Genomic DNA, 55,508 nt, shown 5'->3' with positions numbered 1-55,508 from the left:
GTGGTGGTGAAGAACCTGGGGCCGCAACTCTCACGCCTGCCCGGCCTGGCCGGCATGTCGGTGCTGGCTTCCGGGGCGGTGGTGATGATCTACAACCCGGTGGCGCTGGCCAACGTGTATGGCGATCAGATCCGGGCCCGCCTGGCCCAGCCGGCCACCCCTGCGGCCGATGCCCCGGGCGGCGTGGCCGAACCGGCTGTGCTGTCCGATGCCCAGGCCCCGCTGGTGCTGGTGGTGGACGATTCGATCACCGTGCGCCGCGTGACCCAGCGTCTGTTGCAGCGCGAAGGCTACCGGGTGACCCTGGCCGCCGACGGGCTGCAGGCCCTGGAGCGCCTGCAGGATGAGCGCCCGGTGGTGGTGCTGTCCGACATCGAAATGCCCCGCATGGATGGCTTCGATCTGGCGCGCAACATCCGCCACGATGCGGCCCTGCATGAGCTGCCCATCATCATGATCACCTCGCGCATTGCCGCCAAGCACCGTGAGCATGCCCTGGAACTGGGCGTCAACCACTACCTGGGCAAGCCCTACGCCGAAGAAGAGCTGCTGAGCCTGGTGCGGCACTATGCCGGGCAGGGCGTGGTGGCCGACACCCCGGCCTGAGCACGCCGCTGCCGGCGGAGCCCTGGCCCCGTCATGGGATCAGTTGGGCTTCTTGACCACCGCGTAACGCGCCAGCGTGCGCTGGCGTGCTTCGTCGTGCTGCACGATGGGCAGCGGGTAGCCCTCACCCAGGCGCAGGCCGGCCGCCTGCAGGTCGATGGGGCGGGCCTGCCAGGGGGCGTGCAGGGCTGCACCCTGCAAGCCCGCCAGTTGAGGCAGGTAGCGGCGGATGAATCGCCCCTCGGCATCGAACTTCTCGCTCTGGCTCACCGGGTTGAAGATGCGGAAATACGGCTGCGCATCGCAACCGCTGGAGCTGGCCCACTGCCAGCCGCCGTTGTTGGCCGCCAGGTCGAAGTCATTGAGCTGCTGCGCGAAATAGGCCTCGCCTCGACGCCAGTCGATCCCCAGGTCCTTGACCAGAAAACTCGCCACCACCATGCGCAGGCGGTTGTGCATGTAGCCGGTCTGGTTGAGTTGGGCCATGGCCGCATCCACCAGCGGGTAGCCGGTGCGGCCCTCGCACCAGGCCTGGAACAGGGCCTCGGCCTCGGGGCCCTGTTCCCATTCGATGGCGTCGTACTCGGGCTTGAAACTGTTCGTCACCACGCCCGGGTGGTTGGCCAGGATCTGCATGTAGAAATCGCGCCAGATCAGCTCGCTCAGCCAGGTGGCGGCGCCGGTGTCGGCCGGATCGTGGCTGCTGGCCTGGTGGGCCAGGGCTGCCAACTCGCGGATCGAGACGGTGCCAAAGCGCAGGTGGGTGCTGAGGTAGCTGGGCCCCTTGAGGGCTGGAAAGTCGCGCGTGCGCTGGTAGGCCTCCAGTCGGGGTCGGAAGTCGTCCAGCAGCGCGCGTGCGCCGGCCAGGCCCACCGGCAGGCGCAGCTGGCCCAGGTTGCTGGGCTGAAAGCCGATGGACTCCAGGCTGGGCGGTGCGTGGCGCAGGCCCTCAGGCCGCTCGGCCAGGGCGCTGGCGTGGCGTTCCACCGGGTAGCTCTTCAGGTAGAAGGGCGTGATCTTCTTGAGCCAGGCGTTCTTGTAGGGCGTGAACACGCCATACACCGAGCCAGTCTGGGTCAGCACCTCGCGGCGCTCGAAGATCACCTGGTCTTTGCTGGTGTGGAAGGCCATGCCCTGCCGGCTCAGGGCGGTGCGCACCTCGCTGTCGCGCTGCAAGGCGGCCGGCTCGTCGTCGTGGTTGGTGAACACCGCCTGGGCACCCAGGCGCCGGGCCAGGGCCGGCACCTCGTCGCGGGCCGCTCCGTGCAGCACGATCAGGCCGGCACCGGCCCGTCCGGCCAGGCTGCGCAAGGCCTCATCGAGCTGGGCCAGGCTTTGCACGATGAAGTCCACGCGCCGGTCCTGCCGCGGCAGGCCGTCAAGGATGTCGGTGTCAAGCACGAACACCGTGTGCACCTGCGCACACTGGCTCAGGGCCTGGTGCAGGCCGGCATTGTCATGGGCGCGCAGGTCGCGCCGGAACCAGAAAAGACCGATCGGGTAAGGCTTGGGCATAGGGACCGTTAAAATCGCGGGATGCCTTCTGATTCTGCCCCCATCAACCTGACGAATCATTTCCTGATCGCCATGCCCGGGCTGGAGGATGAGGCTTTTGCGCGCAGTGTGGTTTACCTGTGCGAGCACAGCGAGCGCGGCGCGCTGGGCCTCATCATCAACAAACCCAGCGATCTCTCACTCAAGGCCTTGTTTGACAAGGTCGATCTGTCTTTGCGTCGGCCTGACCTGTCCGACGCGCCGGTGCTGCAAGGCGGCCCGGTCCAGACCGAACGCGGCTTTGTGCTGCATGACGCCATGGTGGCCGACACGCCCGAGGGCGACCAGTCGGCCTATGCGTCCACCATGACCATCCCCGGGGGGCTCGAAATGACCACCTCGCGCGACGTGCTGGAGGCCTTGGCCACCGGGGCCGGCCCGCGACGGGTCATCGTCACCTTGGGCTACTCGTCCTGGGGCGGTGGCCAACTGGAGTCCGAGCTGGCTGAAAACAGCTGGCTCACGGTCGATGCCGACAGCCGTGTGATCTTCGACACCCCCATCGAACAGCGCTACGACCAGGCTCTGGCCTTGCTGGGCCTGCAGGCCTGGATGTTGTCGCCCGAGGCGGGGCACGCATGAGCACTGCTGACCGCCCCGGCGTTCCAGCGGTTCCTGCCCAGTTCCAATCGTTTCTGGCTTTTGACTACGGCGCCAAGCGCACCGGGGTGGCCGTGGGCAACCGCTTCACCCGTTCGGCCACGCCGCAGAAGACCATTGCGGCTGAGGGCGACCGTCGCTTCGAAGCGATCGGCAAGGTGCTGGCTGAGTGGCAGCCCGATGCGCTGGTGGTGGGCGTGCCTTTTCATCCCGATGGCGCCGAGCACGAGAACACCATCAAGGCGCGTCGTTTTGCGCGCCAGCTCAAGGGCCGTTACGGCCTGCAGGTGTTCGAGGTGGACGAGCGCTACAGCACTACCGAAGCCCATTCCCTGGGTGCCGCCGATGCCGATGCGGCCTCGGCGTGCATCATTCTTGAACAGTTTTTGAGGAGTCTGCCTTGAGTTCCACCGGAAGCCTGGTGCTGGATGCCGAAGCACTTTACCGCGAGCTGGTACGCGGTGTCCGTTCCCTGATGGGGCCAGAAACCCGCCTGGTGGGCATCACCTCGGGGGGCGCCTGGCTGGTCGAGCGCCTGCAAAAGGAGTTGGGGCTGCCCGGTCAGCCCGGCGTGATCTCGTCCGCCCTGCACCGCGACGACTTTGCCCAGCGTGGCCTCAGTTCGGCGGGGCAGACCCTGCTGCCCTTTGACGTCAATGGCGCCGACATCCTGTTGCTGGACGATGTGCTCTACACCGGCCGCACCCTGCGCGCCGTGATCAACGAACTGTTCGACTACGGCCGGCCCGCCAGCGTGCGACTGGCTGTGCTGGTGGACCGTGGCGGCCGCCAGCTGCCGATCCAGGCCGACTACGCGGCGGCCCGTGTGGCCCTGCCTGAGGGCAGCACCCTGGCGCTGGCTCGCAGCGATGCGGGCGGCTTCAGCTTCCACGTCGAACCCGCCTGAGCCCCAGATTTCGCCTGAATCCCACAGGGAATTGCCATGCTCCACAAACGAAACCCCCAACTCAACAAGAACGGCGAGCTGATCCACCTGCTCTCCATCGAAGGCCTGCCCAAGGACATCGTGACCCACATCCTGGACACGGCGGCCAATTTCGTCAGCGTCAGCGACCGCGAGGTCAAGAAGGTGCCCCTGCTGCGCGGCAAGAGCGTGTTCAACCTGTTCTTCGAGAACAGCACGCGCACCCGCACCACCTTCGAGATCGCGGCCAAGCGCCTGTCGGCTGATGTGATCAACCTCGACATCGCGCGCTCCTCGGCCTCCAAGGGCGAGTCGCTGCTCGACACCATTGCCAACCTGTCGGCCATGGCGGCCGACCTGTTCGTGGTGCGGCACAGCGAGTCGGGTGCGCCTTACCTGATCGCCCAGCACGTGGCGCCCCATGTGCATGTGATCAATGCCGGTGACGGGCGCCATGCGCACCCCACCCAGGGCTTGCTCGACATGTTCACGATCCGTCACTACAAGAAGGATTTCTCGAACCTCACGGTGGCCATCGTGGGCGACGTGCTGCACTCGCGTGTGGCGCGTTCCGACATCCACGGCCTGACCACCCTGGGCTGTGCCGAGGTGCGCGTGGTGGGCCCCAAGACCCTGGTGCCCAGCGACATGGCGCAGATGGGCGTGAAGGTGTTCCACACCCTCGAAGAGGGCATCAAGGACTGCGACGTGGTGATCATGCTGCGCCTGCAGAACGAGCGCATGAGTGGCGCGTTGCTGCCGTCCAGCCAGGAGTTCTTCAAGAGCTTCGGCCTGACCGAGGAAAAGCTGCAATTGGCCAAGCCCGATGCGATCGTGATGCACCCGGGCCCGATCAACCGCGGCGTCGAGATCGACTCGGCCGTGGTGGACGGCAAGCAATCGGTGATCCTGCCGCAGGTCACTTTCGGCATCGCGGTCCGCATGGCCGTGATGAGCATCGTGGCCGGCAACGAGGCCTGAGGGAGGAGAGCACCATGAATCTGCTGATCAAGAACGGCCGTGTGATCGACCCGGCTTCGGGCCGCGACGAGGTGGCCGACGTGGCCGTGGCGGCGGGCCGCATCGTGTCCATCGGCGCCGTGCGTGGCGAATTCGCGCCGCAGCGCGTGATCGATGCCACCGGTCTGGTGGTGGCGCCTGGCCTGGTGGACCTGGCGGCGCGCCTGCGCGAACCCGGCCACGAACACGAAGGCATGCTCGAATCTGAAATGGCTGCGGCGGTGGCCGGTGGCGTGACCAGCGTGGTCTGCCTGCCCGACACCGATCCGGTGCTCGACGAGCCCGGATTGGTCGAGATGCTCAAGTTTCGCGCCGAGAAGCTGCACCAGTCGCGTCTCTTCCCCCTGGGGGCGTTGACCCGCAACCTGGCCGGCGAAGTGCTCACCGAGATGGCCGAGTTGACCGAGGCCGGCTGCATCGGTTTCGGTCAGGCCGAGGTGCCCCTGGTCAGCACCCAGGTGCTGCAGCGGGCCCTGCAATATGCGAGCACCTTCGGCTACACCGTGTGGCTGCGTCCGCAAGAGCTGTACCTGGGCAAGGGTGTGGCGGCCAGCGGCCCGCTGGCCACCCGCCTGGGCCTGAGCGGCGTGCCGGTGGCGGCCGAGACGATTGCCCTGCACACCATCTTCGAGTTGCAGCGCAGTACCCGCGCCCGGGTTCACCTGTGCCGCCTCAGCAGCGCCGCCGGCGTGGCCCTGGTACGCCAGGCCAAGGCCGAGGGCCTGCCCGTGAGTTGCGATGTCAGCATCAACTCACTGCACCTGATCGATGCCGACATCGGCTTCTTCGACAGCCGCGCCCGCCTCACGCCGCCATTGCGTCAGCAGCGCGACCGCGACGCGCTGCGCGAAGCGCTGGCCGATGGCACCATCGATGCCCTGGTGTCCGACCACAACCCGGTGGATGAAGATGCCAAGACCCTGCCGTTTGCCGAGAGCGAGCCCGGTGCCACCGGCTTCGAGCTGCTGCTCAGCCTGGCGCTCAAGTGGGGCCAGGACCTGGGCCTGAGCCTGCCCCGGGCGCTGTCGGTGCTGACGCGCGACCCGGCCCAGGTGCTGGGTTCGGCGCTGGGCACCCTGCAGGCCAGCGTGGGCCAGGTGATCGAAGGCGGCGTGGCCGACCTCTGCCTGTTCGACCCCGAAGCCGTGTGGCAGGTGCTGCCGCAGGCGTTGCGCAGCCAGGGCAAGCACACCCCGTTTGCCTACGAGCTGACCGGCACGGCCATGCCGGGCCAGGTGCGCTACACGGTGGTGGGTGGCCAGGTGGCCTTCGAGCGCGTCTGAGACGCGGTCACGGTCAGGGCCCGGCGGCGTCATGAACCCCTCCGCTCACCGCCAGGTTGGGGCTTCGAGCCGCTGGCTGCGGGCCCCCAGGGCCGTCTGGCGCCTGGGGCGCGTGCTGTTGCACGTGCTGGCTGGCCTGCACACGGTGCTGCTGCAGTTCCCGCGCCTGGGGCCTGAGCAGCGTGAAATGCGGGTGCAGGCCTGGGCCAGCCGTTTGCTGCAAGTGCTGGGCATCCGCCTGCGCGTCCAGGGTACGCCGGTCGCGCTGGGCCCGGCCCTGCTGGTGTCCAACCACATCTCCTGGCTGGACATCGTGGTGCTTCACGCCAGCCGGCATTGCCGCTTCGTGTCCAAATCCGAGGTGCGGCACTGGCCCCTGATCGGTGCCCTGGCCGCGGCGGCAGGGACCTTGTTCATCGAACGTGCCTCCCGCCGCGACGCCATGCGGGTGGTGCACGACATGAGCGACAGCCTGCGGCGCGGCGACGTGCTGGCTGTGTTTCCCGAAGGCACCACGGGTGACGGTCTGCAAGTGCTGCCATTCCATGCCAATTTGCTGCAGGCCGCGGTGTCGGCGGCGGCACCGGTGCAGCCGGTGGCGCTGAAGTTTGTCACGGCGGCCGGTGGGACGCGCTCGCTGGCCCCCTGCTACGTGGGGGACGACACCCTGGTCGGCTCCCTGTGGCGCACGCTGACCAGCGAGCCCATCGTGGCGGTGGTGCACTATGGCGAGCTGCAGCACGCCGGCGGGCGTGATCGCCGCCGCTGGGCGGCCGAGTTGCACCAGCAGGTGAGCCGGCTGGCCGACTGAGTGAGGCCGCGCCTCGAGCGTGCTCAGAACGGCGGCTGATGGCGTCGGCTCGGAGCCTGGGCTCGGAACCTCCGCTCAGATCCAGGCCCGCACATGAAGCCGAGCCCCTCCATCCGGCTGTGGGCCGGAGAAGCCATATTCGATCGGGGCCGAGCAATGGCGAGCCACTTGCAGCCAGGCAGGATCCAGATCGTCCGGGGCCTGGGCCAACGGTGCATGCGCGGGTTCAGTCAGGGCTCCGAACCGATGCCCTGCGGGCGTGTGGTTGGCGAGTTCCTCGGCGCTCATGCGGTGCACGGCCTCCAGGTGCGGGCGCAGCTGTGCCACCCGCTCGGCCGTCAGGCGCCAACTGCAAAGAACCCAGAAATGTTCGCCCACGCCGCCGACTGCGATGCGCCCCTGGGGTTCGGTGGCTTCGGGCCCGCGGCTGGCCAACTGACGGGTCAGTTCGATGAAGACGCGCAACAGGCGGTCCTTGGCGGGCTGAGGGGCCTCCATTTCGGCCAGGCGCTGGCGCAAGCGCTGGGTGGCGGCCTGCACCAGTTCGGCATGGAAGGTGCCTGCATGAAAGAACAGCAGGCCAGGGTGCTGGGCGCAGGCGGCGAAGGCCTCCCGGGTGGCCGTTGCATCAGGCCCCATGGGCGCTGTTGCCTGAGCCGTGGCGGTCGTCGTCGCCTGCGCGGTCGGCCATGCGGGTCGCCAGGCCGGGCTGGCGCGCTGCCGTTCAAATGCTTGCATGGGGTTGCTGTTGGCCATCACGAGCGCCATTCTTCGGGCGGCCCGTGACGCCGACATGACGACGGCGCCAGGTCCTTGCGCCGCGTTTCAGGCTGCAGCGCTGGGGACGATCGGGCGAGGCAGTTGCAGGGTGAACCGGGCTCCTTCGCCCGGGCTCGATTGCACGGTCAGTGTGCCACCCATCAGGCCCGCCAGCGCACGCGACAGCGACAGGCCCAAGCCCGTGCCGCCATGCTCGTAACTGACCCGGTCATTGCCCTGGCGGAAGCGCTCGAAGATGGTGTCGTGCAGTTCGGGGGCGATGCCGGGGCCGGTGTCGACCACATGGAAGCTCACCCGGTCTTCGCTGCCTTCCACCTCGATGGTCACGCAGCCTTCCTGGGTGAATTTGAGCGCGTTGGACAACAGGTTGTTGAGGATCTGCTTGAGCCTCAATCCGTCGCACAACAGGGTCTGAGGGGTGCTGGGGGCCAACTGCAATTTGAGATCCAACGATTTCTGTGCCGCGGTGACACTGAAGAAATCCAGCGTGGATTGCAGCAGCTCGGCCAAGGCCACCGGCTCGGGTGTGACCGGCATGGCCCCGGCCTCGACCTTGGCCAGGTCCAGGATTTCGGTGAGCAACTCATTGAGGTGCTCGGCGGCCTTGCGGATCATGCGCGCCTGGTCTTTGAAGCGAGGCTGCTCCAGGCGCATCTCCATCAGTTCGGCAAAGCCGCGGATGCTGGTCAAGGGGGTGCGCAGCTCATGCGAAACCGCGGCCAGGAACTCGCTCTTGGCGCGGCTGGCCGACTGGGCCTGGGCCTCGCTGATCTGCAGCGCATGGTTCGTGTTTTCCAGCTGACGCAGGCTGCGCAGAAACATCCCCGCACCGGCCAGCGAAGCCAGGGTCAGCAAGCCCATCAGTGTCACGGTCACGTTGCGCAGGCTGCGCCAGTCGCTCAAGGCCCCCTCGGTGCTGGTCAGCACGTACACCCGCAAGGGGTAGTCGGCCACCCGGTGGTAGGCCGCCACGCGCTCGACCTTGTCGATGTTGCTGGTGACGATGGACCAGCCGGCCCGTTCGTTCTGGGGCAGACGTGCCATGGTTGAACTGTTCGACAGGGTGGTGCCCATGCCGGTGGGGGTCCCGCCGATCACCCGGGCGCGGACGCTGCGGTCGTTGCCCAGCAAGGTGACGCCGCCTTTGGGCCCCAGATTGACCCCGCTGTAGGATTGCTCGAAGTAGGCCGGGTTGAGTGAAGCCACGATCACCCCCAGAACCCGGCCATCACTGCGCTGGATCTTGCGCGACAGCTGGATGGTCCATTTGTTCGAGACCTTGCCCAGCACCGGCTTGCCGATGAACAGGCCGTCGGGGCTCATCTGCTGTGATGCGTCGGGCACCTTGTCGGGCGCCAGGTGTACTTGCACATGCTCGCGTGCCGACAGATCCACGTGGCCCGTCTTCTCGCCGGTCGGGTCGATGTTGCTGCCTACGAAGCGGCCCTGAGCGTCGATCAACGACAGCTGGGTCAGGATTTGCGGTACCAGGCCGGTTTCATTGGCAAATTGCCCGTAGTCAGCGGGTGTCAGTTCGCCCGCCACGGCGGCATCGCGCATGCGCAGGGTGGCCTGGTCGACCGATGCCAGCACGCGCACGGTCTGCTCCTGCAGCACGCGGGCCAGGTTGGTGTTTTGCCTCACCTCAGCCGCCACGGCATCGCGGGCTTTCAGATCCAGTGTCAGCACCACCGCCACCCAGCCGATGGCCAGCAGGGCCAGCACCGACAGGGCCACCATCCAGCTCAGGCGCGAACCCGTGAAACCCCGCATCAAAAGTGAGGGGGGGATCAGAGAGCGGCTGGGAGCGGGTGTCGCCGGGGCTTCGGACATGGTGGCGTTGTGGTTTTTGCCATCATACGGTGCCATATCCGCTCGGTACCACCGTTTGACCGCTGAGCAACAGCAGGGGCGGTAACGTGGTCCGACTATCGAACAAATGCGGCAGAAATGAGGGTTTTCCAACGCGAGGGGCTGCCCTGTCGCCAACTATTTCTCAGGTCTGACACCCGTGTGGTTGCTGCGGTGCAGCATTTGCTTCAAGATCCAACTCAGCGGCTCGCCTGATCCCGTCTTGCTGGATCAGGGCGGGACCGACCTGAACCCTGTCGCCTGTCCACGGATTTCCGGATCGCCATGCCGAACAAAGCTGCCGCATTCAACATCGACCTGTCCAAGCTGAGCTGCCCGCGTTGTGGGCAGGCGCGGCTGAGCGAGATCGACGAGGCGGTCTACTGCGGCGCCCGGACCAAGGACAAGCATCTGGCCTGGCCCTTGAGCGATCCAGTCGCCTACGCACGTTGCGACAGCTGTTTCCTGGTGCTGGGCCTGCCCGATGCGCGTGAGCCGAAGTCTGCGCGCCAGCCCGATGCGAAAGCCTGAACAGGCCTTGGTGTTGTCAGGCCACCGCCCGTCTTTCGGTGTAACCTGCCGGCCATTCTGATCTGTAAGGATTCTTCATGTCTCTGTTCACCCCTGTGGCCGCCCGTTCGATCACCCGCGCCACCACCTTGCGCGCCCTGCTGGCGTGCGCCTTGCTGAGCCTGGCCCCGCTGGGGCAGGCCCAGCAGGTGCTGCGTGTCACCGCCATCCCCGACGAGTCGCCCACCGAACTGGCCCGCAAGGCTGCACCGCTGATGAAGTACCTGGAAGGCAAGCTGTCCGTGAAGGTGGAGTACACCCCGGTCACCGACTACGCGGCCTCGGTGGAGGCCCTGGTCAACAAGAAGGTGGACATGGCCTGGTTCGGCGGCTTTACTCTTGTGCAGGCCCAGGTGCGCTCCAACGGCAAGATCATTCCCCTGGTGCAACGTGAGGAGGACGAAAAGTTCAAGTCGGTCTTCATCAGCGCCGATCCGGCCATCAAGTCGCTGGCCGATCTCAAGGGCAAGGATGTGAGCTTTGGCTCGCAAAGCAGCACCTCCGGCCATCTGATGCCGCGCAGTTTCCTGTTGCAGGCCGGCCTCAACCCCGAACATGATTTCCGTCGCGTGGCCTACAGCGGTGCCCATGACGCCACCATCGCGGCCGTGGCCTCAGGCAAGGTGCAGGCTGGCGCGCTCAATATTTCGGTGTGGGACAAGTTCGTGGCCGACAAGAAGGTCGACACCAGCAAGGTGCAGGTGTTCTACACCACGCCGCCGTATTACGACTACAACTGGGCCGTGCACGCCGACATGCCGGCCGCCCTGCGCGACAAGATCACCCAGGCCTTCCTCGCACTCAACAAGAACACGCCCGAGGGCAAAGAGGTGCTGGAGTTGCAGCGCGCCACCCGCTTCGTCCCGACCAAGGTCGAGAACTACAAGAGCATCGAGGCTGCCGCACGCAGCGCCGGCCTGCTCTGATGGGCGAGCCACGGAGCCGCACTTGGGCCTGATGATTGAACTCGACCAGATCGGCGCTTTGCACCCAGCGGCGCGTGCGGGCGCGCGTGCCGCGCTGGCTGGTCTGAGCCTGTGCCTCCGAGCGGGTGAACAAGTCGCCGTGATCGGGCCCTCGGGCGCCGGCAAGACCAGTCTGTTGCAGGTGCTGGCCTGTGCCTTGCCGCCGACCACCGGACAACTGAGGTTGGACGGGCGTGACCCCTGGCAATTGCCGCGCCGGCAGTTGCAGCAGTTGCGTGGTCGTCTGTTTCTGGCGCCTCAGGTGCCGCCGCTGCCTCCCCGGCAGCGCGTGGTCACCTCGGTGCTCGCCGGGCGCTTGCCAGCCATGGGCCTGATGGCCAGCCTGGTTTCCTTGTTCCATCCCAGCGACCTGCCGGCGGCATTTGATGCCTTGGAGCACTTCGACCTGGGTGACAAACTGTTCGAGCGAGTGGATCGCCTGTCGGGCGGTGAACGCCAGCGGGTGGGCCTGGCCCGTGCCCTGCTGGCGCCGGCTTCGCTGTGGCTGGTCGATGAGCCGCTTTCGGCTCTGGATCCCACCCGGGCCCGCCAGGCCATGGCGACGCTGCAGGGGGTGGCCCGCGAGCGTGACATCACCTTGGTGGCCTCGCTGCATCAGGTGGATGTGGCCCTGGCCTGCTTTGACCGCATCCTGGGCCTGCGTGAGGGGGGGCTGATGTTTGACCTGCCGGCCGCCGAGGTGAGCCCGGAGCGGCTGGCCCGCTTGTATGCCCAGCACGAGCATGAGTTGCGCGGCGAGGCCGCGCCCCTCGCTGGCTTGAGCGCCGATGCCCTGGCCGAGCCCGTGGGTCTGTCGTGTCGATGAATCCGGCAGCCCGCAGCGCCCCGCTGCGCGACCCGGCCTGGCCCCGACGCCTGGCTCTTGGCGGCGCCTTGCTGGTGCTGCTGTGGCCGCTGCTGCAGGCCACTGAATTCAAGCCCTGGATCCTGCTGCAGCCCGATTCGCTGGCCTTCAGCGGGCGCTTTCTGGCCAGCTTCTGGCCCTTGGCGGGGGGCGCCGAGTTCCTGAGCCTGCTGGCGCGTGAATCGTGGCGCACCGTGGCCATGGCCACGGTCGGTGTGGCGCTGGGCTGGCTGCTGGCCGTACCGCTCACCTTGCTGTCGACCGCCGCTTTGTCGGTGTCGGCCTTGTCTGGGCGCATGGCCCGAGGGCCGTTCTGGGCCCGCCAGGGCGTGCGCGCGCTGTTGATCGTGCTGCGCAGCGTGCCCGAGCTGGTCTGGGCGCTGGTGTTTGTGCGGGTGGTGGGGCTCGGGCCCACCGCTGGCGTGCTGGCCATCGCGCTCACCTATGCCGGCATGCTGGGCAAGGTCTATGGCGAAATCCTGGAAAGTGGCGAGCAGCATGCCGCCCAGTCCTTGTTGCGCAATGGCGCGAGCCGCCTGCAGGCCTTTTTCCACGGGCTGCTGCCGACCTGCGCGGCCGAGCTCAGCTCTTACACCGTCTACCGTTGGGAGTGTGCGATCCGCTCATCGGTGGTGCTGGGTTTTGTCGGCGCTGGCGGCCTGGGGCAGCAGCTCGACAACTCGATGAAGATGTTCAATGGCGCTGAGGTGGCCAGCATGCTGCTGGTGTTCATGGCCCTGGTGGCCCTGGCCGACCGCGTCAGCGCCGGTTTGCGAAAGCTGCTCGGATGAAGCCTGCCGCCTCGCCCGATTCGCCCCCCGGTCTGCCCTCCAGGCTGCCGGCCCGTCGCCTGTCCGATCTGCAGGCGCCTGCGCCCTGGCGCCGGCCCGGCCTGTGGTTCACCGTCGGTGTGCTGCTGCTGGTCGTGGCCAGCACGGCATCGCTGGATTTGCAATGGCAGCAGTTCCTGTCGCTGGAGGCCCTGCACAGCATGGGCCGCTTCCTGGGGGAGTTTTACCCACCCGACCTGTCGCCCGGCCTGCTGCGTCAGGTGCTGGTGGCCAGTTGGGAGACCTTGGCCATGTCCTTGCTGGGCACCGGGCTGGCGGCGCTGGGCGGCCTGCTGTTGGCCCTGCCGGCAAGCCGGTTGCAAGCGGGTGAGCGGGCTTGGCTGCGGGGGCCGACGCGCTGGCTGCTCAATGCGCTGCGCTCCATTCCCGAGCTGGTCTGGGCCACGCTGTTGTTGATTTCGGCGGGCCTGGGGCCGTTTGCCGGCACCCTGGCCCTGGCCTGTCACACCCTGGGCGTGCTGGGCCGTTTGTTCGCCGAAGCCCTTGAGAACGCCCCTTCGGGCCCGGCCGAGGCGCTGCGCCAGCAAGGGGTGGGGCGGGTGCAGGTGTTGGCCTATGCCAGCCTGCCTCAGGTGCTGCCCCAGTGGCTGAGCTACACCCTGTACCGTTGGGAGAACAACATCCGCGCCGCCGCCGTGCTGGGCGTGGTGGGGGCGGGCGGCCTGGGCCAGTTGCTGGCCTTTCACATGGGCCTGTTCCACATGGGCAAGACGGCCACCATCCTGGCCGCGATGCTGTTGATGGTAGCGGCGGTGGATGCGCTCAGCCTATTGGCACGTCGAGCCTTGATGCGCTGAGGAGGCTTCGCTCAGGCCTGTGACAGGGCCTCTAGCAGGCGCTGGTGCACGCCACCAAAGCCGCCGTTGCTCATGCACACCACGTGGTCACCGGGGCGTGCCGCGGCGCTCACCTGCTGCACCAGGGTGGCGATGTCGGGGGCCGTGTGCGCGCGCTCACCCAGGGGCGCCAGGGCTTCTGCGGCATCCCAGTCCAGGCCCCCGGTGTGGCAGAAGGCCTGTTCGGCACTGGCCAGCGACCAGGGTAACTGGGCTTTCATGGTGCCCAGTTTCATGGTGTTGCTGCGCGGTTCGAACACCGCCAGGATGCGTCCGCCAGCGTCGGTCACCGGGCCCAGGCGCTGGCGCAGGCCGTCCAGCGTGGTGCGGATGGCGGTGGGGTGGTGGGCAAAGTCGTCGTACACGGTGATGCCACCGACCTGGCCGCGAACCTCCATGCGGCGCTTCACGTTCTGGAAGCGTGACAGCGCCTCGGCGGCCACCTCGGCCGGCACGCCCAGGTGGTCGGCCGCGGCCAGGGTGGCCAGGGCGTTGAGTTGGTTGTGGGCCCCGCTGAGGGTCCACTGCACGCGCGCCACGGGCCGGCCTTGGTGCAGCACGGCGAAATCATGGGCTTCACCCTCGGCGGAGAAATCGCTCACCGTGCTGCCAAAGCTGCGCACCTCGCTCCAGCAGCCCTGGGCCAGCACCCGGGTCAGGCTTTCTTCCAGTCCATTGACCACCACACGGCCTTGGCCTGGCACGGTGCGCACCAGGTGATGGAACTGACGTTCGATGGCGGCCAGGTTGTCGAAGATGTCGGCGTGGTCGAACTCCAGGTTGTTCAGCACCGCGGTGCGCGGGCGGTAATGCACGAACTTGCTTCGTTTGTCGAAAAAGGCGGTGTCGTACTCATCGGCCTCGATCACGAAGGCGCTGCCTTCCCCCAGGCGCGCCGAAACCCCGAAGTTCAGCGGGACGCCCCCCACCAGAAAGCCGGGTTGCAGGCCTGCCTGGTCCAGCACCCAGGCCAGCATCGAGGTGGTGGTGGTCTTGCCGTGCGTGCCCGCCACGGCCAGCACGTGGCGGCCGTGCAGCAGATGCTCGGCCAGCCACTGAGGGCCACTGGTGTAGCGTGCGCCCTGGTCCAGGATGGCTTCCATCAGTGGGAACTTGGGGCTGCCGTCGTTTGTTCTGGCGCGGCTGACCACGTTGCCAATGACGAAAAGATCCGGTTTCAGAGCCATCTGATCGGCTGAGAAGCCTTCGATCAGATCGATGCCCAAAGACCGAAGCTGATCGCTCATCGGGGGGTAGACCCCCGCGTCGCAACCGGTGACGCGGTGACCCGCCTCGCGGGCCAGGGCCGCCAGGCCGCCCATGAAGGTGCCGCAAATACCCAGGATGTGAATGTGCATGAAACCGATTTTACGTGGGGTCATGCGCCATGTCGGGCGTGGCCTGCGTGGGGGCGGGCTGGCAAGCTATCAAACTGGTAGCGGCGGGGCGAAGCGGCGAAAAAGCGCAAAATGCCCGCTTTGCAATGTCTGCGGTGCGTGTGCTGATGGCCCGCCCGACCCGTCTCCATGGAAAGTCTTGCCTCGGAAATTGCCGCAACCGCTGCCCGCATGGTGGTGGAAGAAGGCCTGGAGTACGGTGCTGCCAAGCGCCGTGCCGTCAAGCAGCTGGGTTTGCCGGCCCGCACGGCCTTGCCCGACAACCTCGCGGTCGAGGATGCGGTGCTGGAGTACATCGAATTGTTCTGTGCCGACACCCAGCCGGCAGAGCTTCGTGCGCTGCGCGAACTGGCCCTGGTCTGGATGGAGCGCATGTCGGAATTCCGCCCACACCTGACGGGGGCGGTCTGGCAGGGCACCGCGACGCGGCTGTCGGACATCCGCATCCAGCTGTTTTGCGATGACCCCAAGTCGGCCGAGATTCGATTGATCGATCACAACGTCGATTACGAGCCGCAGACGGTCCAGGGTTTTCGGGGCGAGCCGGTCGAGGCCTTGTCCCTGGGCTCGCCCAGCAAGGCGCTGGGCGAGGTGATTGGTGTCCATCTGTTGATCTACGACCTGGACGATCTGCGGGGCGCTCTGGTGCCTGATGCCCGCGGGCGTGCGCCTCGGGGCTCTCTGGCCGCCGTTCAGGCCTTGTTGAAGGAGGCTGAAGCATGAGCAATTCCCAGGAGTTGAAATCGCCCGGCGCCGGCCGGCGCCGATGGCTGTGGGCATCGGCCGCGGGCGTGGCTGCGGTGGCCGGAGCGGGGCTGGGCTGGTGGCGCACGCGACCCCAAGGCACGGACGCCCAGGCCGGGGCGGCCTTGTCCGAGCTGTGGGGCCTGAAGTTCGATCGGGCGGGTGGCGGCGAGTTGGTGCTGGCCGATTTCAAGGGCAAACCGCTGCTGATCAACTTCTGGGCCACCTGGTGTCCACCCTGTGTGGAGGAGCTGCCCATGCTGGATCGGTTTCAACGCGAAACTTCGGTCAATGGCTGGCAAGTGCTTGGATTGGCCATTGACCAGCCCAGTTCGGTGGCCCGCTTTCTGAGCCGCACCCCCCTGGGCTTTCCCGTGGGGCTGGCCGGTCTGGGCGGCACCGAACTCAGCCGCGCCCTGGGCAACGAGAATGGGGGCTTGCCGTTTTCGGTGGTGATCGCGGCCGATGGGCGGGTAATACAGCGTAAAATGGGCCAGATCACACCTCAGGAACTGACGGTGTGGACCCAGCCCGGCTGACCGTCGGGCTGTCTTTGAGGCCCCTTTTGCTCAGGGGCCTTTCTGCACACTTCCAGGGTATTTTCTTTGATCTGCCCGAATGAAGTTGTAATTAATTTGTCTGCTGATGATGAAGCTTGGCGCTGTTTTGCAGTAAATTCGCGCCTGTTATCGTTTTAGCTGTTGGAGCTTACATGGACCTGCGAAAACTCAAGACCCTGATTGATCTGGTGTCTGAATCCAATGTTTCAGAACTGGAAATCACTGAAGCCGAAGGCAAGGTGCGCATCGTGAAGGGCGGCGGGGCCGTGATTCAGCAAATGGTGGCGGCCCCTGTGCTGGCTCAGCCTGCCGTGGCCGCCGCGCCTGTCGCAGCAGCCGCCGCCGCTCCCGCCGTCGCGGCAGCACCTGCCGGGCATGTGGTCAAGTCGCCCATGGTGGGTACTTTCTACCGTGCCTCCAGCCCGGGCGCCAAGGCCTTTGTCGAGGTGGGCAGCCAGATCAAGGAAGGCGAGACCATCTGCATCATCGAGGCCATGAAGATCCTCAATGAGATCGAAGCCGACAAGTCGGGTACCGTGACCCAGATCCTGGGCGAGAACGGCCAGGCCGTCGAGTACGGTCAGCCCTTGTTCGTGATCGAGTGATCGCATGGGGGTGCCGGGACGGCGGGCCTCTTGGGCCGTCGGCTGTCGGGTGCCCATCCCAGAGATAGTGCACGCGCTGCGTGCGGGGCTCTGCCGCCCCGGGAGCACTGATGTTTAAGAAAATCCTGATTGCCAATCGGGGGGAGATTGCCCTCCGCATCCAGCGGGCCTGCCGCGAACTGGGTGTCAAGGCGGTGATGGTCTATTCCGAGGCCGACCGCGATGCCAAGTACGTCAAGCTGGCGGAAGAGGCCGTGTGCATCGGCCCGGCCCCTTCGCCTCAAAGCTACCTCAACATGCCCGCCATCATCTCGGCAGCCGAGGTGACCGACGCCGAAGCCATCCACCCCGGCTACGGCTTTCTGAGCGAAAACGCCGACTTTGCCGAGCGCGTCGAGAAAAGTGGCTTCCAGTTCATCGGCCCCTCACCCGAGTCGATCCGCATCATGGGCGACAAGGTGTCAGCCAAGCAGGCCATGATCCGGGCTGGCGTGCCCTGCGTGCCGGGTTCCGAGGGCGAACTGCCTGATGACCCGGTGCAGATCAAGCGCATCGCCAAGACCGTGGGCTACCCCGTCATCATCAAGGCCGCCGGCGGCGGCGGTGGCCGCGGCATGCGCGTGGTACACACCGAGGCCGCGCTGGTCAATGCCGTGCAGATGACCAAGGCCGAGGCGGGGGCTGCTTTCGGCAATCCTGCGGTCTACATGGAAAAGTTTCTGCAGAACCCGCGCCACATCGAGATCCAGATCCTGGCCGACAAGCACCGCAATGCGGTCTACCTGGGTGAGCGTGACTGCTCGATGCAGCGTCGCCACCAGAAGGTGATTGAAGAGGCGCCGGCCCCTGGCATTCCACGCAAGCTGATCGAAAAGATCGGTGAGCGTTGTGCCGCCGCCTGCAAGAAGATCGGCTACCGCGGTGCGGGTACCTTCGAGTTCCTGTATGAAAACGGCGAGTTCTATTTCATCGAGATGAACACCCGTGTGCAGGTGGAGCATCCGGTGACCGAACTGATCACCGGCATTGACATCGTGAAGACCCAGATCATGGTCGCCGCAGGCGAGAAGCTGCCCTTCACGCAGCGCCAGATCGAGATCCGGGGGCACGCCATCGAGTGCCGCGTGAATGCCGAAGACCCCTACAAGTTTGTGCCGTCGCCGGGGCGCATCACCATGTGGCACGCCCCGGGTGGCCCGGGGGTGCGCGTGGATTCGCACGTCTACACCAACTACTTCGTGCCGCCGAACTATGACTCGATGATCGGCAAGATCATCGTGCACGGCGATACCCGCGAGCAGGCCCTGGCCCGCATGCGCACCGCCTTGCTGGAGACCGTGGTCGAAGGCATCAACACCAACATCCCGCTGCACCGCGAGCTGATGGTGGATGCCAAGTTCATGGCCGGCGGCACCAACATCCACTACCTTGAAGAGTGGCTGGGCCACCACAAGCGCTGATCGGCCCCGGCTGGCGCCCCTCGCGGGCGGCCGGCCTCCCAAGACCCCAGGAACGCCATGTTTGAACTCCGGCTGCTGTGCCCCGAAGACCACGTTGAAACGGTGAGCGACGCGCTCGATGCGCTGGATGCCCTGAGCGTCAGCGTCGAAGACGCCGATGCCCAGACCGACGCCGAGCAGGCGCTGTTCGGTGAACCCGGCATGCCGCCGCCCAAAGAAGGCTGGCAGCGTTCGCGCGTGATTGCGCTGTTTCCAGACGAGGCCAGCGCTGACGAGGCGGCCAAGTTGCTGCAGTTGCAGGATTTCTTTGCCGACTGCCGTCTGCTGGGGCTGGCCAAGGTGCCGGACGAAGACTGGGTGCGCCTGACCCAATCCCAGTTCTCGCCGGTCGAGATCACGCCTGAGTTCTGGATCGTGCCTACCTGGCACGAGCCGCCAGCGCAGGCCCGCCAGGTGATTCGCCTGGACCCCGGGCTGGCCTTTGGCACCGGCACTCACCCCACCACCCGCATGTGTCTGCGCTGGATCGCGCGGCGACCGGCCACGGCCACGCTGGGTCGGGTGCTGGATTACGGTTGCGGTTCGGGCATCCTGGCCATCGGTGCAGCCAAGCATGGCGCGCAGGCCATCGATGCGGTCGACATCGACGAGGCGGCGGTTCAGTCCACCCACCTCAATGCCGAGGCCAATGGCGTGGCCTTGAACGCTGGCCTGCCGGACAAGGCGCACGGGGTGTACGACACGGTGCTGGCCAACATCCTGGCCACCCCGCTCAAGGTGCTGGCACCGCTGCTGTGCGCCCATGTGGCTGCAGGCGGCTCGCTGGTGCTGGCTGGCATCCTGGAGCGCCAGGCCGATGAGCTGAAGGCCGCCTATGCGCCCTGGCTGCAGTTGTCGGTGGCCGACAGCGAGGACGGCTGGATCCTGATGACCGCGCAGCGTTAAGCCTGCGCCACAGCGGTGGTGTCTCCCGGTGACGAGCCGGGTGAAAAATGCGCCCGCGCCTCTACAATCAGGCGCATCCATGAGCCTCATCACACGTTGCCCAGCCTGCGCCACGACCTTCAAGGTTGTGCCAGACCAATTGAGGATTTCCGATGGCTGGGTGCGCTGTGGGCAGTGCACCGAGGTGTTCGACGCCACGGCCAACCTGGTCCAGGAAGGTGATGCCAGCCCGCTGGCCACGAGCGGGCCTGCGGCATCGCGAAGTCACCGGCCGGAACCCCCGGCGTTTTTGCGTGCACCAGCCCACTCGCCGGTCTCGGCCATGCCAGCGGCAGCACCGGTGGCGGCACCGGCGCCCACCCACCCACCGGCCTCGGTGGCCGATCACGCGCCTTTGCCGGCCTCAGCCGTGCAGCCGGTCTTGGCGACGCAGCCCCCGCCCGCTCCCCCGCCGCCAGCTCGCCCCAGCCGTGAACCCGTGATGCCAGAGCTGGTGATGCCGGATCTGGTGTTGCCACCCCCACCGCTACCGCCGCCACCACCACCAGTGCAGCCGGTGCGCGTGCATGCACCCGAGTCCCCCGCATCCGCGCCGGTGGCCGAGCCTGCCGTGCCACGCAGTGCAGACGATCTGCTGGCCGAGCAACTGGCTCGCCTGGATCTGGATCTGGATCTGGCCACCTCCGATGCGCGGCGTCAGGTCGAACCCACGCTGGATGACGATGAGTTCGGTCTCGATCTGCACGATGTCTTCGCGCCTCAGCCCGAAGTCGATGCCCCCCCCGTGCGGGTCGATTTCGCACCGATGGCCGAGCCGGCCGAGCCACGCGTGCGTCCCCAGGGGGACCGGTTTCCTGTGTTGTCGGTGCCAGAGCTCGACCTGCCAGGGGCCCCGCGGCCGCCCCGTGCCGACCCGCCCGGGGTCACGCTCGCGGCGTTGCGGTTTCCGGATGACCCGGCGCCGGCCGATGCGCCCGGCCCCGAGCTCCCCCCGGCGGCACCGAAGACCGATTCCATGCTGAACTCGGCAGGCCTGGTTGACGAGGTGTCGCCCAGTCTGTTGTCCGAGTCGGTGGCGGCCGATGCACCGGGCGATCTCTCCACTCAGTGGGCTGCCGAAGCGCCTGCCCAGGCCATGGCGGCAGCGCCTGCACGGCGGGCTGAGGATGAAGTCGATGCTTTCGGCCCGGATGTGCTCAAGGGCTTGCAGTTTCTGCGCCGTGCGCGCCGCGAGGCCTTCTGGCGACGTCCCTGGGTGCGAGCAGGGCTGGGTTTGGCCGTGTTGCTGCTGTCGGGGCTGCTGCTGCTCCAGTGGGCGCTGCACGAGCGTGCCCGCCTGGCCGCTGCCGAGCCGGCGCTTCGGCCCACCTTGCAGGCCCTGTGCGATGTGACGGGTTGCGAGCTGGCTCCCTTGCGCCGCATCGAGGCCTTCGTCATCGAGTCCTCCGCCTTCAACAAAACCCATGGCGAGGGCTTTCAGCTGGCCCTGGCCATTCGCAACACCGGTGCCTTGCCTCTGGGCATGCCGGCGGCCGAACTCAGCCTGACCGATTCGCAGGACCAGGCCGTGTTGCGCCGCGTGTTCCTGCCGACCGAGCTGGGTGCCCCGCCAATGCTGGGCCCTGGGGCCGAGTGGAATGCCACTCTGCCCGTGCGGGTGGCGGGTGCCGCCACCTTGCGCATCGCGGGCTACCGGGTGCTGGTTTTTTATCCCTGACGACTTTCAAGAAACGAATTCAACAACATGGCAGCAATCATCTGTGGTTCCCTGGCTTTCGACACCATCATGACCTTCGAGGGGCGTTTTGCGGACCAGATCCTGCCGGATCAGTTGCACATCCTCAACGTGTCTTTTCTGGTGCCGGCCCTGCGGCGTGACTTTGGCGGCTGTGCCGGCAACATCGCCTATGCGCTCAAGCTGCTGGGGGGCACGCCCCTGCCCATGGCCACTGTCGGCAATGACGGTGCAGACTACCTGGAGCGCCTGCGCACCCTGGGCATCAGCTGCGAGTATGTGCGTCAGGTTGCGGACACCTACACGGCCCAGGCCATGATCATGACTGACCGTGACAACAACCAGATCACCGCTTTCCACCCCGGGGCCATGATGCAGGCGCACCAGACCCGCATCGAGGCACGCCCTGATGTGCGCCTGGGCATCATCTCGCCCGATGGGCGTGATGCCATGCTTGAGCATGCCGCACAGTTCAAGGCCGCCGGCATTCCCTTCGTGTTCGATCCGGGTCAGGGCTTGCCGATGTTCGACGGCGCCGATCTGGCCCGCTTTGTGGACCAGGCGACCTGGGTCACGGTCAACGACTACGAAGGCAAGATGCTGTGCGACCGTACCGGCTTGACCGCTGCTGAGATTTCGCGCCGCGTCGAGGGCGGACTGGTGATCACCCTGGGCGCTGAAGGCAGCGAAGTCTGGGTGGCGGGGCAGCGCACCCATGTGCCCCCGGTGCAGGCGCAGGCCGTGGTCGACCCGACCGGTTGTGGTGATGCCTGGCGCGGCGCGCTGCTGTTCGGTCTGGAACAAGGCTGGGACCTGGTGCGCTGTGCCGCCCTCGGCAGCCGCGTCGGGGCCCTCAAGATTGCCCAGCGCGGGCCACAGAACTACCAGCTCGACTTTCAGCCCTGAACAGGCTCTCAGGGGCCGGCTGGCACTGGCGGCTTCGCCCATTAAAAAAGCCCGAGGCCGTGAGGCGTCGGGCTGGCACGTTGGAGAACGTGTCGTTCAGGGCTTGTTGCCGGTCGGGAAGGGCCAGGCAGCCTGAGGGTTGAGTGTGGTCTGAGCCGACGGAGCAGCAGGAGCCACAGGGGCAGCGGCAGGCTTGGCGGGCGCTTTCTTCGCAGCAGCCTTCTTGGCAGCAGGCTTTTTGGCGGCCGGAGCCTTCTTGGCCACAGTGGCTGCGGTCTTCTTCGGTGCAGCGGCCTTCTTGGCAGGAGCAGCAGCCTTCTTGGCGGGTGCAGCGGCCTTCTTTGCAGGAGCAGCAGCCTTCTTGGCAGGTGCAGCGGCCTTCTTGGCAGGTGCAGCAGCCTTCTTCGCAGGTGCAGCGGCCTTCTTGGCAGGAGCAGCAGCCTTCTTCGCAGGCGCAGCAGCCTTCTTGGCGGGTGCAGCGGCCTTCTTCGCAGGCGCAGCAGCCTTCTTGGCGGGCGCAGCGGCCTTCTTGGCAGGCGCAGCAGCCTTCTTGGCGGGTGCAGCGGCCTTGGCAGGTGCTGCGGCCTTCTTGGCGGGTGCTGCAGCCTTGGCAGGAGCAGCGGCCTTCTTGGCGGGTGCAGCAGCCTTCTTGGCTGGGGCGGCGGCCTTCTTGGCGGGTGCAGCCGCCTTCTTTGCAGGTGCAGCGGCCTTCTTGGCGGCCGGTTTCTTCGCAGTTGCCATCATTTTCTCCTTGGTCGGATTGCAATGAACACTTGTCGCTCGCATGTCGGCGTCAAGCGATCCAGGTCTCTGGGCCTGTGCCCACAGGTCTGAATGGGGGCGCGCAACGCCACGGCAGGCGCAATGGCCGCTGCGTGGTCGGTGGGCATGAATGGGGTGGCCATGGCGTTGCGGTGATCAGTCCCAGGAAAGCGCGCCACCCGACTGATACTCGATCACGCGGGTTTCGAAGAAGTTGCGCTCTTTCTTCAGGTCGATCATTTCGCTCATCCAGGGGAAGGGGTTCTCTTCGTTGGGGAAGAGTGCCTCGAGCCCGATCTGGGTGGCACGGCGATTGGCGATGTAGCGCAGGTAGCCCTTGAACATCGAGGCGTTCAGACCCAGTACGCCGCGGGGCATGGTGTCTTCGGCGTAGGCGTATTCGAGTTCGACGGCCTTCATGAACAAGGCCTTGATCTCGTTCTTGAAGTCGGCTGTCCAGAGGTGGGGGTTCTCGAGCTTGAGCTGGTTGATCAGATCGATGCCGAAGTTGCAGTGCATCGACTCGTCGCGCAGGATGTACTGATACTGCTCGGCAGCACCGGTCATCTTGTTCTGCCGGCCAAGCGCCAGGATCTGGGTGAAGCCCACGTAGAAAAACAGGCCTTCCATGAGGCAGGCAAACACGATCAACGACTTCAGCAAGGTCTGGTCGGTCTCGACAGTGCCGGTCTTGAATTCGGGGTTCATGATCGCGTCGATGAACGGGATCAGAAATTCATCCTTGTCGCGGATCGACTTCACCTCGTTGTAGGCGTTGAAGATCTCGCTCTCATCCAGGCCCAGCGACTCCACGATGTACTGGTAGGCATGGGTGTGGATGGCTTCTTCGAAGGCCTGGCGCAGCAGGAACTGACGGCACTCGGGGGCGGTGATGTGGCGGTAGGTGCCCAGCACGATGTTGTTGGCAGCCAGCGAGTCGGCCGTCACGAAGAAGCCGAGGTTGCGCTTGATGATGCGACGCTCATCTTCGGTCAGCCCATTGGGGTCTTTCCAGAGCGCGATGTCGCGGGTCATGTTGACCTCTTGCGGCATCCAGTGATTGGCGCAGGTGGCCAGGTATTTTTCCCAGGCCCATTTGTACTTGAAGGGCACCAGCTGGTTGACGTCGGTCTGGCCGTTGATGATGCGCTTGTCGGCTGCGTTGACTCGGCGTTTGGCGCCGGCCGCGACCTCGGTTGTCGAGGCGGATGGGGTGCCGAATTCAGTGGGAGACGCGGCCTCGGCCGTGCGGCTGTTTTGCAGTTCGCCGGCGAGTGAATTTTGCGATGAGGGCTTGACTTCTTCGTCCCAGGTCAACATAGGTTTTCCAATGTCCGGATTATGAAAGCAGCCATGCAAATTGGAAAGTACCCGATGGGCGTGGCTGCCTTGTTTGTGAGAGGTTTGTTGTTCTGTCGCATCGACGCTGTGGCCCTTGCATGACGCGGCTGTCTCTGGTCGAAACAGGTCCGGGCATGCGTGGCATCCAGTGCATCGACGAAGCCCCTGACTCTCGATGCAGGGGCTTCATCAAAGGCCTTACTGGCAGGCTTCGCAGCCCGGGTCGTCGATGGCGCAGAACTTGATGTCCGTGGCCGGAATCGCATCGGCCTGTGCTCGGGCGGCCGCGGCGGCGGCTTCCAGGGCGCTGGGCTTGGGCGCGGCGCTCAGGCCGGGTTCGCTGCCCGAGGACACGGAGTTCATGCGGCCTGCTGCCACCGTCGATTTCTCGGCGTGGGTGGCACCGACGGTGCGCAGGTAGTAGGTGGTCTTGAGGCCACGCAACCAGGCCAGCTTGTAGGTGTCGTCGAGCTTCTTGCCCGAGGCGCCGGCCATGTAGATGTTCAGCGACTGGGCTTGATCGATCCACTTCTGGCGGCGTGCTGCGGCTTCGACCAGCCAGGTGGTCTCCACCTCGAAGGCGGTCGAATACAGCGCCTTGATTTCGTGCGGCACGCGGTCGATGGGGCGCAGCGAGCCATCAAAGTGCTTGAGGTCCATCACCATCACGTCGTCCCACAGGCCCAGGCGCTTGAGGTCGCGCACCAGGTAGCCGTTGATGACGGTGAACTCGCCCGACAGGTTGGACTTGACCGAGAGGTTGCCGAAGCACGGCTCGATCGAGGCATCCACACCAATGATGTTGGAGATGGTGGCCGTGGGGGCAATGGCCACGCAGTTGGAGTTGCGCATGCCGTCAGCCGCGATCTTCTTGCGCAGGGCATCCCAGTCCAGCGTGGCCGAGCGATCCACTTCGATGTAGCCGCCGCGGGCTTTTTCGAGCATGTCGATGGTGTCGAAGGGCAGGATGCCGCGGTCCCACAGCGACCCCGGGTAGCTCGAATACTTGCCACGCTCCTTGGCCAGTTCGGACGAAGCCCAGTAGGCGTAGTAGCAGATGGCTTCCATCGACCGGTCGGCGAACTCAACAGCGGCCTGCGACGCGTAGGGGATGCGCAATTCGTACAGGCTGTCCTGGAAGCCCATCAGGCCCAGGCCCACCGGGCGGTGGCGCAGGTTCGAATCACGGGCCTTCTTGACCGCGTAGTAGTTGATGTCAATCACGTTGTCGAGCATGCGCATGGCCACCTTGATGGTGCGCTTGAGCTTCTCGTGATCGAGCTTGCCGTCGGTGATGTGCTGCAGCAGGTTGACCGAGCCCAGGTTGCACACCGCCGTTTCGGTGTCGCTGGTGTTGAGCGTGATCTCGGTGCACAGGTTGGACGAGTGCACCACGCCCACGTGCTGCTGCGGCGAGCGCACGTTGCAGGCGTCCTTGAAGGTGATCCAGGGGTGGCCGGTCTCGAACAGCATGGTCAGCATCTTGCGCCACAGGTCAGTGGCCTGCAGGGTGCGGCTGGGCTTGATTTCGCCACGGGCGGCCTTCTCTTCGTAGGCCACGTAGGCGCGCTCGAAGTCAGCACCGAACAGGTCGTGCAGATCGGGCACGGTGGAGGGCGAGAACAGGGTCCAGGTGCCCTTTTCCATCACGCGGCGCATGAACAGATCGGGGATCCAGTTGGCCGTGTTCATGTCGTGGGTGCGGCGGCGGTCATCGCCGGTGTTCTTGCGCAGCTCCAGGAACTCTTCGATGTCGAGGTGCCAGGTCTCCAGGTAGGTGCAGACGGCGCCTTTGCGCTTGCCACCCTGGTTCACGGCCACGGCGGTGTCGTTCACCACCTTCAGGAACGGCACCACGCCTTGTGATTCGCCGTTGGTTCCCTTGATGTGCGAGCCCAGGGCGCGCACACGGGTCCAGTCATTGCCCAGGCCGCCGGCAAACTTGGACAGCAGGGCGTTTTCCTTGATGGATTCGTAGATGCCGTCCAGGTCGTCAGGCACCGTGGTCAGGTAGCAGCTGGAAAGCTGCGAACGCAGCGTGCCGCTGTTGAACAGCGTCGGGGTGCTGGACATGAAGTCGAAGGACGACAGCACTTCGTAGAACTCGATGGCGCGGGCCTCGCGGTCGGTCTCGTTCAATGCCAGGCCCATGGCCACGCGCATGAAAAAGGCCTGCGGCAGTTCGATGCGGGTCTTGCGCACGTGCAGGAAGTAACGGTCGTACAGGGTCTGCAGGCCCAGGTAGTCGAACTGCAGATCACGTTCGGCCTTGAGGGCTGCGCCCAGGCGGGTCAGGTCGTAGCTCAGCAGCTTTTCGTCGAGCAGTTCGTTGGCCACGCCCTTCTGAATGAACTGAGGAAAGTACTCGGCGTAGCTGCTGGCCATTTCGGCCGGGCTGACTTCGCGACCCAGCACTTCCTTGGCGATCGTGTGCAGCAGCAGGCGAGCGGTGGCGTAGGTGTAGTCCGGGTCTTTTTCGATCAGGGTACGGGCAGCCAGGATCGACGCCTTGTAGACCTCTTCCATGGGCACACCGTCGTACAGGTTGCGCATGGTCTCGGCAAAGATCGGTTCGGGCTTGACGTCGGCGCTCAGGCCTTGGCAGGCCGAGACGATCAGCGAACGCAGGTAGGCCTCGTCGAGGGCCAGGCGTTGGCCGTTCTCGGTCACGTGCAGGGTCGGCACTGGGGGCTTGGCTTGCTCGACCTGGTGAGCACGTTCCTGGGCGCGGCGTTCACGGTACAGCACGTAGGCTCGGGCCACTTCATGGTGGCTGCCACGCATCAGACCCAGTTCAACCTGGTCTTGCACGTCTTCGATCGGGAAGGTGCCGCCACCTGGGCGCGAGCGCATCAGCGCCTTGACCACGCCTTGGGTCAGGGCATCGACCACATCGCGCACGCTGGCCGAAGCCGCGCCTTGTGTGCCATGCACAGCCAGGAAGGCCTTCATCATGGCCACGGCAATCTTCTGCGGCTCAAAGGGCACCACCGCACCGTTGCGGCGGATGATCTGGTAGTGCGCAAGCACGCTGGGCACGCCGGATTCGGCGGCTTCGGGAGGCGAGGTGGTGCTGGTCGAGGCCGAGGCCGGGGCGTTCGTGGCAACTTGCATGGATTCCTCTTCTTGAACTGTTTTCAGGGGAGAAGGCACGGCTCGGGTGGGAGCGTGCGAGTGATGGGGGTGGTTCGATCGAACCGATCGTTACACACTATATCTGGGGCCTTGAGTGAATTCAAGACACTACCCGTAGTGTACCAAGCCCAAAGATGGGCGCAGGCAAAGGGTCTTTATTTCACTTTGTGATTGCTGTATGAGGGGCGGCTTCAAAAGCCGCGCCAGGACTGCGCTTCAAGTCAGCGAGCCGCTTGTTTCATGGCTTTGCCGGGCATTTCAGCCTGCCGGGCCGCATGGTTTCTGCGCATCGCCGCGGCGTCCGAGCAGCACCTGAAGCCGCAAAAAAATCAGGACCGCGGCAAATGCGCCACGGCCATAGGGAAAAATCCTGAGGGCCAGTCGAGCTGGCCGATCAGCCCAGGCCAGTCAAAACCCGCCCCGGGATCGTGTTTGCGACCCGGTGCAATGTGTTCGTGACCCGCCACGTGAGCGATGGGGTAGTGGCAGCGCAAAGCCTGACACAGCCCGATCAGGGTCGCGTATTGTGCCACCGTGAAAGTGCTTCCTTCGAGACCTTCGAGTTCAATGCCTATCGAGTCGTCATTGCAGTTGTCCCGGCCCCGGTAATGCGAGCGGCCGGCGTGCCAAGCCCGCTCATTGCAATCGACAAATTGCCACAGCTCGCCATCGCGTCGGATGTAGAAGTGCGAGGACACCTCCAGTCCACGGATCTGATCAAAGTAGGGGTGGGCGTCCCAATCCAGTTGGTTGGTGAACAGCTGCTGCACCTCGTCGCCACCATACTGGCCCGGTGGCAGACTGATCGAGTGCAGCACGATCAGGTCGATGCAGGCGCGCTCGGGGCGCGGGCCGAAGTTGGGTGAGGCCAGGGCCCGGGCAGGGGTGTACCAGCCCCCTCGCCACAAGGGGGGCGCCGGGTCAGCCGGCTTCATGGCTTTCGCTGTCCTGGGGAATGGGAATGTTCAGGCGTTCGATCCGATAGCGGATCTGGCGCAGGCTCAGACCCAGGCGGGCTGCGGTGGCGGTCCGGTTGAACTGGTTGTCTTCGAGGGCTCGCATCAGGATGGCGCGCTCCTGTTCGTCCAGATAGGCCTGCAGATCGAAGGGCAGCGGATCAGGCGGTGCAGGGGGGGCGCCGCCTGCCGCGGAGGCGGGTTGCGGGGTGCTGGCGTCCCCGTGCGGCAGGGTCGGCTGGGCGGTCGACACCTGGCTGGCCGTGGGGAGGGCTGCAGGGGCTTCGGCCTTGCAGGGGAGGGCGCCTCCCTGGAGCCACAGCGCCTGATCCATGGCCAGTTCATCGCCTTCGCTCAAGGCCACCGCGCGGTGCAGGAGGTTCTCCAGTTCGCGCACATTGCCCGCCAAGGGCAGGGCATACAGCGGGGCCATGGCCTGTTCGGTCAGGCGTGGCGCGGCCAACCCCGACTCGCGCGCGATGCGGTCAAGCAAGGCCTGACAGAGCAGGGGCAGGTCTTCGCGCCGCTCGCGCAGCGGCGGCACCACCACTTCGATCACATTGAGGCGGTAGTACAGATCCTGCCGGAAACGCCCGGCCAGCACCTCGGCGGCCAGGTCCTTGTGGGTCGCGCTGACGATGCGCACGTCCACCGGGATCTCCTGGGTCGAGCCCAGGGGGCGGATGCTGCGTTCCTGGATCGCCCGCAGCAGTTTGGATTGCATGGCCAGGGGCAGGTCGCCGATCTCGTCAAGAAACAGCGTCCCGCCGCTGGCGGCCTGGAAGTAGCCCTCGCGGTCCTGTTGGGCCCCGGTGTAGGAGCCCTTGCGGGCCCCGAAGAACTCGGCTTCGAGCAGGCTTTCAGGAATGGCGCCGCAATTCACCGCCACCAGTGGCCCGTGGCCGCGCTGGCTGCAGGCGTGCAGCGCACGCGCCACCAGCTCTTTGCCGGTACCGGACTCGCCGCGCACCAGCACCGGGGCCATGCCGCGCGCCACCTTGCCGACGCGCTGCTTGACCGACTGCAGGGCTTCGGACTGGCCGACCAGCCGCTCCAGCGCCTGCAAGCCGCCGGGTGGAGTGCCCAGGCCGGGCTCGACGGGGTGGGCCATTTCGCGGGCAGCAATCACCAGCGTCTCCCGGCTGCCTTGTACCGCAGAGGCCACCACGGTGCGGAACTGCTTGAGGTCGACCGGCTTGGTCAGGTAGTCGAAGGCGCCGGCCTTGAGGGCCTCGACCGCATTCTCGGCCGAGCCATAGGCGGTCATGACCACGCAGCGCTCAGGGCGCTGGCGGGTCCGCAATTGCTTGAGCAGATCGAGCCCCAGCCCGTCAGGCAGGCGCATGTCGGTGATCACGGCGTCGAAACTGCGCTCGTCCAGGCAGGCCCTGGCTTCAGCCAGGCTGCCTGCGGCCTCCACGCGGTAACCCTCGCGCAGCAGCGTGAGTTCATACAGCGTGCGCAGATCGGGCTCGTCATCCACAACCAGGATGTGGGCCGGCGCCGGCAGCGATGGGGAAGGGGGACTGGACATGGTCAGCTGGGCATTGTGTCAAACGCAAGCTGGGGCTGTCCATCACTGGCCAGGGCAGCCGTGAAATCAAGCACGAAGGCATTGCCGTCCAAGGTGCCGCGGGCCGTGGCCGCCGGGGTGCGGCGGTAGGCGATGTGGGCGCCATGGCGCTCGCACAGTTGGCGGCAGATGTACAGACCCAGTCCGGAAGACCGGCTCTCGGACGAGAAAAAGGGTTCAAACAGGTGGCGCTCCACACTGGGCTCCATGGGGGCACCATCGCTCCACACCATCAGGCCGGGGGCCTGACCCGCCCGAGACCGGGTCGACACCTGCAGCGAGTCGGGATGGGGGCCCTGGTATCGCAGGGCGTTGTCCAGCAGGTTGTCCAGCACCCGGCGCAGGTGCTCGGGGTCGAAGTGGACCGACGTCAGGCCCGCCTGAAGATCCAGCTGCACGCGTCGCCTGGCTGGATCGCGCTGGCACCATTCCCGGCAGCAGGCCGCCACGCTGGCATCCAGCGCCATGGCGCTGGCCGGGTCAGCGCCCGGCTGATGTTCCACCCGGGCGATGTCGAGCACCTCTTCGACGATGCGGGCCAGGCGTTGCGCATTGTGTTGAACCATCTGCACCAGCCTTCGCTGGCCCGGGTCCTGCACGTCTTCTTCCAGCAGGGCGTTGGCCTGGGTGATGGCCGCCAGCGGGTTGCGGATCTCATGCGCCATGGCGGCCGACACCCGACCCATGGCCGCCAGCTTCTCGGTGCGCAGCCGGGCCTCCAGCTCGCGCAGATCGTGCACGAACATGACGCACAGCTTGCCGGCCCCTTGCTGACCACTGCGGGTCAGCTGCGTGCGCACATGCACTTGGGCCAGGCTTTGGGCGTCCAGGCGCAGTTCGGTGTCCTGCACTTGTGGCAAGGCCTGGCCAAAGGTGGCACGGGCCAGGTCCAGCAGGGGTTGCCACTGCGGGTGGGTGCCCAGCCAGAAGCCCGGCGCGGCTTGGGCCGCCGCCGGCCCCAGCAAGGCACGAGCCGCCGGGTTCAGGGCGCATACCACCTCGCGGGCGTCGATCACCAGCACCCCATCGCGCAGGTGCTCGATCACCAGGGTGTTGACCTGGGCCTGCACCTGGGCCGCCAGCCGGCTGCTGTTTGAAATACGCTCTTCGCGGGCCAGGCGCTGGGCCAGTTGATGCACCAGCAGGCCCACCACGAAGTAGCCACCACCCGTGATGCCGGCCTGCATGAGCGGGGCCGCCGCATCGTTGCCGGTCAGCAGGTGCTGGCTCCAGGTCTGTACCAGCAGCAGCAGCGTGCCGGCCGCCGCACTCGACAGCGTCAGCAGGCGCGAGCCCAGCGTGGCGGCCATCAGCACCGGCATCACGATCAGGGGCGTGTAATTCATGCTGCCGCTCTGCAACCATTGCAAGCCCGAAAACACCAGCAGATCCAGCCCCAGGGTGGGCAACCAGTGGGGCCCCATCTCCGGATTGGGCGGCTGCGGTGTCGCTCGCCAACGGGCCAGCAGTGTCAGACCGAAATACACCCCGCCCAAGCCCATCACCCAGATGTTGATCGGCGGGGTCAGGAGGTTGCTCAGGCCCTGCAGCATCAGCAAGGCCAGGGCCAGCATCAGCCGGGCGGTCAGAAACCCGTGCCACAGCCGGGACGGCGTGCCCGGCGGCGACAGCCATTCGGATGATTCGGGGTCGAGTGCGCTGAACCAGGACGCCGGTGCGTCGTCAGCGCTCATGCCTGGCGGCCGCTCTGGCGGTGGGCCGCGCTGCAGTAGAACGGCGCACTGCCGCCCGGGCCGTCGGCCAGGGCTTCACTGCGGGGCAGGTGCAGGCCGCAGTGGGCGCAGGCCACCATGTCTTGCGGCTCAGCGCCGGTGCGTGGGGCAGGTCGCGCCGCAGGGGGCGCCGGTCTGGCGTCCCGGGTTTCTGCCATGCGCCCCTGGCGCCACAGCCAGTAGACGCCCAGCGCAATGCCAATGATCAGCAGGTATTTGCTCATGCGCCCCCCCGGCTCAGCAGCACTTCCATCACGAAGCGCGAGCCCACATAGGCCAGCAGCAGCAGGCCCGAGCCGATGTACAGGATGCGCAGGGCCCGGCGCCCCCGCCAGCCGAAGCGCGAGCGGCCCAGCAGCAGCACGGCAAAGGTCAGCCAGGACAGCACCGAGAACACGGTCTTGTGATTCCAGCGCCAGGCCTGGCCGTAAAGCACCTCGCCAAACAACCAACCGGCCAGCAGGGTGGCGGTCAGCAGCACAAAGCCGGCGGCCACGAAGCGGAAGGTGAGGCGCTCCAGTGTCAGCAGCGGCACCCCGCTGTGCGGGTCGGCAGCCTGCCTGATGCGGTGTTCAGCCCGGGTCATGAGCCAGGCATGCACCACGGCCGCCGAGAACATGCCGTACGAGGCAATGCCCAGTGCCCAGTGCAGCGGCAGCCAGGGCGAGGCGCTGACGTGCAATGCCTGCCCCGGAAACACCAGCGACAGCAGCACGGTGAAGGCGCCCAGGCCGGCCAGGGCCCAGCGGGCCTGGAGTTGTGGAAACAGCCGGCTCTCGATGGCGTACACCGTCAGCACCAGCCAGGCCGTGACGGACAGGGCCGGGGCAAAACCGAATCGGGGTGGCTCGCCAGCCAGCCCCAGCATCAACACGCCGGCGTGCAGCAACCAGGCCAGCAGCAGGGAAAAGCGCACGCCGCGCGGCGCGATGCGCGAGGCGGCGGCCGCAGGAACGGCGTAGGCGGCGGCGGCTGCCAGGCCCAGCAGCACCAGACCGGTGGACTCACTGGATAAAATCATGGATCACAGTTTAGCGTCTTGCACATGGGTGCCCGGCGCGCTGCCCGCCGTCTTTGCCTGGCGCAAGCCCTGCAGGCCCAGCCCGCTCAACCCTCTCGGAACATCAAACATGGCCTCCGCCCTTACCGACAAACTTTCGCGCCTCGTCAAGCAGATGAGCGGCCAGGCGCGCATCACCGAGTCCAACGTGGCCGACATGCTGCGCGAGGTTCGCATGGCGTTGCTTGAGGCCGACGTGGCCCTGCCGGTGGTGCGCGACTTCATTGCCCGTGTCAAGGACAAGGCCCTGGGCCAGGACGTGCTGGGCTCGCTCAAGCCCGGGCAGGCCCTGGTGGGCATCGTCAACCGCGAGCTGGCCGCGACCATGGGTGAAGGCATCGCCGACATCAACCTGGCCACCCAGCCGCCGGCGGTCATCCTCATGGCGGGTCTGCAGGGGGCCGGCAAGACCACCACCACCGCCAAGCTGGCCAAGCACCTGATCGAAAAGCGCAAGAAGAAGGTGCTGACCGTGTCGGGCGACGTCTACCGCCCTGCCGCCATCGAGCAGCTCAAGACCGTCACGGCCCAGGCCGGTGCCGAGTGGTTTCCCAGCACCCCGGATCAAAAGCCCCTGGACATTGCCCACGCGGCCCTCGATTACGCCAAGAAACATTACTTTGACGTGTTGCTGGTTGACACGGCCGGCCGCCTCGCCATCGACGAAGTGCTGATGCAGGAGATCCAGCAGCTGCACGCGGCCCTCAAGCCGGTCGAAACCCTGTTCGTGGTCGACGCCATGCAGGGTCAGGATGCGGTCAACACGGCCAAGGCCTTCAAGGAGGCCCTGCCGCTCACCGGCATCGTGCTCACCAAGCTCGACGGTGACTCGCGTGGTGGTGCGGCCCTGTCGGTGCGCCAGGTCACCGGCGCCCCGATCAAGTTTGCCGGGGTGTCCGAAAAGATCGATGGTCTGGAGGTGTTCGATGCCGAGCGCCATGCCGGTCGAATCCTGGGCATGGGCGACATCGTGGCCCTGGTCGAGCAGGTCACGGCCGGGGTCGACCTGGAGGCTGCCCAGAAGCTGGCGGCCAAGGTCAAGAGTGGCGACGGCTTTGACCTGAACGACTTCCTGTCCCAGATCCAGCAGATGAAGCAGATGGGGGGCTTGTCCAGCCTCATGGACAAGCTGCCGGCGCAGCTCACCGCCAAGGCTGGCCAGATGGACATGGACAAGGCCGAGCGCGACATCCGCCGCAAGGAAGGCATCATCTGCAGCATGACTGCCCTGGAGCGCCGCAAGCCCGAGTTGATCAAGGCCACGCGCAAGCGCCGCATTGCCAACGGGGCGGGTGTTCAGGTGCAGGAAGTGAACCGCCTGCTCAACGAGTTTGAGCAGATGCAGACGATGATGAAGAAGATGAAGGGCGGCGGCCTCATGAAGATGATGAAGCGCATGGGCGGGATGAAGGGCATGAAAGGCATGCCGGGCATGCCTTTCTGAAGCCCGGGGCGCCCCTCCGCAGGGGCGCCTTGCCCAGGGCGGGGCCTCAGGCGCTTTCGCGCACCAGCACTTCGCCGCGCAGCGAGTGCGGCATGGCCTGGGTGATCTTCACGTCGATCAACTGGCCGATCAGCCGCTGAGGGTTGGGCCCGGCCGGGAAGTTCACCGCCCGGTTGCATTCGGTGCGGCCCATCAGTTCGGGGTTCTCGGCGCTCGACTTGCGTGAAGGCCCTTCCACCAGAATGCGTTGCACCGTGCCGAAGCGGGTGTCGCTGATGCGCTTCATGTTGTCTTCGATGGCGGCCTGCACCTGCTGCAGGCGGCGCAGCTTGACCTCGTGCGGGGTGTCGTCAGGCAGGTTGGCGGCCGGGGTGCCCGGGCGCGGGCTGAAGATGAAGCTGAACGAGTTGTCAAAGCCCACATCGTCGATCAGCTTCATCATCTTGCTGAAATCGTCCTCGGTCTCACCCGGAAAGCCCACGATGAAATCGCTGCTCATGGCCATGTCAGGGCGGATGGCGCGCAGCTTGCGCACCGTGCTCTTGTATTCCATGGCGGTGTAGCCGCGCTTCATGGCCATCAGGATGCGGTCGCTGCCGTGCTGCACCGGCAGGTGCAGGTGGCTGACCAGCTTGGGCACTTTGTCGTACACATCGATCAGGCGCTGGGTGAATTCATTCGGGTGGCTGGTGGTGTAGCGGATGCGCTCGATGCCGGGGATGTCGGCGATGTACTCGATCAGCAGCGCAAAGTCGGCGATCTCGGCGGTGTCGCCCATGGTGCCGCGGTAGGCGTTCACGTTCTGCCCCAGCAGCGTGACTTCGCGCACGCCCTGGTCGGCCAGGCCCGCCACCTCCACCAGCACGTCCTCGAAGGGGCGGCTCATCTCTTCACCGCGGGTGTAGGGCACCACGCAGTAGCTGCAGTACTTGCTGCAGCCTTCCATGATCGACACAAAGGCCGAGGCCCCCTCCACACGGGCCGGCGGCAGGTGGTCGAACTTTTCGATCTCGGGAAAGCTGATGTCCACCTGGGGGCGCTCCAGTCGCGCGCGGGCCTTGAGCATCTCGGGCAGTCGGTGCAGGGTCTGTGGCCCGAACACCACGTCCACGTAGGGCGCACGCTTGATGATCTCGGCGCCTTCCTGGCTGGCCACGCAGCCGCCCACGCCGATCAGCACGCCCTTTTTCTTCAGGTGCTGCACCCGGCCCAGGTCCGAAAACACTTTCTCCTGGGCCTTTTCGCGCACCGAGCAGGTGTTGAACAGGATCAGGTCGGCCTCGTCCACATTCTGGGTCGGCTCATAGCCCTGGGCGGCATGGAGCACGTCGGCCATCTTGTCCGAGTCGTACTCGTTCATCTGGCAGCCAAAGGTTTTGATGAAGACTTTTTTGCTCATGGCAGTTCTCGTTCGTGGGGGGGCGCGGGCCATCGAGGCTCGGCGGGCTCAGAAAAAGGGGGGCAGGCAGGTGCGCACCGGTGCGGATTGGTCCCGGCGCGTCGACGGGGCACCGCGCTCAGGTCAACGCGCTTTTTATTTGACCGGTACCGTGACGACGATGTTGGTGGTCGGGGCGGCCGAGGCGCGTTTGAGCGCTGCTTCTTCGGCCGTCAGGATCCACACCTCATGCACCAGCTGGTACGTGTCACGGGTGTAGTTCACGGTCAGGCTCTGGTTGACCAGCGAGCCCGACAGCACCATCAGGTTGCGGGCATCCCGGATGCGGGCACCCGGCGACAGCCGGGTCTGCACCCCGTCCAGGGACACGATGGGTGGTTGGGTGACCACCAGCGTGCCGCGCAGTGCGGACGCCGGAAACTCACGCACCTCCGCATGGGCCGCGACGGCCATCACACTGGCCAGCATGGCCCAGCGCGGGGCATGGTGTAAAAAAATGTTCAGGCAGCGGTTCATGGTGTATATCCAGAGGCTGTGCGGAAGGGCGTCAGACAGGCTGAGCCCCGGGGCGTGGGAGACTGGGCCGCTTGAGCGTCAGTCCGGGCGCGATTGTGCCAGAGCCTGGGCGACACTGAAAAATACACCGCCCTCAACGGCGTTGCCTTTTGGGGCGCGTCCATGTGGGTAAGCTATCGGGTGGCACCGGCGTGGTGGCGCATGCCTTGCAAGGATTGAGAAAAATGATTGATGGATTGATTTGTGGCCGACTGCATGGCGCCCCTGAGTCGCGTATCGACCGGCACAACCAGCCTTTTGCGGTGGCCCGGGTGCGGGCCTCGGCCAGCGATGGCGAGAATCTGTTTGTGAACGTGATCGCCTTTGACACTGAGGTGGTGGACGGCCTGTTGGCCCTGGGCGACGGCGATTCAGTGGCCCTGTCGGGCAGCCTGACGCCGAGAGTCTGGACCGACAAACAAGGCAATCACCGGCCTTCGCTCGACATGGTGGCCCATCAGGTGGTGACGGCCTACCATGTGCAACACCGCCGTGCCTTGGCTGCTGGCCACGACGATGCCCTGTTTTCAGACCACCACGAGCGCTGAAGACCGCATGCGCTCCGGCCCATCCCTGAACAGCGAGGAGCCTGGCATGGCCCATGAATCCCGGCTTGATGGTGCACTGCGTCAATTGCTGGCCGACACCCGTGTGGCCGCCCTGGGCACCTGCACCGACACGGGTGAGCCCTCTGTGTCGATGGTGCCCTTTGCCCTCGTGGCCGACGGGCCCTGGGTGGTGATCCACGTGAGTGCCCTGGCGGCCCACACGCGCTACTTGCAGGCCCGCAGCGCGGTCTCGCTGTTGATCACCCAGGCCGAAGTGGCGGGTGCGCCGGTGCATGATCTGCAGCGGCTCACGCTGCAGGCTCAGGCCAGGGTGCTGCAAGCCGAGGGGCCCGACCATGGCGAGTGGCTTTTGTGCCGTGCCGCTTACCTGAGTCGCTTCCCTGAGGCCGCTCCCATGACCGAACTGGGTGATTTCCGTTTTGTGTGCCTCACCCCCACGTCGGGCCGCCACATCGCCGGTTTTGGTGCGGCGCGCACGCTGGAGCCCGAGTCACTGCAGCCTTTGCTGCGCCCCCTGTCCGGCAGCTACGAGGCGGATGCGGGGCTGCGCCGTCTGCAGGCCGTGCTGCGGAACCTGCCAGAACCCCGTCCCCCTCGGCTGATCAGCCTGCTGCAACTGGGGTCGCAGCGCTGCCAGGTGCTGGTCGGTGATGGCGAGCAAGCCGCGCTGACCCTGGAGCTGCCGCTGGGCACGCTGAGCCTGCCCGAACGCCTGTGGCGGCATGATCCGCCCCGGCCCGCCGAGCTGGAAGCCGCGATTGCCGAGGTCGAAGACGAGCTGATGCGCCTGGTGCCGCGCCTGCCGGTGGGCACGGCCCTGCACGGTGCTGACCCTCTGCTGCGTCAGATCGTGGAGCAGGCCGGCGGTGGCAATACCCTGAGCCTGGACGCCCTTGAGCGCCTTTTCAACCGCGTGTGTGCAGTCTCTGAAGGGCGGCCCGCCGTCACCGAAGGGCTGCCCGAAGGCCAAGCCTTTGCCGCCGGGGTGCTGATCCTGCGTGAGTTCATGCACCACCTGTCTTTCGACGCCCTCACGCTGGTCGATTGAGCGCTGGCGCTGGGTCGGAGACAAAAGCCTGCACGGCCGCGATCAGCCGCTCGGGCTGGTCCCGGTGGGGTGAATGGCCGCAGTCGGGCAGCGCCAGCAGTTGCGTGTGCGGGGCCTGGCGAGCAATGCCCCGGATCTGCTCCAGCGTGCCGTACTCATCGTCCAGCCCTTGCACGGCCAGCACGGGGCAGCGGATGTGTTGCAGTTCGGCCGCGATGTTCCAGCCGCGGAAATCCGGGCTCAGCCAGATTCGGTTCCAGCCCCAGAAGGCCGAATCCGGGTCGTCGTGGTAGCGGGCCAGGCCGGTCCGCAGCGTCCCGCTTTCGTAAGCCTGGCGCGCCGCTTCGATGCTGCGCACGGAGATGTCTTCCACCAGGATGTGGGGGGCCAGCACGATGGCCCCCGCCAAGGCCGTGCCGGCGCCTGCGGCGTACAGCAGGGTGATCGAGCCCCCATCGCTGTGACCGAACAGCCACAGTGCCGGCGCTTGCGGGCCGCTGAGGCCCAGGGCCTGCAGCAGGGCCGGCAGCAGCTCATGGGCCTGGCGGTGCATGAAGTCGGGGCCCCAGACGTCTGAGGCCGGGCGCGGCGTCGAACGGCCATAACCCGGGCGGGAGTACACCAGGCCACGCCAGCCCAGCGCATCGCACAGGCGCTGCGGAAAGTCCTTCCACATCGCCACCGAGCCCAGGCCCTCATGCAGAAACACCAGCACCGGGGTGGTGATGCGGTCCGGGTTGATCCAGGCGACCTCGATCTCGACCGCCCCCCCGTTCCAGGCCACGGGCACGTGTTGCGCGCTCATGGACGCGAGGCCTCCAGTTCGCGCAGCTTGAAGCGCTGGATCTTGCCGGTCGCGGTCTTGGGCAACTCCTCCAGAAACTCGATCTGGCGAGGGTACTTGTACGGTGCCAGGCGTTCCTTCACGAAAGCCTTGAGCTCGTCTTCGCTGCAGACCTGGCCGGGCTTGAGCACCACAAAGGCCTTGGTCTTGGTCAGGCCCTCGGCGTCGGGCACCCCGATCACGGCCGCCTCCAACACCGCCGGGTGCTGCACCAGCGTGGCCTCGACCTCGAAGGGCGACACATAGATGCCGCTGACCTTGAGCATGTCATCACTGCGCCCGGCATAGGTGTAGGTGCCGTCGGTGTTGTGGATGTATTTGTCGCCGCTCTTGGTCCAGCCGCCCTGGAAGGTCTCGCGCGTCTTTTCCCGGTTGTTCCAGTACATCAGGGCGGACGAGGGCCCGCGCACGTACAGATCGCCGGGTTCGCCATCGGGCACCGGCTGGCCATCCTCGCCGCGCAGGTCGATGTCATAGCCGGGCACCGGCGTGCCGGTGGTGCCATAGCGCACCGCCCCCACCCGGTTGGACAGGTAGATGTGCAGCATCTCGGTGGAGCCGATGCCATCGATGATCTCGACCCCGAAGTGGCGGGTGAAGCGCTCGCCGATGTCGGCCGGCAGGGCCTCCCCGGCCGACGAGCACAGGCGCAGCGCCACCTGATCGCGCGCGGGTAGCCTGGGCGAACTCAGCATGCCGGCAAAGCCGGTCGGGGCGCCGAAGAACACCGTGGGGCGTTGCTCGGTCCAGCGCTGGAAGGTGGCGTCCGGCGTGGGCCGTTCGGGCATCAGCACGGTGGTGGCCCCCACGCTGAGCGGAAAGCTCAGTGCGTTGCCCAGGCCGTAGGCAAAGAACAGCTTGGCCGCAGAGAAGCAGATGTCGTCCTCGCGCAAGCCCAGGATCGGGCCGCCATACAACTCGGCCGTCCAGTACGGGTTGCCCTGCAGGTGCACCGTGCCCTTGGGGCGGCCGGTGGAGCCCGAGGAGTACAGCCAGAAGCCAGGGTCATCCGGGCCGGTGGCGGCGGGGGCGGCATGGGGCTCACCCTGGCTCAGAAAGCTTTCGAAGTCCATCACACCCTCGGCCAGCGGGCCGGTGGGGCGCGAGGCGATGACTCGCCGCACCTCGTGCTCGCCCCGGGTCATGGCCGATTGCAGCACCGGCAGCAGCGCGGCCGACACCAGCACGGCGCGGGCACGGCTGTGCTCCAGCATGTAGGCGTAATCGTCGGCCGTCAGCAAGGTGTTCACGGCCACCGGCACGATGCCCGCGTGCATGGCCCCCAGAAAGGCCACCGGCCAGTCGTTGCAGTCGTGCATCAGCAACAGCACACGCTCCTCGCGATGCACGCCGCTGGCCAGCAGGGCCGAGCCCAGGCGGCGGATGCGCTGGGCCAGTTCGCCGTAGCTCAGCTGGCCCTGGTCGTCGATGTAGGCGGCCTTGGCGCCGCGTCCGGCATTGCGCTCGATCAGGTGCTGGGCAAAGTTGAAACCGGGTCCCGGCGGGGGCACGTTGGCTATTGGCGCTGTGGGGGTGTTCATGTCGGTCTCCTGTCTGGTTCTGAGGGGGTCACAGCCCTTGCAGCACGCTGGTCGATGCCTGCAGGGCACAGCGGCGGTGGTAGAAGCCCAGGGCGCGCAAGCCGCCCAGTTCCTCGCCACCACCGGCACGGCCCGGGCCGCCATGCAGCGACTGGGGCATCACGTTGCCGTGGCCGGTGTGCAGGCCGCCCACCTCGGGCGAGATCACGTGCACCCGCCCCTGGCTGTCGGCCAGTTCAAGGGCCGCCGATTGCAGGGCCTGGTCGTCGCTGCCGAACACCGAGGCCACCAGCGAGCCTTCGCCGCGACGCACCAGGTGCAGGGCGTGGTCCAGGTCGCGGTAGGGCAGCAGGGTGGCCACCGGGCCGAACACCTCGGTGTCGTGGAACACCTCGGCCTCGGCATCGCGGCTGCCCAGCAAGGTGGGGCCCAGGCAGCAGGCCACGGCAGGGTCGGCGTCGACCAGCGGGTGGCGGCTGCCGTCGTGCAAGGTGCTGGCCTGTTGCTGCAAGCGGGCCAGGCCGGCCTGCACGGCATCAAACTGGGCGCGACTGACCAAGGCGCCCATGCGCACCGACTCGTTGCGTGGGTTGCCCACCGTGGTCCGGACCAGCCGCGCGCTGATGGCCTGGGCGGCGGTGTCGTAGTGTTCCTGGGGCACGAAGATGCGGCGGATCGCGGTGCATTTTTGGCCCGATTTGACCGTCATCTCGCGAGCCACCTCCTTGGCCAGCAGCTCGAAGGCTTCACTGTCAGGGCCCACGCCCGGCAGCAGCAGGGCCGAGTTCACGCTGTCGGCCTCGATGTTGCAGCGCACCGAACGCCGCGCCACCGCCGGGTGCGAGCGGATCAGTTCGGCCGTGTCAGCCGAGCCGGTGAAACTGATCAGGTCGAATGGTGTCAGCGCCTCCAGCAACCCAGCCGAGCTGCCGCACACCACTGACAGCGCACCGGGCGGGAAAATACCGGCCGTCACCACGTCCTGCACCATGCGCTGGGTCAGCCAGGCGGTCGAGGTGCCGGGCTTGACCACCACCGGCACACCCGAAAGCAAGGCGGGGGCGGCTTTCTCCCACAGGCCCCAACTGGGAAAGTTGAAGGCATTGATGAACAAGGCCACGCCCCGTGCCGGGCTCAGCACATGCTGGCTCTGAAACAGCGGGTCCTTGCCCAGTCGGGTGGCCTCGCCATCGAGCAGATGCGGTCGGTCTCCCAGGCTTTCGCCCAGTCGGGCGTAGTGAGCGAGGGTGAAGATGCCGCCGTCGATGTCCACTGCCGAATCGTTCTTCACCGTGCCACTGTTGGCCGTGGCGATCTCGTAGTACGTGTCGCGATTCGCCTGCAGCACCTTCACGGCCGCCCCCAGCAGGGCGGCGCGTTGGGCATAGCCCAGCGCGCGCAGGGCGGGGCCGGCGTGCTCACGGGCGAAGGCAAAACCGGCGCGCAGGTCCAGCCCGGTTGCGTCCACGCGCACCAGCTCGTTCCCCAGCACCGGGTCGAACAAGGCCGTGCCGGTGCCGCGGCCGGCAACCCATTGGCCACCCAGGTGGTTCAGCAGCAATTCAGAGGGGCTCATTGGGCGGCTTCTTTCGTGCGGGTGAATTCGATCCGGCCCTCGGGCAGCAGGTACAGCACCAGGGCGCGGCCAGGCCTCACGGTGGGGTGGTGGGCGCTGCCCGGGGGGTAGACCAGCCAGCCGGCCGGGTGGCCGTCAAACCGGGCCTCGCCGTCGAGGGGCATGATCAGGTCGATCTCGCCCAGCGGGTGGCTGTGGTGCGGGCCGGCAATGTCGTGCATGTCCACCACGTCGACCGAGAAGCCGTGTAGATCCTCGGCGGGTTTGAAGACGCGGCCGTAGCGGATGCCGCCGCCCTCGCGCTCGCACAGCCAGCCCTGTTCCACGCCGGTCAGGCATTGCTGCTTCAGCGTCTGCCAGGTGGGGCTGTCAGCCCCATGGTCGGTGTTCAGCCAAGTGCCCAGTTCGCTGTCCAGGGGGCGCCCGGCCAAATGGGCAGCGATGTCGGCGGTGAGTCGGGCCAGGGTTTGACGGAACGCATTTTGTGCCACAGTCGGGCCTCCGTTTGACATGCAGGCTTGCATCGGCAAGTCTGGTGAAGTATTGTGCATGTCGTGAAGGCTAATGCTCGCCCCGAGTGGCGTCAAGCACTATAGTTCATAAATCAGGGTTTACCCATATCATCAAGATGCAAGATTCCATCACCCCGGTGGCGCCCGCCATCGCCGCTGCCCCTGACGCCGCTGGCGAAGAGCGCCACGCCTCGCTGGTGGCCTTGGGCGAGCGGGTGCGCAGCCTGCGCGCGCGCCGAGGCATGACGCGCAAGGCCGTGGCCTTGGCGGCCGATGTGTCCGAGCGTCACCTGGCCAACCTGGAGTACGGCACCGGCAATGCTTCTTTTCTGGTGCTGCAGCAGGTGGCGGGTGCACTGCAATGCTCCATGGCCGAATTGATCGGCGACATCACTGCGTCCTCGCCCGAGTGGCTGCTGATTCGCGAGTTGCTGGAGCACCGTGACGAGGCCACGCTGCGCCGGGTGCGCGTGGCCATTGGTGAGTTGTTGGGCAATGGCAGTGTCAGTGGGCACACGCCGGGCGCGGCCTGGCCGCGGGTGGCTCTGGTGGGGCTGCGCGGTGCGGGCAAATCGACGCTGGGCCAGATGCTGGCCGACGACCTGGAGTACCCCTTTGTCGAGTTGAGTCGCGAGATCGAGAAGTTTGCCGGCTGCAGCATCTCTGAAATCCAGGGCCTGTATGGCATGAATGCCTACCGCCGCTACGAGCGCCGCGCCCTAGAAGAGGCCATCCAGATCTACCCCGAGGTGGTGATCGCCACCCCCGGCGGCCTGGTGTCCGATGCGGCCACCTTCAATCTGCTGCTGTCGCACTGCACCACGGTGTGGCTGCAGGCCGAACCCGAAGACCACATGCAGCGCGTGGCCGAGCAAGGGGATCTGCGCCCCATGGCTGCCAGTGCCGAGGCCATGAATGACCTGCGGCAGATCCTGGCGGGGCGCTCAGCCTTTTATTCGAAGGCTGATCTGCGTCTGAACACCAGCTCGCAGCCGCTGCAGGACACCTTCAAGCTGTTGCGCACCCAGGTCCGGGAGGCCTTGAAACTGCCGGTCTGACCCGGGGTGGTGGGGCGATAGGAAATTTACTGCATCTTGCTTGACGCACTTTAATGCATGTACTAACATGCAGTCAGTTTCGCAAGAATGCATTATTTTTCCACCGACGGAGACACACCATGAGCACCGCGCCCCGCGTCGATTACCAGACCCATCCCAGCCAGTACAAGCACTGGAAACTGAGCTTTGATGGCGCCATCGCCACGCTGACGGCCGACTTCGACGAAAACGGTGGCCTGGCCCCCGGCTACAAGCTCAAGCTCAACAGCTACGACCTGGGCGTGGACATCGAACTCAACGATGCCATCAACCGCATCCGCTTCGAGCACCCCGAGGTGCGCACCGTGGTGGTCACCAGCGCCAAGGAAAAGGTGTTCTGCTCGGGCGCCAACATCTTCATGCTGGGCGTGTCCAGCCACGGTTGGAAGGTGAACTTCTGCAAATTCACCAACGAGACCCGCAACGGCCTTGAAGACTCCTCCCAGCACAGCGGCCTGAAGTTCCTGGCGGCCGTGAACGGCGCCTGTGCCGGTGGCGGCTACGAGCTGGCTCTGGCCTGCGACGAGATCATCCTGGTGGACGACCGCTCCAGCGCGGTCAGCCTGCCTGAGGTGCCCTTGCTGGGCGTGCTGCCCGGCACCGGCGGCCTGACCCGTGTCACCGACAAGCGCCATGTGCGCCACGATCTGGCCGACATCTTCTGCACCACCACCGAAGGTGTGCGCGGCCAGAAGGCCAAGGACTGGCGCCTGGTTGACGACATTGCCAAGCCCGCCGTGTTCGCCCAGAAGGTGCGCGAACGTGCCGAACAACTGGCCGCCCAGAGCGACCGCCCGGCCGATGGCCGCGGGGTCGAGTTGGTGGCCCTGCAGCGCCGGACCGAGGCCGATGCCCTGCACTACGACCATGTCAGCGTGAACATCGACCGCGCCAAGCGCACGGCCACGTTTGTGGTCAAGGCCCCTGCCGGTGCCCAACCCGCCGATGTGGCCGGGATCGAAGCCGCAGGGGCCGCCTGGTACCCGCTGGCCTTGGCGCGCCAACTGGAGGACGCCATCCTGTCCATGCGCACCAACGAGTTGGAGATCGGCACCTGGCTGATCACCACCCAGGGCGATGCCGCTGCGGTGCTGGCCATGGACGCCGTTCTGAGCGCCCATGCCAGCCATTGGCTGGTGCGCGAAACCATCGGCTTGCTGCGCCGCACCTTCAGCCGCCTGGACGTGTCCAGCCGCAGCCTGTTCGCCCTGATCGAGCCGGGCTCGTGCTTTGCCGGCAGCTTTCTGGAGCTGGCCCTGGCCTGCGACCGCAGCTACCACCTGGCCCTGCCCGACGACGAAGACCAGGCCCCGAAGATCACGGTGGGCGAGGCCAACTTCGGCCTGTACCCCATGGTCACCGGCCAGAGCCGCCTGGGCCGGCGCTTCTATGACGAAGTCGCTCCGCTGGAGGCCGTGCGCGCCGCCGCCGGCCGTGCCCTGGATGCCGATGCCGCCTACGCCCTGGGCCTGGTCACCAGCAACCCCGACGACATCGACTGGGCCGACGAGGTGCGCATCGCCATCGAAGAGCGCGTGGCCATGTCACCCGACGCCCTGACCGGCATGGAAGCCAACCTGCGCTTCAACGGGCCTGAAAACATGTTCACCCGCATCTTCGGCCGCCTCACCGCCTGGCAGAACTGGATCTTCCAGCGCCCCAATGCGGTGGGCGAATACGGCGCTTTGAAGGTCTACGGCAAAGGCAACAAGGCCGCCTTCGACTGGAACCGGGTTTGAGGGGGTGTCTGCCGGCTGCGCCCGCCGATCTGGCCTTTGTGCTCCTCGCCGTACCGGTGTACGGCTGCGGTGCTCAAGGCCACCTCGGCGCGCTCGCTACGGCAGCCACACCCCTCAAACCTGGTGTGATTTTCTTGATGACTGACTGACCACTTACCTGGAGACAAGCATGTCCACGATCGACTACAGCGAAAAGATCCCCAACAACGTCAACCTGGCCGAAGACCGCACCCTGAAGCGCGCGCTGGAGCAGTGGCAGCCCAACTACCTGGACTGGTGGAACGACATGGGTCCGGACGGCAGTCACGGCTTTGATGTGTACCTGCGCACGGCAGTCAGCGTGGATCCGCAGGGCTGGGCGCAGTTTGGCCACGTCAAGATGCCCGACTACCGCTGGGGCATCTTCCTCAATCCGGCCGAACAAGACCGCAAGATCCACTTCGGTGACCACAAGGGCGAGAACGCCTGGCAAGACGTGCCTGGCGAGTACCGCGCCAACCTGCGCCGCATCATCGTCACCCAGGGCGACACCGAGCCGGCCTCGGTCGAGCAGCAGCGCCACCTGGGCCTGACCGCGCCCAGCCAGTACGACCTGCGTAACCTGTTCCAGGTCAACGTCGAAGAAGGCCGCCACCTTTGGGCCATGGTCTACCTGCTGCACAAGTACTTCGGCCGCGACGGCCGCGAGGAAGGCGAAGCCCTGCTGGAGCGCCGCAGCGGTCAGCAGGACAACCCCCGCATCCTGCAGGCCTTCAACGAGCCCACGCCGGATTGGCTGAGCTTCTTCATGTTCACCTACTTCACCGACCGGGACGGCAAGTTCCAGCTGTGTGCCCTGGCCGAGTCGAGTTTCGATCCGTTGGCCCGCACCACCAAGTTCATGCTGACCGAGGAAGCCCACCACATGTTCGTGGGCGAGTCGGGCGTGAGCCGCGTGATCCAGCGCACCTGCCAGGTCATGAACGAGCTCAAGACCGACGACCCCGCCAAGCTGCGCGCCGCCGGTGTCATCGATCTGCCTACTCTGCAGCGCTACCTGAACTTCCACTTCAGCGTGACCATCGACCTGTTCGGTGCCGACGAGTCGAGCAATGCGGCCACCTTCTACAGCACGGGTCTCAAGGGCCGCTTTGAAGAAGGCAAGCGCACCGACGACCACCAGCTGCGCGGCCAGAGCTACAAGGTGCTGAACGTGCAGAACGGCCAGCTCGTCGAGAAGGAAGTGCCCATGCTCAATGCACTCAACGAAGTGCTGCGCGACGACTACATCAAGGATTCGATCGGCGGCGTGGAGCGCTGGAACAAGGTGATCGAAAAGAACGGCATCCCGTTCCGCCTGACCGTGCCGCACAAGGCTTTCCACCGCAACATCGGCTCCCTGGCCGGGGTCAAGGTGTCGCCTGACGGGCGTGTGGTGTCCGAAGCCGAATGGCAAGCCAAGAAGAACGACTGGCTGCCCAGCGCCGAAGACCGGGCCTTTGTGGCCAGCCTGATGGGCCGTGTCACCGACACCGGCAAGTTTGCCAACTGGATCGCGCCGCCGGTCATGGGCATCAACCGCCAGCCCGTGGACTTCGAATATGTCCGCTTCAACTGAAATGGCCCCCACGCTTTTCATTGCATGTAATGCGCTGCCCCCCAAGGGGGCCGTACCCCGCCTTGGGGCGGCCCGGCGGCGGGGTGATGAGACCCCCACGCTTTGCATTTCATGTCATGCGCTGCCCCCCAAGTGGGCCGCACCCCGCCTTGGGGCGGCCCGGCGGCGGGGTGTGTCCCTCGCCGAGCCCTCCGGGGTTTGAGGAAAGGGGGCTTGTCAGCCCCCTTTCCCGCCTTCAATATCCCGCTTCAGACCCGCCACCGAACCGCCCCACAGCCCACAACAAGTCGAGACAGCCATGGACATGAGCGAACCCCAAGTCATCCGGCAGCATCTGATCGACCCCGAGATCTGCATCCGCTGCAACACCTGCGAGGCCACCTGCCCGGTCGCGGCCATCACCCACGATTCGCGCAACTACGTGGTCGACGCCGACAAGTGCAACCTGTGCATGGCCTGTGTGCCGCCTTGCCCCACGGGCTCGATCGACAACTGGCGCAACATGCCGCGCGCGATGGCCTACACGGTCGAGGCCCAACTGGGCTGGGACAACCTGCCCGACGAACTCAGTGCCGAGCAACTGGCGGCGGCCGGTGCGGCCACTGCGTCGGATCAGGCCCCTGCCGTCAGCACCGCACCGGCGGGGCCTGGTGAAGGCGAACGTTTCAACAGCGCCCAATATGGCGCCACCCTGCCGCCCTGGTCGGCGGCCCATGCCTACACCAACCTCTACGGCCCCAAGGCGTCCGAGAAGTTCATCACCGCCACCGTGGTCGGCAATGTGCGGGTCACCGAAGTCGGCAAGGACTACGACACCCATCACGTGGTGCTCGATTTCGGCCACCTTCCGTTTCCGGTGCTCGAGGGGCAGTCGATCGGTGTGATCCCACCCGGCACCGATGCCCAGGGCCGGCCGCACCATGCCCGCCAATACTCCATCGCCAGCCCGCGCAATGGCGAGCGACCGGGCTACAACAACCTGTCGCTGACCATCAAGCGCGTGTTGGAAGACCACCAGGGCCAGCCCGTGCGGGGCGTGGCCAGCAACTACATGTGCGACCTGCAGGTGGGGGACAAGGTCCAGGTGATCGGGCCCTTTGGCGCCAGCTTCCTGATGCCCAACCACCCGCGCTCCAACATCGTCATGATCTGCACCGGCACCGGCAGTGCCCCGATGCGCGCCATGACCGAGTGGCGCCGCCGTCTGCGGCAGTCGGGCAAGTTCGAGGGCGGCAAGCTGATGCTGTTCTTTGGCGCCCGCACGCCTGAAGAACTGCCGTACTTTGGGCCCTTGCAAAATCTGCCCAAGGATTTCATCGACATCAACTTTGCCTTCTCGCGTCAGTCCGGGGCTCCCAAGCGCTATGTGCAGGACCTGATCCGCGAACGCGCAGCCGACCTGGGGCCCTTGCTGGCCGATCCGGACACCTATTTCTTCGTCTGCGGCCTCAAGGCCATGGAGGAAGGGGTGGTGCTGGCCCTGCGCGATGTGGCCCAGCAGGCCGGCCTGGCCTGGGACAGTGTGGGCCCCGGCTTGCGTCAGGGCGCCCGCCTGCACCTCGAAACCTATTGAGGATCCGACGAGGATCCGACGATCCGATGCGCCCGCGGCTGTTTTCGGTCGGGGGCGCAGGCTGTTCGCGGCGGCGTCACTGGCAGGTGACGCGGTCGCGACCGCCCTTCTTGGAGGCATACAGCGCGGCATCGGCGCGTGCAATCAGCGAGTGTGCATCGTCGCCCTGGCGCAGGGTCGCGATGCCGCTGGAGATGGTCACGGTCAGCACCACCTCCTGGGTGGATCGATTGCGCAGCTTCATCGCCTTGGTGCGGGCACGGATGGTTTCAGCGATCTGCGTGGCCTCGGCGCGGCTGGTGTTGGGCAGCACGATGGCAAACTCTTCGCCGCCGTAGCGGGCTACCGCGTGACTGGGGTGGGTGACCGAGGTGCGCAGGATCTCGCCCAGGCCCTGGATCACGCGGTCACCCATCAGGTGTCCGTGGGTGTCGTTCACGCGCTTGAAGTGATCGATGTCCAGCATCAGCAGGCAATGGCTTTCGCTTGAGTCGGGCGCCTGGCTCAACAGGGCCTGCAGGCGCTGGTCGAAACCCTTGCGGTTGAGCAGGCCGGTCAGCGGGTCCAGCATGGCTTCCTCACGCGTGCGTTCCAGGTCCTGGCGCAGGCGCTTGATTTCTTCCTGGCTCTGGTTGACCCGGGCCTGCAAGGTGTCGACCGCGGCTTTCATCTCCAGCGTGCCTTCCAGGGCGCGTGTCACCTGGGTGCTCAAAGGGCTGTTCTCAGTCGCCGTCAGGGCTTCATTCAGTTCCACCAATTGCTGACCGAAACTGCCGGCCTGTTCGCCCGTCGCGGCGGCCGAATCGGCCATGTTGCGCATCAGGCGCTGCATCTCGTGGGCGATCAACTCCATCTGCTCCGTGTCCGCGGGCGTGATGTGGTCGCGGTACAAGCGCAGCATCATCTCGTCGTCCATGGCCAGGCCCTTGCTCAGGCACTGGCTCATGTCGGCATTCAGCTTCGGGTTGATGCCAGCGGCATGTTCGTACCACACCGTGAACGTGATGGGGTTGAAGGCGGCTGTGTGATGGCCCATGTTGGCCAGCGTCAGTCGCAGCAACTCGGCGCTGCGGGCCTTGGATTCTGTGTATCGCATGGATGCCCGCGGGCCAGTGAGGAGGTTGGGATCTGCGCTGATTGTGACTGAAAAGTAACGTTATTGTAAATTTCTGACAATCATCCGCGCAGCGGGGTCAGAGGGGTCAAATCCGAGTCTGCAGCGCCTGCTGCATCTGTTTCAGGTGGCGATTCAATTCCGGCCCCTGCAGCAGATCAGGCAGAGGTGTCAGTGCCGGCAGCGCCAGCGCCCGGCGCACCGGAAACAGCTCGATCCGAGCGGCCTCCGTCAGGTCCAGGGCTGCCGGTTCCGTCAGCTCGCCAAGCATCATCAGTTCACCGATGCGGGCGCTCAGGTAGGCCACGGCCAGCCGGGCTTCGGCGCGTGGGTTCAGGGCCTGGGGCTGCGGGCTGAGCAGGGCGTCGATGGCACTGCTCTCCTGGATCAGCGCCGAGGGCAGGTGCCAGGCTTGCATCAGCAGGCCACCCACTTCGCTGGCACACAGGCCGAGCTGCTGTTGCTCGGCCCGGCTCCGCTCCAGCAGGTCCAAGGGTGCCAAGGCCAGCAGTCGCTCAGTGGGCAGCACCGAGGCCATCGACAGCCGCCCCAGAAAAGACAGCACCACCTGCGTGGCCAGGGCCCCGGGGTCGGACAGGTGGCAACCCTGTGCCAGACGCAGGCACAGCTCGCTGGCCAGGCTGCTGGCCCCCCACACCTGATCGAAGTAGCGCCGCAGGCCACGGTCTGCGCTCTGGAAGCTGTCCTCCAGCATGTAGTGCAGGCACAGACCTCGCACCGTGTTCAGGCCCAGGTAGGTGATGGCGGGGCCCAGGCTGACCACCGGTGCCTGCAAGGCATACAACGGCGAGTTGACCGTGGCCAGCACCTTGGCCGTGACCTGGGGTTCGCCTTGCAGCAATTCGGCCAGATCGGCCGAACTGGCCTGGGCCAGAAAGTCGGGCGAGACCAACTGGTGCAGTGCGCGCGAGGGCTGCGCCACCCGCTGCAAGGCGGCCGTGATGGCGGCCTGGCGGGGCATCGACAGCTGGTCGCGCCCCAGGCGCTGGAACGAGGCCAACGCGTCGGGCAAGGGCAGCACGGCCCGAGGCGTGGCCGCCACCGGACCGGCCCGTGTGGGCGGTGCGACGTCCACCCGGGGGGGCGTTGCACTGGGTGCGTGCGCCACCGGTTTCGCCGGATCACGCCGGCGCCGGCCCAACAGCAGGGCAATGAACAACAACAACAGCAGCAGGCCGGCGGCCGAGGCGATGAACAGGGTCAAAGGGGGCACTTTCTGAAAAGGGCTGGCGCAGATTGCTCAGGGATGTTCGCCCTGCCTCTAAAGAGCGCAAAAACGCGTAACTTTTACGTTTCGAGAGCACGAACGGCGCGCTTTTGCGTTCTGGCCTGACGCGATCCCTGTTACAAATAGAGACGATACCTGTTTATGAGCCATGGCCACTGAAAACTCGCGAGAAATTGCCAACACCAAGGCGTTGGTCATTGACGGCAACACCACCTCGCGCTCAATCCTGGTGCGTCAGTTGCGTGATTTCGGCGTGGGCGAAGTGGTCCAGTGCAGCCGCATTCAGGACGCGCGCAACCGGCTGGAGCACACGGTGTTCGATTTCGTGCTGTGCGAGCAGTTCTTTGCCGAGCACCACTACTCGGGTCAGACCCTGCTGGACGATCTGCGTCGGGCCCACATGCTGCCGTTTTCCACCGTGTTCTTCATGGTCACGGGCGAGGCCTCTTATGCTGCCGTGTCCGAGGCGGCCGAATCGGCCCTGGATGGCTATCTGCTCAAGCCTTTCACGCCGTCCATGCTGTTTGAGCGCCTGAACCTGGCGCGGCTGCGCAAGCGCCATCTGCTGCCCATCTTTGATGCCCTGGAGCATGGCCGCGTCGACGAGGCGGCCAACCTGTGTCAGCAGCGCTTCGAGACCCAGGGGCCTTACTGGCTGTATGCGGCGCGCATCGGGGCCGAGCTGCTGTTGCGCCAGGGCCGCCCCAAAGAGGCCGAGGCCTTGTACCGGGCCGTGCTGGCGCTGCGCCCGGCGCCCTGGGCCGAGCTGGGGGTAGCGCGAGCCCAGATCGAGGCCGGGCAGTCGACCAAGGCGGTGACCAGCCTGCAGAGCTTGATCGAACGCGACACCGGTTTTGCCGATGCCTACGACGTGCTGGGCCGGGCCCAGGTCGAGATGGCCGATTTCGGCGGTGCCATGGACAGTTTCCGCCGCGCCAGCGACCTCACGCCAGAGTCGGTGGCACGCCTGCAGAAGACCGGCATGATGGCCTATTACGTCGGCGACCTGAGCAATGCCAAGTTGCCGCTGACCCGCGCCGGCATCCTGGGCGTGAACTCCAAGCTGTTCGACTTTCAGTCGCTGGTGCTGTTGGCGTTCTGCCACCTCAACGAGCGCGACCGGCGTGGCCTGGATCGCTGCGTGGCCGACCTGGCCCGCTTTGCGGAACGCCACACGGGCAGCGCCCGGGTGCGTCGTTTTCGCGACATGGTGCACATCCTGGGGCATTTGCTGCACCGCCGTCACGAAGAGGTGCTGGCCGGCCTGCGCGCCATGGCGGCTGAACTGCACGACGCCGATTTCGACTTCGAGGCCGCCTGCAACGTCTGCAATCTGTTGTCGGTGCTGGCCGAGCGCGAGCTGCGTGTCAACGAGGCCGAGGGCTGGGTGCAGCAGGTGGGGCTGCGCTTTGCCAACACCCGGGGGCTGGCCGAACTGATCGCCAACGCCTGTGTGCGCCACACGCCCTATGCCGATCTGGTGCGCGATTGCCTGCAGCAGATCAACGCCATGGCCGAGGCCGCGATGGGCCGCAGCCTGAGCGGCGATGTGCAGGGCGCGGTGGCCCAGTTGCTGGAGGACGGCGGCCGGACACAGAACACCAAGCTGATCGACCTGGCGCACCAGATCGTGTCGCGCAACCAGACCCGCCTGGAGCAGGCTGGTGAACTGCAAAGCCAGATCGATGCCTTGCGCCAGCGCTGCGGTGTGGGGCCGGCCCGGGCCATGCTGGGGCAGGAGGGCGAGCGTTCTGCCGGCGGCGTGGTGCTGCGCATCCGTGATCGGGAGGCGGCCAAGGCGCAACTCAAGACAGGCCAGGGGGCGCTGGCTGGCGCCAACCGCGGCCTTGGCCAGGGGGGGGGCGGGGCGCCGGCCCGCTCCGACGCGCTGGCTGATTCGCTGCGCCTGCACCCCCAGTGAGCGGCCTGGCGAGGCCCTGGCCACGCGGCTCAGGCAGCTCAGTCGGCCGAGGCGCGTGAGGCGCTCGGCCGCCCCAGCAGGTGGCTGCGCAGCGTCGGGTCCGAAGCCTTGTCGCCCAGCCAGATGGCCAGCAAGGTGTTGTAGAACCCCACATCGTGTCCGGGCAGGGTCGTGACGTTGTCGTTGTAGCTCATGCTCATGCCCTGGTCGGGCTGCCAGTCCAGTGTCAGGCTGTCGCCCTTCTTGAGCACCGGTGCCTTGCTGGCGATGATGCGGCCCAGGTGCAGCACCCTCTGAGCGGCGCGGGCGTCGGGTTCGTCGCCTCGGGGCCCGAAGTGGTTCATCACCGCGTCGTTGAAGTCGCTGCTGCTGAGTTCGCGCAGCGCGGTGATCACCATGCGACGTGGCTCGTCGGTGGCCATCACCTCCTGGGCTGAAAACCGGCGCTCGGGCAGGTACAGGCCCACGGCATAGACCTTGAACAGGAAGCGATAGCCCACGCCGGCCCCATTGAGCCGCAGCGGCTTGCCGGCCACCACGATCTGGTCGTCGAAGTGCACGCCGGCCAGATCAAGCGCCAGGGCCGGGGCGGCGGTCCCCAGCGTGGCCAGCCCCAGGACCATGCCCAGGCCCAGACGGATGAAGCGTTGTTTCATACCCTTTCCTTTCTTGCGTTGGGGGGGGCGGCTGAGCGCTGCCCCTCGCACTTACCAGACCGACAGGCTGTTGGTGAGCACCCTTTGCAGCCAGTTGCGCGAGGCGGCTTCGGAGACATCGCCCTGGCCGGCCACTTCGAGGCGGGCATTGGCCACGTCGGCCGAGGCCACCACGTTGCCCGAAGCCAGGTCCTTGGGGTCGACCACGCCCGAGAAGCGCAGGGTGCGCACGCCGCCATTGAGGGCCACGCTGCGCTCGCCGGCCACCACCAGATTGCCGTTGGGCAGCACGTTGATCACGGTGGCCGTCAGCTGACCTGTGAAGCTGCTGACGTCGGTGGTCTTGCCGTTGCCTTTGTAAGAGTCGCTGCCCGAGGCGCTGGCGTCCAGGTTCAGCAGCGAGCGGATGATGCCGCTGCCCACGCCTTTGACGCCGGGGCCCTTGGTGCTCATCGCGTTGCTGCGGCTGTTGTCGGTGGTCAGCACATTGCTGGCGTTGATGCTTTCGGAGATGTCGACCTTGAGGGTGTCGCCCACGGCGCGGGGCTTGCGTCGGTCTGTGAACAGCGACGCGGTCGTCATGCCGGGCTGGAACAAGGAGCCGGTGTTGGCCCGTTCGATGTTCAGGGGCGGGGCCAAGGGGGCGGCCGTCAGCGGGCCGGGCACGGTACTGACCGGGGTGGGCGTGCTGCAGGCCCCCAGCAGGGCGGCCAGGCTGCACAGAATCAGCAGGCGCTGCGAGGACGAAAGCGAGAGGTGAGACATGAAAGCTCCTTGGCCGCTCTGGGCCATCATTCAAAACCGGTGACCAGGGCCGTCACCACGGGGCCCAGCTTGTCGCGGGTCGAGGCCCACTTGCTGGCATTGAAGCCACCGCCGTCAAAGCGGTAGTTGCTGGTCGACAGCACCTGCCCCCGGTCGTTGTGCAGGGTCAGCGAGATGTTGTTGACGTACGGCCGCAACTCGTCGTTGTAGGGTTGGGTGCCCCAGTCCATGTAGGCCGTGTAACGCAGCCACACCGGGCAGTTGGCGTTCCAGGCGTTGGCCTGGTAGACCCGGCTCTCAATGGCGTGCTTGCGCAGCTCCAACTGCAGCGCGGGCACCACGTCGGCCACGGGTGCCGTGGGGTTGTATTCGATGCACACCGTCTTGACCGTCGAGTGCAGGTGGTAGACGGTGTCGGTGGCCTTGCCGGCGCTTGACTGCACGGCCACACCGGTCACGTTCGCCGTGCCTTTGGCCAGTTCCAGCAGCGGGATCGGACTGAGGATGGAGCAGCCGCCCAGGGCCGCACCCAGGCCCAACGTGCCCAGGCGGGCCAGCGTCCGCGTCAGGCGGGCATGGCGGCGCTGGGCGGGCGGGCGGTGATGTGCCAGTCTTGCCTTCATGGAGAGTCTCCTGCTTGAGCTTGAGAGAGGGGGGCGTCAGGCGGTGGTGTCGAGCAGGCTTTTGGTGCCCAGGGCGCCGAGGGTCACGTAGGCGGCGATGCTGCTGGCGGTGTCGCTGATGCTGCTGCCGACCGAGCTCGCCACATCGCCCACGGTGCTCGCGGCGCTGCTCACGGCGTCGGTGACCGTGCTGGTGGCGCTGCTCAGGGCATCGGTGACGGTGCTGGTGACCTCGCTGGCCGTGTCGCTGACTGAGGTGCCCAGGCCTTCGACCGCTTGCAAGCCTTCGCTGGCCGCTTCAGTGACGGTGTTCACCACACTCTCCACGCTGTCGCTGACTGCTGTGGCCGCATCGCTGAGGGTGGAGGTGACCGAGTCCACCCCGCCGCTGATGGAATCGCTGAGCGCCTGCAGGCTCTCGGCGCTGAAGTTGTAGACCGCGCTGGCGGCTTCGGAGGCCCCATCGACCACGCCGATGGCACTGGCGACGACTGGCCCATAGGCCTTGGTGTTGATCTCATAGGGGCTCAGCCCGGCCGAATAGGCCATGCTGCTGGTGTTGATGGTGCTCACGGGTTTTCTCCAGAGAGTTGGGGTGTCTGAATCGTAGGTTTCAGCCCCGAAAACTGGCGTTTGATAAACCCACCGGATTTGCTTCAATTCCGGATGAAAATGCATGTATCAAAATACAAACAAACATTTTCTCGGTACATATTTAAACTATTAAATTTATATTTACAGTACAGAAACATATTCCATTCAATCTCTTTACCCGATGGCAAAGCGCCGCCGTGCTGAGCGCTGCGGCACTGGCGGTGAAGACGGCCAGGGTGTGCTGATGTCAGGGTTTTTGTAAGCGTGTTGATATAAAGGCCGGATTTGTATCGGGGGCCTTTTTGAATTCAAACCGGTGTCCGGCTGTGCCTGCCCTGGCAGGGATTAAAAAGTGCGCCGTGGCGGGGTGGGATATTCAGCGCCTTGAATACCTGGGTGGCTGATACAAAGCTGCCGAGGTGGTCGCTGGCTGCTGCTGTGTCGCGACCTGTGCCAAGGACATCGACCGTTGCGGTCACTGCGGGATGCCAGGATCGGCCGAGCTCAGACGACAAAACGCCCCGCGGCGTGAGCCGGCGGGGCGTTTTGTCGAAATGAAGTGGCCTTCCAGGCCTCTTCTGAATTCAGCCAGCCTTGAACGAAGCAGTCAGGCCGGCGCCGGGCCGCCCCAAGGCGGCCTGCGGCCCCCCCTGGGGGGCAGCG

General features: G+C 66.2%; 51 protein-coding genes (1 of these 51 running past the window's edge). 27 read left to right on the top strand and 24 right to left on the bottom strand.

What is annotated here, in order from left to right; genetic code table 11:
- On the top strand, positions 1-606 hold the final stretch of the coding sequence (locus AC3WUT_RS10975) for a hybrid sensor histidine kinase/response regulator (RefSeq protein ID WP_492347113.1). Its footprint begins 5,910 nt before the window's first position; the window shows 606 of its 6,516 coding nt (coding positions 5,911-6,516); the start codon falls outside the window, past its left edge; its stop codon occupies positions 604-606.
- A gap of 39 nt (positions 607-645) precedes the next feature.
- Here the strand turns inward: AC3WUT_RS10975 and AC3WUT_RS10970 are convergent, their stop codons facing one another.
- Positions 646-2,121 carry a cryptochrome/photolyase family protein gene (locus tag AC3WUT_RS10970; RefSeq protein ID WP_492347112.1) on the bottom strand — a complete coding sequence of 492 codons (1,476 nt, stop codon included), beginning with the start codon at positions 2,119-2,121 and terminating at the stop codon, positions 646-648.
- A 21-nt stretch (positions 2,122-2,142) separates the two neighbouring features.
- On the opposite strand from AC3WUT_RS10970, the gene AC3WUT_RS10965 reads away from it, so the two are divergent.
- The 6 genes from AC3WUT_RS10965 to AC3WUT_RS10940 are packed head-to-tail and all read left to right on the top strand — an operon-like array spanning position 2,143 to position 6,799.
- Positions 2,143-2,742, top strand: a complete 600-nt coding sequence (locus tag AC3WUT_RS10965; RefSeq protein WP_492347111.1) for a YqgE/AlgH family protein — start codon at positions 2,143-2,145, stop codon at positions 2,740-2,742.
- Positions 2,739-3,164 carry a Holliday junction resolvase RuvX gene (gene ruvX, locus AC3WUT_RS10960; RefSeq protein ID WP_492347110.1) on the top strand — a complete coding sequence of 142 codons (426 nt, stop codon included), beginning with the start codon at positions 2,739-2,741 and terminating at the stop codon, positions 3,162-3,164. Before AC3WUT_RS10965 ends, ruvX begins: the two co-directional genes overlap by 4 nt.
- Positions 3,161-3,667, top strand: a complete 507-nt coding sequence (gene pyrR / locus AC3WUT_RS10955) for a bifunctional pyr operon transcriptional regulator/uracil phosphoribosyltransferase PyrR (protein ID WP_492347109.1) — start codon at positions 3,161-3,163, stop codon at positions 3,665-3,667. Before ruvX ends, pyrR begins: the two co-directional genes overlap by 4 nt.
- Positions 3,668-3,703: 36 nt before the next feature.
- Positions 3,704-4,666 (top strand): aspartate carbamoyltransferase catalytic subunit, encoded by a 963-nt coding sequence (locus tag AC3WUT_RS10950; RefSeq protein WP_019577122.1) that lies wholly within the window; start codon positions 3,704-3,706, stop codon positions 4,664-4,666.
- A gap of 14 nt (positions 4,667-4,680) precedes the next feature.
- Positions 4,681-5,988: a dihydroorotase gene (locus AC3WUT_RS10945; protein ID WP_492347108.1), complete on the top strand. Its 1,308-nt coding sequence runs from the start codon at positions 4,681-4,683 to the stop codon at positions 5,986-5,988.
- Between the two features lie 31 nt (positions 5,989-6,019).
- Positions 6,020-6,799, top strand: a complete 780-nt coding sequence (locus AC3WUT_RS10940; protein ID WP_492347107.1) for a lysophospholipid acyltransferase family protein — start codon at positions 6,020-6,022, stop codon at positions 6,797-6,799.
- A gap of 75 nt (positions 6,800-6,874) precedes the next feature.
- On the opposite strand, the gene AC3WUT_RS10935 is transcribed toward AC3WUT_RS10940, so the two are convergent.
- On the bottom strand, positions 6,875-7,537 hold the full coding sequence (locus tag AC3WUT_RS10935; RefSeq protein WP_492347106.1) for a hypothetical protein: 663 nt from the start codon (positions 7,535-7,537) through the stop codon (positions 6,875-6,877).
- A gap of 87 nt (positions 7,538-7,624) precedes the next feature.
- Entirely contained in the window at positions 7,625-9,448 is a 1,824-nt protein-coding gene (locus tag AC3WUT_RS10930; protein WP_492347105.1) for a sensor histidine kinase, read from the bottom strand.
- Between the two features lie 267 nt (positions 9,449-9,715).
- Here AC3WUT_RS10930 and AC3WUT_RS10925 point away from each other — a divergent pair, with 267 nt between their 5' ends.
- The 5 genes from AC3WUT_RS10925 to phnE all read left to right on the top strand — a co-directional run bounded on the left by AC3WUT_RS10925 (position 9,716) and on the right by phnE (position 13,478).
- Positions 9,716-9,961 carry a hypothetical protein gene (locus AC3WUT_RS10925; RefSeq protein WP_492347104.1) on the top strand — a complete coding sequence of 82 codons (246 nt, stop codon included), beginning with the start codon at positions 9,716-9,718 and terminating at the stop codon, positions 9,959-9,961.
- Positions 9,962-10,038: 77 nt separating this feature from the next.
- Positions 10,039-10,926: a putative selenate ABC transporter substrate-binding protein gene (locus AC3WUT_RS10920; protein ID WP_492347103.1), complete on the top strand. Its 888-nt coding sequence runs from the start codon at positions 10,039-10,041 to the stop codon at positions 10,924-10,926.
- Between the two features lie 28 nt (positions 10,927-10,954).
- Positions 10,955-11,791 (top strand): phosphonate ABC transporter ATP-binding protein, encoded by an 837-nt coding sequence (locus AC3WUT_RS10915; RefSeq protein ID WP_492347439.1) that lies wholly within the window; start codon positions 10,955-10,957, stop codon positions 11,789-11,791.
- Positions 11,788-12,621, top strand: coding sequence for a PhnE/PtxC family ABC transporter permease (locus AC3WUT_RS10910; protein WP_492347102.1), 834 nt, complete (start codon positions 11,788-11,790; stop codon positions 12,619-12,621). The genes AC3WUT_RS10915 and AC3WUT_RS10910 overlap by 4 nt, the downstream gene beginning before the upstream one ends.
- Positions 12,618-13,478, top strand: coding sequence for a phosphonate ABC transporter, permease protein PhnE (gene phnE, locus AC3WUT_RS10905; protein WP_492347101.1), 861 nt, complete (start codon positions 12,618-12,620; stop codon positions 13,476-13,478). Before AC3WUT_RS10910 ends, phnE begins: the two co-directional genes overlap by 4 nt.
- Positions 13,479-13,489: 11 nt before the next feature.
- Here the strand turns inward: phnE and mpl are convergent, their stop codons facing one another.
- Positions 13,490-14,875 (bottom strand): UDP-N-acetylmuramate:L-alanyl-gamma-D-glutamyl-meso-diaminopimelate ligase, encoded by a 1,386-nt coding sequence (mpl, locus tag AC3WUT_RS10900; protein WP_492347438.1) that lies wholly within the window; start codon positions 14,873-14,875, stop codon positions 13,490-13,492.
- Positions 14,876-15,043: 168 nt separating this feature from the next.
- On the opposite strand from mpl, the gene AC3WUT_RS10895 reads away from it, so the two are divergent.
- The 7 genes from AC3WUT_RS10895 (at position 15,044) to AC3WUT_RS10865 (ending at position 21,869) form a co-directional block, all read left to right on the top strand.
- A complete protein-coding gene (locus tag AC3WUT_RS10895) occupies positions 15,044-15,637 on the top strand; it encodes a hypothetical protein (RefSeq protein ID WP_492347100.1) in 594 nt (197 codons plus the stop codon).
- Positions 15,634-16,197, top strand: coding sequence for a TlpA family protein disulfide reductase (locus AC3WUT_RS10890; protein ID WP_492347099.1), 564 nt, complete (start codon positions 15,634-15,636; stop codon positions 16,195-16,197). Before AC3WUT_RS10895 ends, AC3WUT_RS10890 begins: the two co-directional genes overlap by 4 nt.
- A 173-nt stretch (positions 16,198-16,370) precedes the next feature.
- Positions 16,371-16,823 (top strand): acetyl-CoA carboxylase biotin carboxyl carrier protein, encoded by a 453-nt coding sequence (accB, locus tag AC3WUT_RS10885; RefSeq protein ID WP_492347098.1) that lies wholly within the window; start codon positions 16,371-16,373, stop codon positions 16,821-16,823.
- A 110-nt stretch (positions 16,824-16,933) separates the two neighbouring features.
- Positions 16,934-18,283 carry an acetyl-CoA carboxylase biotin carboxylase subunit gene (gene accC, locus AC3WUT_RS10880; RefSeq protein ID WP_019577108.1) on the top strand — a complete coding sequence of 450 codons (1,350 nt, stop codon included), beginning with the start codon at positions 16,934-16,936 and terminating at the stop codon, positions 18,281-18,283.
- A gap of 57 nt (positions 18,284-18,340) precedes the next feature.
- On the top strand, positions 18,341-19,228 hold the full coding sequence (prmA, locus tag AC3WUT_RS10875; RefSeq protein ID WP_492347097.1) for a 50S ribosomal protein L11 methyltransferase: 888 nt from the start codon (positions 18,341-18,343) through the stop codon (positions 19,226-19,228).
- Positions 19,229-19,307: 79 nt separating this feature from the next.
- Positions 19,308-20,945 carry a zinc-ribbon and DUF3426 domain-containing protein gene (locus AC3WUT_RS10870; protein ID WP_492347096.1) on the top strand — a complete coding sequence of 546 codons (1,638 nt, stop codon included), beginning with the start codon at positions 19,308-19,310 and terminating at the stop codon, positions 20,943-20,945.
- 27 nt (positions 20,946-20,972) lie between these two features.
- Positions 20,973-21,869 carry a carbohydrate kinase family protein gene (locus AC3WUT_RS10865; RefSeq protein ID WP_492347095.1) on the top strand — a complete coding sequence of 299 codons (897 nt, stop codon included), beginning with the start codon at positions 20,973-20,975 and terminating at the stop codon, positions 21,867-21,869.
- 96 nt (positions 21,870-21,965) lie between these two features.
- On the opposite strand, the gene AC3WUT_RS10860 is transcribed toward AC3WUT_RS10865, so the two are convergent.
- The 8 genes from AC3WUT_RS10860 to AC3WUT_RS10825 form a co-directional block, all read right to left on the bottom strand.
- Positions 21,966-22,610: a histone gene (locus AC3WUT_RS10860; protein WP_492347094.1), complete on the bottom strand. Its 645-nt coding sequence runs from the start codon at positions 22,608-22,610 to the stop codon at positions 21,966-21,968.
- 177 nt (positions 22,611-22,787) lie between these two features.
- Positions 22,788-23,951 (bottom strand): ribonucleotide-diphosphate reductase subunit beta, encoded by a 1,164-nt coding sequence (locus tag AC3WUT_RS10855; protein ID WP_492347093.1) that lies wholly within the window; start codon positions 23,949-23,951, stop codon positions 22,788-22,790.
- A gap of 219 nt (positions 23,952-24,170) precedes the next feature.
- Positions 24,171-27,086 (bottom strand): ribonucleoside-diphosphate reductase subunit alpha, encoded by a 2,916-nt coding sequence (locus tag AC3WUT_RS10850; RefSeq protein WP_492347092.1) that lies wholly within the window; start codon positions 27,084-27,086, stop codon positions 24,171-24,173.
- A gap of 350 nt (positions 27,087-27,436) precedes the next feature.
- On the bottom strand, positions 27,437-28,042 hold the full coding sequence (gene ampD, locus AC3WUT_RS10845; protein WP_492347091.1) for a 1,6-anhydro-N-acetylmuramyl-L-alanine amidase AmpD: 606 nt from the start codon (positions 28,040-28,042) through the stop codon (positions 27,437-27,439).
- A complete protein-coding gene (locus tag AC3WUT_RS10840) occupies positions 28,029-29,597 on the bottom strand; it encodes a sigma-54-dependent transcriptional regulator (protein WP_492347090.1) in 1,569 nt (522 codons plus the stop codon). The genes ampD and AC3WUT_RS10840 overlap by 14 nt, the downstream gene beginning before the upstream one ends.
- Positions 29,598-29,599: 2 nt before the next feature.
- On the bottom strand, positions 29,600-31,330 hold the full coding sequence (locus AC3WUT_RS10835) for a sensor histidine kinase (RefSeq protein ID WP_492347089.1): 1,731 nt from the start codon (positions 31,328-31,330) through the stop codon (positions 29,600-29,602).
- Positions 31,327-31,593 (bottom strand): PP0621 family protein, encoded by a 267-nt coding sequence (locus tag AC3WUT_RS10830; RefSeq protein WP_492347088.1) that lies wholly within the window; start codon positions 31,591-31,593, stop codon positions 31,327-31,329. Before AC3WUT_RS10830 ends, AC3WUT_RS10835 begins: the two co-directional genes overlap by 4 nt.
- On the bottom strand, positions 31,590-32,390 hold the full coding sequence (locus AC3WUT_RS10825; RefSeq protein ID WP_492347087.1) for a cytochrome C assembly family protein: 801 nt from the start codon (positions 32,388-32,390) through the stop codon (positions 31,590-31,592). The genes AC3WUT_RS10830 and AC3WUT_RS10825 overlap by 4 nt, the downstream gene beginning before the upstream one ends.
- A gap of 109 nt (positions 32,391-32,499) precedes the next feature.
- Here AC3WUT_RS10825 and ffh point away from each other — a divergent pair, with 109 nt between their 5' ends.
- Positions 32,500-33,873 (top strand): signal recognition particle protein, encoded by a 1,374-nt coding sequence (gene ffh / locus AC3WUT_RS10820; RefSeq protein ID WP_492347086.1) that lies wholly within the window; start codon positions 32,500-32,502, stop codon positions 33,871-33,873.
- A gap of 46 nt (positions 33,874-33,919) precedes the next feature.
- Here ffh and miaB read toward each other — a convergent pair whose 3' ends face one another.
- Complete coding sequence (gene miaB, locus AC3WUT_RS10815; protein WP_492347085.1) at positions 33,920-35,272, bottom strand: tRNA (N6-isopentenyl adenosine(37)-C2)-methylthiotransferase MiaB; 1,353 nt, start codon at positions 35,270-35,272, stop codon at positions 33,920-33,922.
- A 135-nt stretch (positions 35,273-35,407) separates the two neighbouring features.
- Positions 35,408-35,788 (bottom strand): hypothetical protein, encoded by a 381-nt coding sequence (locus AC3WUT_RS10810; RefSeq protein WP_492347084.1) that lies wholly within the window; start codon positions 35,786-35,788, stop codon positions 35,408-35,410.
- Between the two features lie 224 nt (positions 35,789-36,012).
- Between AC3WUT_RS10810 and AC3WUT_RS10805 the strand changes: the two genes are divergently transcribed.
- Together AC3WUT_RS10805 and AC3WUT_RS10800 are read left to right on the top strand one after the other, a co-directional pair.
- Positions 36,013-36,375 carry a single-stranded DNA-binding protein gene (locus tag AC3WUT_RS10805; protein WP_492347083.1) on the top strand — a complete coding sequence of 121 codons (363 nt, stop codon included), beginning with the start codon at positions 36,013-36,015 and terminating at the stop codon, positions 36,373-36,375.
- 46 nt (positions 36,376-36,421) lie between these two features.
- Positions 36,422-37,444 carry a pyridoxamine 5'-phosphate oxidase family protein gene (locus AC3WUT_RS10800; protein WP_492347082.1) on the top strand — a complete coding sequence of 341 codons (1,023 nt, stop codon included), beginning with the start codon at positions 36,422-36,424 and terminating at the stop codon, positions 37,442-37,444.
- On the opposite strand, the gene AC3WUT_RS10795 is transcribed toward AC3WUT_RS10800, so the two are convergent.
- From AC3WUT_RS10795 to AC3WUT_RS10780, 4 genes are read right to left on the bottom strand one after another with little or no spacing between them, the layout of a single operon-like run.
- Positions 37,428-38,249, bottom strand: coding sequence for an alpha/beta fold hydrolase (locus AC3WUT_RS10795; protein ID WP_492347081.1), 822 nt, complete (start codon positions 38,247-38,249; stop codon positions 37,428-37,430). The genes AC3WUT_RS10800 and AC3WUT_RS10795 overlap by 17 nt on opposite strands.
- Positions 38,246-39,829, bottom strand: coding sequence for a benzoate-CoA ligase family protein (locus AC3WUT_RS10790; RefSeq protein WP_492347080.1), 1,584 nt, complete (start codon positions 39,827-39,829; stop codon positions 38,246-38,248). Before AC3WUT_RS10790 ends, AC3WUT_RS10795 begins: the two co-directional genes overlap by 4 nt.
- Before the next feature lie 28 nt (positions 39,830-39,857).
- Positions 39,858-41,405, bottom strand: coding sequence for a 3,4-dehydroadipyl-CoA semialdehyde dehydrogenase (locus tag AC3WUT_RS10785; protein WP_492347079.1), 1,548 nt, complete (start codon positions 41,403-41,405; stop codon positions 39,858-39,860).
- Positions 41,402-41,917 carry a 4-hydroxylaminobenzoate lyase gene (locus AC3WUT_RS10780; protein ID WP_492347078.1) on the bottom strand — a complete coding sequence of 172 codons (516 nt, stop codon included), beginning with the start codon at positions 41,915-41,917 and terminating at the stop codon, positions 41,402-41,404. Before AC3WUT_RS10780 ends, AC3WUT_RS10785 begins: the two co-directional genes overlap by 4 nt.
- Before the next feature lie 116 nt (positions 41,918-42,033).
- Here AC3WUT_RS10780 and AC3WUT_RS10775 point away from each other — a divergent pair, with 116 nt between their 5' ends.
- The 4 genes from AC3WUT_RS10775 (at position 42,034) to boxA (ending at position 47,923) form a co-directional block, all read left to right on the top strand.
- Positions 42,034-42,975: a helix-turn-helix transcriptional regulator gene (locus tag AC3WUT_RS10775; RefSeq protein ID WP_492347077.1), complete on the top strand. Its 942-nt coding sequence runs from the start codon at positions 42,034-42,036 to the stop codon at positions 42,973-42,975.
- 119 nt (positions 42,976-43,094) lie between these two features.
- A complete protein-coding gene (gene boxC, locus AC3WUT_RS10770; RefSeq protein WP_492347076.1) occupies positions 43,095-44,753 on the top strand; it encodes a 2,3-epoxybenzoyl-CoA dihydrolase in 1,659 nt (552 codons plus the stop codon).
- Between the two features lie 169 nt (positions 44,754-44,922).
- Positions 44,923-46,350, top strand: a complete 1,428-nt coding sequence (boxB, locus tag AC3WUT_RS10765) for a benzoyl-CoA 2,3-epoxidase subunit BoxB (protein ID WP_027478232.1) — start codon at positions 44,923-44,925, stop codon at positions 46,348-46,350.
- A gap of 298 nt (positions 46,351-46,648) precedes the next feature.
- Positions 46,649-47,923, top strand: coding sequence for a benzoyl-CoA 2,3-epoxidase subunit BoxA (gene boxA / locus AC3WUT_RS10760; RefSeq protein WP_492347075.1), 1,275 nt, complete (start codon positions 46,649-46,651; stop codon positions 47,921-47,923).
- Positions 47,924-47,999: 76 nt separating this feature from the next.
- Here the strand turns inward: boxA and AC3WUT_RS10755 are convergent, their stop codons facing one another.
- A complete protein-coding gene (locus AC3WUT_RS10755) occupies positions 48,000-49,019 on the bottom strand; it encodes a GGDEF domain-containing protein (protein WP_492347074.1) in 1,020 nt (339 codons plus the stop codon).
- 106 nt (positions 49,020-49,125) lie between these two features.
- Positions 49,126-50,262 (bottom strand): HDOD domain-containing protein, encoded by a 1,137-nt coding sequence (locus AC3WUT_RS10750; RefSeq protein ID WP_492347073.1) that lies wholly within the window; start codon positions 50,260-50,262, stop codon positions 49,126-49,128.
- A gap of 172 nt (positions 50,263-50,434) precedes the next feature.
- Between AC3WUT_RS10750 and AC3WUT_RS10745 the strand changes: the two genes are divergently transcribed.
- Complete coding sequence (locus tag AC3WUT_RS10745) at positions 50,435-52,207, top strand: response regulator (RefSeq protein ID WP_492347072.1); 1,773 nt, start codon at positions 50,435-50,437, stop codon at positions 52,205-52,207.
- 38 nt (positions 52,208-52,245) lie between these two features.
- On the opposite strand, the gene AC3WUT_RS10740 is transcribed toward AC3WUT_RS10745, so the two are convergent.
- The 4 genes from AC3WUT_RS10740 to AC3WUT_RS10725 are packed head-to-tail and all read right to left on the bottom strand — an operon-like array spanning position 52,246 to position 54,824.
- Entirely contained in the window at positions 52,246-52,863 is a 618-nt protein-coding gene (locus AC3WUT_RS10740; RefSeq protein WP_492347071.1) for a chalcone isomerase family protein, read from the bottom strand.
- Between the two features lie 51 nt (positions 52,864-52,914).
- Positions 52,915-53,628, bottom strand: a complete 714-nt coding sequence (locus AC3WUT_RS10735) for a flagellar basal body L-ring protein FlgH (RefSeq protein ID WP_492347070.1) — start codon at positions 53,626-53,628, stop codon at positions 52,915-52,917.
- A gap of 26 nt (positions 53,629-53,654) precedes the next feature.
- Complete coding sequence (locus AC3WUT_RS10730; protein ID WP_492347069.1) at positions 53,655-54,251, bottom strand: cell division protein FtsI; 597 nt, start codon at positions 54,249-54,251, stop codon at positions 53,655-53,657.
- A gap of 36 nt (positions 54,252-54,287) precedes the next feature.
- Entirely contained in the window at positions 54,288-54,824 is a 537-nt protein-coding gene (locus AC3WUT_RS10725) for a hypothetical protein (RefSeq protein WP_492347068.1), read from the bottom strand.
- Between the last annotated feature and the right edge of the window lie 684 nt (positions 54,825-55,508).

The sequence above is a fragment of the Curvibacter sp. EU05-FHT14A10 genome, from assembly GCF_058791075.1.
Note: the sequence above shows the minus strand (reverse complement) of the source record. Positions and strands in the feature narration are given on the sequence as shown.

Excerpts from the sequence above, each read along its gene's own strand:
- AC3WUT_RS10920 (WP_492347103.1), top strand. The coding sequence starts at position 10,039 with ATGTCTCTGTTCACCCCTGTGGCCGCCCGTTCGATCACCCGCGCCACC.
- AC3WUT_RS10925 (WP_492347104.1), top strand. The coding sequence starts at position 9,716 with ATGCCGAACAAAGCTGCCGCATTCAACATCGACCTGTCCAAGCTGAGC.
- AC3WUT_RS10745 (WP_492347072.1), top strand. The coding sequence starts at position 50,435 with ATGGCCACTGAAAACTCGCGAGAAATTGCCAACACCAAGGCGTTGGTC.
- AC3WUT_RS10895 (WP_492347100.1), top strand. The coding sequence starts at position 15,044 with ATGGAAAGTCTTGCCTCGGAAATTGCCGCAACCGCTGCCCGCATGGTG.
- AC3WUT_RS10740 (WP_492347071.1), bottom strand. The coding sequence starts at position 52,863 with ATGAAACAACGCTTCATCCGTCTGGGCCTGGGCATGGTCCTGGGGCTG.
- AC3WUT_RS10835 (WP_492347089.1), bottom strand. The coding sequence starts at position 31,330 with ATGAGCGCTGACGACGCACCGGCGTCCTGGTTCAGCGCACTCGACCCC.
- prmA (WP_492347097.1), top strand. The coding sequence starts at position 18,341 with ATGTTTGAACTCCGGCTGCTGTGCCCCGAAGACCACGTTGAAACGGTG.
- AC3WUT_RS10965 (WP_492347111.1), top strand. The coding sequence starts at position 2,143 with ATGCCTTCTGATTCTGCCCCCATCAACCTGACGAATCATTTCCTGATC.
- AC3WUT_RS10840 (WP_492347090.1), bottom strand. The coding sequence starts at position 29,597 with ATGTCCAGTCCCCCTTCCCCATCGCTGCCGGCGCCGGCCCACATCCTG.
- AC3WUT_RS10860 (WP_492347094.1), bottom strand. The coding sequence starts at position 22,610 with ATGGCAACTGCGAAGAAACCGGCCGCCAAGAAGGCCGCTGCACCTGCA.
- AC3WUT_RS10790 (WP_492347080.1), bottom strand. The coding sequence starts at position 39,829 with ATGAACACCCCCACAGCGCCAATAGCCAACGTGCCCCCGCCGGGACCC.
- AC3WUT_RS10810 (WP_492347084.1), bottom strand. The coding sequence starts at position 35,788 with ATGAACCGCTGCCTGAACATTTTTTTACACCATGCCCCGCGCTGGGCC.
- ampD (WP_492347091.1), bottom strand. The coding sequence starts at position 28,042 with ATGAAGCCGGCTGACCCGGCGCCCCCCTTGTGGCGAGGGGGCTGGTAC.
- accB (WP_492347098.1), top strand. The coding sequence starts at position 16,371 with ATGGACCTGCGAAAACTCAAGACCCTGATTGATCTGGTGTCTGAATCC.
- AC3WUT_RS10935 (WP_492347106.1), bottom strand. The coding sequence starts at position 7,537 with ATGCAAGCATTTGAACGGCAGCGCGCCAGCCCGGCCTGGCGACCCGCA.
- accC (WP_019577108.1), top strand. The coding sequence starts at position 16,934 with ATGTTTAAGAAAATCCTGATTGCCAATCGGGGGGAGATTGCCCTCCGC.
- ffh (WP_492347086.1), top strand. The coding sequence starts at position 32,500 with ATGGCCTCCGCCCTTACCGACAAACTTTCGCGCCTCGTCAAGCAGATG.
- AC3WUT_RS10890 (WP_492347099.1), top strand. The coding sequence starts at position 15,634 with ATGAGCAATTCCCAGGAGTTGAAATCGCCCGGCGCCGGCCGGCGCCGA.
- AC3WUT_RS10940 (WP_492347107.1), top strand. The coding sequence starts at position 6,020 with ATGAACCCCTCCGCTCACCGCCAGGTTGGGGCTTCGAGCCGCTGGCTG.
- AC3WUT_RS10930 (WP_492347105.1), bottom strand. The coding sequence starts at position 9,448 with ATGGCACCGTATGATGGCAAAAACCACAACGCCACCATGTCCGAAGCC.
- AC3WUT_RS10755 (WP_492347074.1), bottom strand. The coding sequence starts at position 49,019 with ATGCGATACACAGAATCCAAGGCCCGCAGCGCCGAGTTGCTGCGACTG.
- AC3WUT_RS10775 (WP_492347077.1), top strand. The coding sequence starts at position 42,034 with ATGCAAGATTCCATCACCCCGGTGGCGCCCGCCATCGCCGCTGCCCCT.
- AC3WUT_RS10865 (WP_492347095.1), top strand. The coding sequence starts at position 20,973 with ATGGCAGCAATCATCTGTGGTTCCCTGGCTTTCGACACCATCATGACC.
- AC3WUT_RS10780 (WP_492347078.1), bottom strand. The coding sequence starts at position 41,917 with ATGTCAAACGGAGGCCCGACTGTGGCACAAAATGCGTTCCGTCAAACC.
- AC3WUT_RS10735 (WP_492347070.1), bottom strand. The coding sequence starts at position 53,628 with ATGTCTCACCTCTCGCTTTCGTCCTCGCAGCGCCTGCTGATTCTGTGC.
- AC3WUT_RS10945 (WP_492347108.1), top strand. The coding sequence starts at position 4,681 with ATGAATCTGCTGATCAAGAACGGCCGTGTGATCGACCCGGCTTCGGGC.
- AC3WUT_RS10970 (WP_492347112.1), bottom strand. The coding sequence starts at position 2,121 with ATGCCCAAGCCTTACCCGATCGGTCTTTTCTGGTTCCGGCGCGACCTG.
- AC3WUT_RS10800 (WP_492347082.1), top strand. The coding sequence starts at position 36,422 with ATGGCCCATGAATCCCGGCTTGATGGTGCACTGCGTCAATTGCTGGCC.
- boxB (WP_027478232.1), top strand. The coding sequence starts at position 44,923 with ATGTCCACGATCGACTACAGCGAAAAGATCCCCAACAACGTCAACCTG.
- AC3WUT_RS10910 (WP_492347102.1), top strand. The coding sequence starts at position 11,788 with ATGAATCCGGCAGCCCGCAGCGCCCCGCTGCGCGACCCGGCCTGGCCC.
- AC3WUT_RS10870 (WP_492347096.1), top strand. The coding sequence starts at position 19,308 with ATGAGCCTCATCACACGTTGCCCAGCCTGCGCCACGACCTTCAAGGTT.
- AC3WUT_RS10855 (WP_492347093.1), bottom strand. The coding sequence starts at position 23,951 with ATGTTGACCTGGGACGAAGAAGTCAAGCCCTCATCGCAAAATTCACTC.
- boxA (WP_492347075.1), top strand. The coding sequence starts at position 46,649 with ATGGACATGAGCGAACCCCAAGTCATCCGGCAGCATCTGATCGACCCC.
- AC3WUT_RS10950 (WP_019577122.1), top strand. The coding sequence starts at position 3,704 with ATGCTCCACAAACGAAACCCCCAACTCAACAAGAACGGCGAGCTGATC.
- AC3WUT_RS10805 (WP_492347083.1), top strand. The coding sequence starts at position 36,013 with ATGATTGATGGATTGATTTGTGGCCGACTGCATGGCGCCCCTGAGTCG.
- boxC (WP_492347076.1), top strand. The coding sequence starts at position 43,095 with ATGAGCACCGCGCCCCGCGTCGATTACCAGACCCATCCCAGCCAGTAC.
- mpl (WP_492347438.1), bottom strand. The coding sequence starts at position 14,875 with ATGCACATTCACATCCTGGGTATTTGCGGCACCTTCATGGGCGGCCTG.
- AC3WUT_RS10830 (WP_492347088.1), bottom strand. The coding sequence starts at position 31,593 with ATGAGCAAATACCTGCTGATCATTGGCATTGCGCTGGGCGTCTACTGG.
- ruvX (WP_492347110.1), top strand. The coding sequence starts at position 2,739 with ATGAGCACTGCTGACCGCCCCGGCGTTCCAGCGGTTCCTGCCCAGTTC.
- AC3WUT_RS10785 (WP_492347079.1), bottom strand. The coding sequence starts at position 41,405 with ATGAGCCCCTCTGAATTGCTGCTGAACCACCTGGGTGGCCAATGGGTT.
- AC3WUT_RS10825 (WP_492347087.1), bottom strand. The coding sequence starts at position 32,390 with ATGATTTTATCCAGTGAGTCCACCGGTCTGGTGCTGCTGGGCCTGGCA.
- AC3WUT_RS10730 (WP_492347069.1), bottom strand. The coding sequence starts at position 54,251 with ATGAAGGCAAGACTGGCACATCACCGCCCGCCCGCCCAGCGCCGCCAT.
- AC3WUT_RS10850 (WP_492347092.1), bottom strand. The coding sequence starts at position 27,086 with ATGCAAGTTGCCACGAACGCCCCGGCCTCGGCCTCGACCAGCACCACC.
- AC3WUT_RS10795 (WP_492347081.1), bottom strand. The coding sequence starts at position 38,249 with ATGAGCGCGCAACACGTGCCCGTGGCCTGGAACGGGGGGGCGGTCGAG.
- miaB (WP_492347085.1), bottom strand. The coding sequence starts at position 35,272 with ATGAGCAAAAAAGTCTTCATCAAAACCTTTGGCTGCCAGATGAACGAG.
- phnE (WP_492347101.1), top strand. The coding sequence starts at position 12,618 with ATGAAGCCTGCCGCCTCGCCCGATTCGCCCCCCGGTCTGCCCTCCAGG.